Annotated in this window: 48 protein-coding genes (2 of these 48 cut by a window edge); 30 read left to right on the top strand and 18 right to left on the bottom strand. The window is 65.2% G+C overall.

The window, feature by feature from the left end; genetic code table 11:
* From rsmH to ligA, 19 genes are all read left to right on the top strand, one after another.
* Positions 1–670 carry the 3' portion of a 16S rRNA (cytosine(1402)-N(4))-methyltransferase RsmH gene (rsmH, locus tag SO140_RS18190; protein ID WP_449379316.1) on the top strand. 320 nt of this gene lie to the left of the window's left edge, so the window shows 670 of its 990 coding nt (coding positions 321–990); the start codon falls outside the window, past its left edge; the stop codon is at positions 668–670.
* Positions 671–673: 3 nt separating this feature from the next.
* Complete coding sequence (gene ftsL, locus SO140_RS18185; protein ID WP_449379315.1) at positions 674–1,066, top strand: cell division protein FtsL; 393 nt, start codon at positions 674–676, stop codon at positions 1,064–1,066.
* On the top strand, positions 1,063–2,826 hold the full coding sequence (locus SO140_RS18180; protein WP_449379314.1) for a peptidoglycan D,D-transpeptidase FtsI family protein: 1,764 nt from the start codon (positions 1,063–1,065) through the stop codon (positions 2,824–2,826). Before ftsL ends, SO140_RS18180 begins: the two co-directional genes overlap by 4 nt.
* A gap of 67 nt (positions 2,827–2,893) precedes the next feature.
* Entirely contained in the window at positions 2,894–4,366 is a 1,473-nt protein-coding gene (locus SO140_RS18175) for a UDP-N-acetylmuramoyl-L-alanyl-D-glutamate--2,6-diaminopimelate ligase (RefSeq protein WP_449379313.1), read from the top strand.
* A complete protein-coding gene (locus SO140_RS18170) occupies positions 4,363–5,742 on the top strand; it encodes a UDP-N-acetylmuramoyl-tripeptide--D-alanyl-D-alanine ligase (RefSeq protein WP_449379312.1) in 1,380 nt (459 codons plus the stop codon). Before SO140_RS18175 ends, SO140_RS18170 begins: the two co-directional genes overlap by 4 nt.
* A gap of 143 nt (positions 5,743–5,885) precedes the next feature.
* Complete coding sequence (mraY, locus tag SO140_RS18165) at positions 5,886–6,989, top strand: phospho-N-acetylmuramoyl-pentapeptide-transferase (protein WP_449379311.1); 1,104 nt, start codon at positions 5,886–5,888, stop codon at positions 6,987–6,989.
* Positions 6,990–6,996: 7 nt separating this feature from the next.
* Positions 6,997–8,397 carry a UDP-N-acetylmuramoyl-L-alanine--D-glutamate ligase gene (gene murD, locus SO140_RS18160; RefSeq protein ID WP_449379310.1) on the top strand — a complete coding sequence of 467 codons (1,401 nt, stop codon included), beginning with the start codon at positions 6,997–6,999 and terminating at the stop codon, positions 8,395–8,397.
* A 242-nt stretch (positions 8,398–8,639) separates the two neighbouring features.
* On the top strand, positions 8,640–9,791 hold the full coding sequence (gene ftsW / locus SO140_RS18155; RefSeq protein ID WP_449379309.1) for a putative lipid II flippase FtsW: 1,152 nt from the start codon (positions 8,640–8,642) through the stop codon (positions 9,789–9,791).
* Positions 9,792–9,962: 171 nt separating this feature from the next.
* Complete coding sequence (gene murG / locus SO140_RS18150) at positions 9,963–11,063, top strand: undecaprenyldiphospho-muramoylpentapeptide beta-N-acetylglucosaminyltransferase (RefSeq protein WP_449379308.1); 1,101 nt, start codon at positions 9,963–9,965, stop codon at positions 11,061–11,063.
* Positions 11,064–11,234: 171 nt separating this feature from the next.
* Positions 11,235–12,638 carry a UDP-N-acetylmuramate--L-alanine ligase gene (gene murC, locus SO140_RS18145; protein ID WP_449379307.1) on the top strand — a complete coding sequence of 468 codons (1,404 nt, stop codon included), beginning with the start codon at positions 11,235–11,237 and terminating at the stop codon, positions 12,636–12,638.
* Between the two features lie 8 nt (positions 12,639–12,646).
* Positions 12,647–13,567, top strand: coding sequence for a UDP-N-acetylmuramate dehydrogenase (gene murB / locus SO140_RS18140; protein WP_449379306.1), 921 nt, complete (start codon positions 12,647–12,649; stop codon positions 13,565–13,567).
* 64 nt (positions 13,568–13,631) lie between these two features.
* Entirely contained in the window at positions 13,632–14,618 is a 987-nt protein-coding gene (locus SO140_RS18135) for a D-alanine--D-alanine ligase family protein (RefSeq protein ID WP_449379305.1), read from the top strand.
* A gap of 340 nt (positions 14,619–14,958) precedes the next feature.
* Positions 14,959–15,984: a cell division protein FtsQ/DivIB gene (locus tag SO140_RS18130; RefSeq protein ID WP_449379304.1), complete on the top strand. Its 1,026-nt coding sequence runs from the start codon at positions 14,959–14,961 to the stop codon at positions 15,982–15,984.
* Entirely contained in the window at positions 15,981–17,300 is a 1,320-nt protein-coding gene (ftsA, locus tag SO140_RS18125; protein WP_449379303.1) for a cell division protein FtsA, read from the top strand. The genes SO140_RS18130 and ftsA overlap by 4 nt, the downstream gene beginning before the upstream one ends.
* Before the next feature lie 87 nt (positions 17,301–17,387).
* Positions 17,388–19,175: a cell division protein FtsZ gene (ftsZ, locus tag SO140_RS18120; protein ID WP_449379302.1), complete on the top strand. Its 1,788-nt coding sequence runs from the start codon at positions 17,388–17,390 to the stop codon at positions 19,173–19,175.
* Between the two features lie 360 nt (positions 19,176–19,535).
* The gene (lpxC, locus tag SO140_RS18115) at positions 19,536–20,498 is read left to right on the top strand and encodes a UDP-3-O-acyl-N-acetylglucosamine deacetylase (RefSeq protein ID WP_449379301.1); all 963 of its coding nucleotides are present in this window, start codon (positions 19,536–19,538) and stop codon (positions 20,496–20,498) included.
* Between the two features lie 245 nt (positions 20,499–20,743).
* Positions 20,744–21,643: an outer membrane protein assembly factor BamD gene (locus SO140_RS18110; RefSeq protein WP_449379300.1), complete on the top strand. Its 900-nt coding sequence runs from the start codon at positions 20,744–20,746 to the stop codon at positions 21,641–21,643.
* Between the two features lie 16 nt (positions 21,644–21,659).
* Positions 21,660–23,348 carry a DNA repair protein RecN gene (gene recN, locus SO140_RS18105; RefSeq protein ID WP_449379299.1) on the top strand — a complete coding sequence of 563 codons (1,689 nt, stop codon included), beginning with the start codon at positions 21,660–21,662 and terminating at the stop codon, positions 23,346–23,348.
* 177 nt (positions 23,349–23,525) lie between these two features.
* The gene (ligA, locus tag SO140_RS18100; protein ID WP_449379298.1) at positions 23,526–25,679 is read left to right on the top strand and encodes an NAD-dependent DNA ligase LigA; all 2,154 of its coding nucleotides are present in this window, start codon (positions 23,526–23,528) and stop codon (positions 25,677–25,679) included.
* Positions 25,680–25,858: 179 nt separating this feature from the next.
* Here the strand turns inward: ligA and SO140_RS18095 are convergent, their stop codons facing one another.
* Both SO140_RS18095 and SO140_RS18090 read right to left on the bottom strand, forming a co-directional pair.
* Positions 25,859–27,136 carry a multidrug effflux MFS transporter gene (locus SO140_RS18095; protein WP_449379297.1) on the bottom strand — a complete coding sequence of 426 codons (1,278 nt, stop codon included), beginning with the start codon at positions 27,134–27,136 and terminating at the stop codon, positions 25,859–25,861.
* Positions 27,137–27,402: 266 nt separating this feature from the next.
* On the bottom strand, positions 27,403–29,229 hold the full coding sequence (locus SO140_RS18090) for an aminopeptidase P family protein (protein WP_449379296.1): 1,827 nt from the start codon (positions 29,227–29,229) through the stop codon (positions 27,403–27,405).
* A 186-nt stretch (positions 29,230–29,415) separates the two neighbouring features.
* Here SO140_RS18090 and SO140_RS18085 point away from each other — a divergent pair, with 186 nt between their 5' ends.
* Positions 29,416–29,598: a hypothetical protein gene (locus tag SO140_RS18085; protein WP_449379295.1), complete on the top strand. Its 183-nt coding sequence runs from the start codon at positions 29,416–29,418 to the stop codon at positions 29,596–29,598.
* A 132-nt stretch (positions 29,599–29,730) separates the two neighbouring features.
* Here the strand turns inward: SO140_RS18085 and SO140_RS18080 are convergent, their stop codons facing one another.
* Complete coding sequence (locus SO140_RS18080) at positions 29,731–30,618, bottom strand: 50S ribosomal protein L11 methyltransferase (RefSeq protein WP_449379326.1); 888 nt, start codon at positions 30,616–30,618, stop codon at positions 29,731–29,733.
* 170 nt (positions 30,619–30,788) lie between these two features.
* Between SO140_RS18080 and SO140_RS18075 the strand changes: the two genes are divergently transcribed.
* Positions 30,789–30,944: a Flp family type IVb pilin gene (locus SO140_RS18075; RefSeq protein WP_449379325.1), complete on the top strand. Its 156-nt coding sequence runs from the start codon at positions 30,789–30,791 to the stop codon at positions 30,942–30,944.
* Positions 30,945–31,446: 502 nt separating this feature from the next.
* Here SO140_RS18075 and SO140_RS18070 read toward each other — a convergent pair.
* The gene (locus SO140_RS18070) at positions 31,447–33,057 is read right to left on the bottom strand and encodes a phytoene desaturase family protein (RefSeq protein WP_449379294.1); all 1,611 of its coding nucleotides are present in this window, start codon (positions 33,055–33,057) and stop codon (positions 31,447–31,449) included.
* A 164-nt stretch (positions 33,058–33,221) separates the two neighbouring features.
* On the opposite strand from SO140_RS18070, the gene SO140_RS18065 reads away from it, so the two are divergent.
* On the top strand, positions 33,222–35,513 hold the full coding sequence (locus SO140_RS18065) for a fused MFS/spermidine synthase (protein ID WP_449379293.1): 2,292 nt from the start codon (positions 33,222–33,224) through the stop codon (positions 35,511–35,513).
* A gap of 38 nt (positions 35,514–35,551) precedes the next feature.
* On the opposite strand, the gene SO140_RS18060 is transcribed toward SO140_RS18065, so the two are convergent.
* Positions 35,552–36,487, bottom strand: a complete 936-nt coding sequence (locus SO140_RS18060; RefSeq protein ID WP_449379292.1) for a glycerophosphodiester phosphodiesterase — start codon at positions 36,485–36,487, stop codon at positions 35,552–35,554.
* 283 nt (positions 36,488–36,770) lie between these two features.
* Here SO140_RS18060 and SO140_RS18055 point away from each other — a divergent pair, with 283 nt between their 5' ends.
* Positions 36,771–39,977, top strand: a complete 3,207-nt coding sequence (locus tag SO140_RS18055) for a CHAT domain-containing tetratricopeptide repeat protein (RefSeq protein WP_449379291.1) — start codon at positions 36,771–36,773, stop codon at positions 39,975–39,977.
* Positions 39,978–40,006: 29 nt separating this feature from the next.
* On the opposite strand, the gene SO140_RS18050 is transcribed toward SO140_RS18055, so the two are convergent.
* Entirely contained in the window at positions 40,007–40,789 is a 783-nt protein-coding gene (locus SO140_RS18050) for a L,D-transpeptidase (protein ID WP_449379290.1), read from the bottom strand.
* 294 nt (positions 40,790–41,083) lie between these two features.
* On the opposite strand from SO140_RS18050, the gene SO140_RS18045 reads away from it, so the two are divergent.
* Positions 41,084–41,401 carry a hypothetical protein gene (locus tag SO140_RS18045; RefSeq protein WP_449379289.1) on the top strand — a complete coding sequence of 106 codons (318 nt, stop codon included), beginning with the start codon at positions 41,084–41,086 and terminating at the stop codon, positions 41,399–41,401.
* A gap of 112 nt (positions 41,402–41,513) precedes the next feature.
* Here SO140_RS18045 and SO140_RS18040 read toward each other — a convergent pair whose 3' ends face one another.
* Complete coding sequence (locus SO140_RS18040) at positions 41,514–42,275, bottom strand: ABC transporter permease (protein ID WP_449379288.1); 762 nt, start codon at positions 42,273–42,275, stop codon at positions 41,514–41,516.
* Complete coding sequence (locus tag SO140_RS18035) at positions 42,272–43,195, bottom strand: ABC transporter ATP-binding protein (RefSeq protein WP_449379287.1); 924 nt, start codon at positions 43,193–43,195, stop codon at positions 42,272–42,274. Before SO140_RS18035 ends, SO140_RS18040 begins: the two co-directional genes overlap by 4 nt.
* Before the next feature lie 275 nt (positions 43,196–43,470).
* Here SO140_RS18035 and SO140_RS18030 point away from each other — a divergent pair, with 275 nt between their 5' ends.
* Complete coding sequence (locus SO140_RS18030; protein ID WP_449379286.1) at positions 43,471–44,196, top strand: hypothetical protein; 726 nt, start codon at positions 43,471–43,473, stop codon at positions 44,194–44,196.
* Positions 44,197–44,234: 38 nt separating this feature from the next.
* Here the strand turns inward: SO140_RS18030 and SO140_RS18025 are convergent, their stop codons facing one another.
* The gene (locus tag SO140_RS18025) at positions 44,235–45,362 is read right to left on the bottom strand and encodes a threonine synthase (RefSeq protein WP_449379285.1); all 1,128 of its coding nucleotides are present in this window, start codon (positions 45,360–45,362) and stop codon (positions 44,235–44,237) included.
* Between the two features lie 190 nt (positions 45,363–45,552).
* Between SO140_RS18025 and SO140_RS18020 the strand changes: the two genes are divergently transcribed.
* Positions 45,553–46,032, top strand: coding sequence for a DUF3016 domain-containing protein (locus SO140_RS18020; protein ID WP_449379284.1), 480 nt, complete (start codon positions 45,553–45,555; stop codon positions 46,030–46,032).
* 134 nt (positions 46,033–46,166) lie between these two features.
* On the top strand, positions 46,167–47,117 hold the full coding sequence (locus SO140_RS18015) for a LysM peptidoglycan-binding domain-containing protein (protein WP_474799393.1): 951 nt from the start codon (positions 46,167–46,169) through the stop codon (positions 47,115–47,117).
* Between the two features lie 65 nt (positions 47,118–47,182).
* On the opposite strand, the gene SO140_RS18010 is transcribed toward SO140_RS18015, so the two are convergent.
* The 7 genes from SO140_RS18010 to SO140_RS17980 all read right to left on the bottom strand — a co-directional run bounded on the left by SO140_RS18010 (position 47,183) and on the right by SO140_RS17980 (position 53,713).
* Complete coding sequence (locus SO140_RS18010) at positions 47,183–47,446, bottom strand: hypothetical protein (RefSeq protein WP_449379282.1); 264 nt, start codon at positions 47,444–47,446, stop codon at positions 47,183–47,185.
* 96 nt (positions 47,447–47,542) lie between these two features.
* Positions 47,543–48,169 carry a methyltransferase family protein gene (locus SO140_RS18005; protein WP_449379281.1) on the bottom strand — a complete coding sequence of 209 codons (627 nt, stop codon included), beginning with the start codon at positions 48,167–48,169 and terminating at the stop codon, positions 47,543–47,545.
* A gap of 30 nt (positions 48,170–48,199) precedes the next feature.
* A complete protein-coding gene (locus tag SO140_RS18000; protein WP_449379280.1) occupies positions 48,200–49,231 on the bottom strand; it encodes an NAD-dependent epimerase/dehydratase family protein in 1,032 nt (343 codons plus the stop codon).
* A gap of 33 nt (positions 49,232–49,264) precedes the next feature.
* Positions 49,265–49,783: an Mpo1 family 2-hydroxy fatty acid dioxygenase gene (locus SO140_RS17995; RefSeq protein ID WP_449379279.1), complete on the bottom strand. Its 519-nt coding sequence runs from the start codon at positions 49,781–49,783 to the stop codon at positions 49,265–49,267.
* 168 nt (positions 49,784–49,951) lie between these two features.
* Positions 49,952–50,620 (bottom strand): OmpA family protein, encoded by a 669-nt coding sequence (locus SO140_RS17990; protein WP_449379278.1) that lies wholly within the window; start codon positions 50,618–50,620, stop codon positions 49,952–49,954.
* Positions 50,620–51,036, bottom strand: a complete 417-nt coding sequence (locus SO140_RS17985; RefSeq protein WP_449379277.1) for a hypothetical protein — start codon at positions 51,034–51,036, stop codon at positions 50,620–50,622. Before SO140_RS17985 ends, SO140_RS17990 begins: the two co-directional genes overlap by 1 nt.
* 91 nt (positions 51,037–51,127) lie before the next feature.
* A complete protein-coding gene (locus SO140_RS17980) occupies positions 51,128–53,713 on the bottom strand; it encodes an ATP-dependent helicase (protein ID WP_449379276.1) in 2,586 nt (861 codons plus the stop codon).
* A gap of 254 nt (positions 53,714–53,967) precedes the next feature.
* Between SO140_RS17980 and SO140_RS17975 the strand changes: the two genes are divergently transcribed.
* A complete protein-coding gene (locus SO140_RS17975; RefSeq protein ID WP_449379275.1) occupies positions 53,968–54,141 on the top strand; it encodes a DUF1328 domain-containing protein in 174 nt (57 codons plus the stop codon).
* 130 nt (positions 54,142–54,271) lie between these two features.
* Here SO140_RS17975 and SO140_RS17970 read toward each other — a convergent pair whose 3' ends face one another.
* On the bottom strand, positions 54,272–54,778 hold the full coding sequence (locus SO140_RS17970) for a thioesterase family protein (protein WP_449379274.1): 507 nt from the start codon (positions 54,776–54,778) through the stop codon (positions 54,272–54,274).
* A gap of 198 nt (positions 54,779–54,976) precedes the next feature.
* On the opposite strand from SO140_RS17970, the gene SO140_RS17965 reads away from it, so the two are divergent.
* Positions 54,977–56,401 carry an FAD-binding oxidoreductase gene (locus SO140_RS17965; RefSeq protein ID WP_449379273.1) on the top strand — a complete coding sequence of 475 codons (1,425 nt, stop codon included), beginning with the start codon at positions 54,977–54,979 and terminating at the stop codon, positions 56,399–56,401.
* A gap of 70 nt (positions 56,402–56,471) precedes the next feature.
* On the opposite strand, the gene SO140_RS17960 is transcribed toward SO140_RS17965, so the two are convergent.
* The gene (locus SO140_RS17960; protein WP_449379272.1) at positions 56,472–56,753 is read right to left on the bottom strand and encodes a hypothetical protein; all 282 of its coding nucleotides are present in this window, start codon (positions 56,751–56,753) and stop codon (positions 56,472–56,474) included.
* A gap of 36 nt (positions 56,754–56,789) precedes the next feature.
* Here SO140_RS17960 and SO140_RS17955 point away from each other — a divergent pair, with 36 nt between their 5' ends.
* A protein-coding gene (locus SO140_RS17955; protein WP_449379271.1) for a Spy/CpxP family protein refolding chaperone crosses the window boundary here: on the top strand, positions 56,790–57,671 show its 5' portion. The gene runs 165 nt beyond the window's last position; the window shows 882 of its 1,047 coding nt (coding positions 1–882); it begins with the start codon at positions 56,790–56,792; the stop codon falls past the right edge of the window.

Genomic DNA, 57,671 nt, shown 5'->3' with positions numbered 1-57,671 from the left:
GCTCGACCAGGCCGGCCGCGGCTTCTCGTTCCGGCTCGACGGTCCCCTCGACATGCGGATGGGGCAGGCTGGACCGACCGCAGCGGACGTCGTCGCAAAGGCGTCCGAGAGCGATCTTGCCGACATCATCTACCTCTTCGGCGAGGAGCGGCATTCGCGCAAAGTCGCGCGCGCCATCGTCGCAGCACGGCAGGAAGCACCGATCACGACCACGCGCGCGCTCGCCGATCTCGTTGCACGAGTCGTGCGCTCGAAGCCCGGCGACATCCATCCGGCGACGCGGACGTTCCAGGGCTTGCGCATCTTCGTTAATGAAGAGCTCGAAGAGCTTCAGACGGCGCTTGCAGCCGCCGAGCGCGTGCTGAGGCCTGGCGGGCGGCTGGTCGTGGTTTCCTTCCATTCGCTGGAAGACCGCATCGTCAAGAATTTCCTCAGCGAACGCGCCAAGACCGGCGGGGGCTCGCGGCATTTGCCCGAGGTCGCGCAGGTGCCGCCGAGTTTCCAGCTCCTGACGCGGCGTCCGGTCGTCGCTGGCGAAGATGAGGTCGCGCACAATCCGCGCGCGCGTTCCGCCAAGTTGCGCGCCGCCGAGCGGACCGCCTCTGCCGCGCATGCCGAGGGCGAGTCATCGTCCTGGCCGAGCCTTTCCGATGTCATGAGGGGCGGCTAGCGCATGCGCATCATTCACCTCTTGGTCATCGGCGCGCTGATCTTCGCCGCGGCCTATGTCTACCGGATCAAGATGGAGTCCACCGCGCGCACCGAGCGAGTGCTGCGCCTGCATGCCGACATCCGCGAGCAGCGCGATGCCATCGCCGCATTGCGCTCCGAATGGGCCAAGCTCGATGCGCCATTGCGGCTGCAAGGACTTGCCGAGCGGCATCTGCCGCTCAAGCCGGTCAATGGCACGCAATACGATCAGCTGAAGAACCTGCCCGACCGCCCGCCGCGGCTGGTCAAGCCCGGCGAGCCCGATCCGATCGGCGCCATGATCAACACCATTGAAGCTGCGACCGATGCCGACACGGTCACGGGTTCGGTGCGAGAGCCGCAGGACAAGCAATGAGCGCCGCCACTCCGGGCAAACCCGCAAAGCCGGCGCAGCGGGCAACCGAGCCTTGGCGTCAGCGGCTGATCCGCAGCCTGCTCTACGGGCGCAACGTCGATCGCGCGGCGAAGGCGCGTGCGCGCGTGGGCCTTGCGATCCTGGCGTTTTCGGCCGTCTATGCGCTAATCGGCGGCCGTCTCGTGATGTTCGCCATCGGTGCCGACGTCCACAGCGCACGGCGCGGCGGCGCGCAGGACGTGGTTGCGACCGCGCGGCCCGACATCGTCGATCGCAACGGCGAGATCCTTGCCACCGACGTCAAGGCGCCGAGCCTGTTCGGCGAACCGCGCCGCATCATCGACAAGGACGAGGCGATCGAACTCCTGACCGCCACCGTGTCTGACCTCGACGAGGCCGAGGTACGCGAGCGGCTATCCGCGCGAAAGGGGTTCGTCTGGCTGAAGCGCGAGATCACGCCGAAGCAGCAGCAGGAGATCCACAAGCTCGGCATTCCCGGCATCGGGTTCCTGCGCGAGAACAAGCGCGTCTATCCAACCGGCAACGAGGTCGCCCACCTCATCGGTCTCGTCAACATCGACAACCAGGGCATCGCCGGCATGGAGAAGTGGCTCGACAATAACGGGCTCGCCGATCTCCACCGTGCGGGCTTTGCCACCGACCGCCTGCAAAAGCCGATCGAGCTGTCGGTGGACTTGCGCGTCGAGCACGCGCTGCGCGACGAACTGTTGAAGGCGAAGGAGAAGTTTCACGCCAAGGCGGCGTCGGGCCTCGTCTCCAACGTCAAGACCGGCGAGATCGTGGCGATGGTCTCGGTGCCGGACTTCGACCCGAACAACCCGAAGGAAGCCCACGACCCCGATCGCATCAACCGCCTGACCACCGGCGTCTACGAGATGGGCTCGACCTTCAAGGCCTTTACGCTCGCCATGGCGCTCGACTCCGGCAAGGTCGATCTCAATTCGATGTGGGACGCGCGCGGGCCGCTGCACTACGGCAAGTTCGCCATTCATGACGATCACGCGCTCGGCCGCTTCATCAGCATGAAGGAAGTGTTCTATTACTCCTCCAACGTCGGTGCGGCGCGCATCGCGCTCTCGCAAGGCGTCGAGGCGCACAAGGCCTTCCTGCGCAAGATGGGGCAGCTCGAGCGGCTCCGCACCGAATTGCCGGAGAGCGCCTCGCCGATCGTGCCGAAGCGCTGGGCGGAGCTCAACACGGTGACCATCTCCTTCGGTCACGGCATCGCGGTCGCGCCGCTGCAGGCGGTGATGGGCATCGATGCGCTGGTCAATGGCGGCTATCTCATTCCGCCGACCTTCTTGAAGCGCACGGAGGCCGAGGCGATGGCGATGGCAAAGCGCGTCATCAAGCCCGAGACCTCGGACAAGATGCGCTATCTGATGCGGCTCAACGCCGAGGTCGGTACCGCCAAGAAGGCCGACGTTCCCGGCTATTACATCGGCGGCAAGACCGGCACGGCCGAAAAGGTCATCAACGGCCACTACGCCAAGAAGCGTGTGCTCAACGCCTTCACCGCGATCCTGCCGGCGGACAATCCGAAATACCAGCTCCTGATCATGCTGGACGAGCCGCAGCCTCTGAAAGAGACCTATGGCTTGATTACCTCGGGCTGGAACGCGGTGCCCACGGGCGGCAAGGTGATCGAGCGGATCGCGCCGCTGCTCGGGATCGAGCCCCGTTTCAACCTGCCGCCGTCCGACCGCCTTATTCTTGCAGCATCCAGGACAACCCAGTAAGCCGTAACCGGGCTGCCCCGAGTCGGGTTTCCTCCTGGATCCGGCTTGGCATTTCGACTGGAAGGCCATGAAACTGCGCGACCTCCTAGGTCAGGATTTTCTGGGCAATGATGCCGCAATCGAGCCCGCCGTCGCGGCGCTCGATGCGACGGGGCTTGCGCTCGACAGCCGCGTCGTCAAACCGGGTGATCTCTTCTTCGCGCTCGCCGGCAGCAAGACCGACGGCGCACGCTTCACCGACGCGGCGATCGCCGCAGGCGCGGTCGCTGTCGTCGGCGACCATGCGCCGGATACCTGCAAGGTGCCGTTCATCGCGGTCTCCAATCCGCGGCGTGCGCTGGCTCTGGCCGCGGCAAGATTCTTCCCCGCCCAGCCTGCGACGATTGCGGCGGTGACCGGCACCAGTGGCAAGACCTCAGTCGCGGCCTTCACGCGGCAGATCTGGGAGCGGCTCGGCCACGCGTCCGCCAGCATCGGGACCATCGGCCTTGTCTCGCCCAAGCGTACCGTCTACGGCTCGCTGACGACGCCCGATCCGATTGCGCTGCACCGGCAGCTCGATGAGATTGCGCGCGATGGCGTCACGCATCTGGCGTTCGAAGCGTCCTCGCACGGGCTCGATCAATATCGCCTCGACGGCGTGCGCGTCGCGGCCGGCGGCTTCACCAACCTCACGCGCGACCACATGGACTATCACCCGACCATCGCGCACTATCTTGCAGCGAAGCTGCGGCTGTTCCGCGATCTGGTCGCACCTGGCGGCGCGGCTGTGATCTCCGCCGATCATGATTGCTCGACTGAGGCGATCGAGGCCGCGAGGTCGCGCGGCCTGCGCGTGATGGCGGTCGGCCGCAACGGCGACGGGGCAGGCGAGGGCATCCGCCTCGTCGATGCCAAGGTCGACGGCTTTTCGCAAGCGCTCGCAATCGGGCATCGCGGCAAGGCGTATTCGATCAGGCTGCCGCTGGTCGGCGCGTTCCAGGTCGAGAACGCGCTGGTCTCCGCTGGCCTTGCGATCGGCACCGGCAGCGATGCGGGAGGCGTGTTTGCGAGCCTCGAACATCTCGAAGGCGCCAAGGGGCGGCTCGAGCTCGTTGGCGAACGCAATGGCGCGCCGATCTTCGTCGACTACGCGCACAAGCCGGATGCATTGGTCAAGGCACTTCAGGCGCTCCGGCCCTATGCCAAACGCAAGCTGATCGTCGTGTTCGGCGCCGGCGGTGATCGTGATGCCGGCAAGCGACCGATCATGGGCGCTATCGCGGCGGAGAATGCCGACGGTGTCATCATCACCGACGACAATCCGCGCAGCGAAAAGCCGGAAGCCATTCGCGCCGCAATCCTTGGCGCTGCAAAGGGCGCGAAAGAGATCGGTGATCGCGCAGCGGCGATCCGCGCGGCAATCGAGGAGCTCGAGCCGGGCGATGCGCTGCTGATTGCCGGCAAGGGCCACGAGACCGGGCAGATCATCGGCGGCCAGGTGCTGCCGTTCAGCGATCACGAGGCGGTCGCCGCCGCATTAGCGACGAGGGTTTCATGAGCGCGCCATTGTGGACGATTGCCGAGGTCGCGCGCGCGCTGGGGATCGCGGGATCGTTCCCGGACACGGCCATCGACTTCGTCACCCAGGACAGCCGCCTGGTGAAGCCGGGCAGCCTGTTCGTCGCGCTGAGCGGCACGCCTAGCGGCGGCTTCATCTCGGCCTTCGCCAGCGCGCGCGACGGCTGGGAGTTTGCCGACAAGGCGGAAGCTTCCGGCGCGGTCGCGATGATCGTGCCGCATGAGATCGCGGGCATCCGCATCCCACAGCTCATCGTCAAGGACACGCTGATCGACGGCCTCTGGGGCCTCGCGCGTGCCGCCCGCGCCCGCTTTGCGGGGCCGGTCGTCGGGCTCACTGGCAGCGCCGGCAAGACCAGCACCAAGGAATATCTCGCCGCCTACCCGAACGCCTATGCGAACCCGTCCAGCTTCAACAATTTCTGGGGCGTGCCGCTGACGCTGTGCAATGCGAGGCCTGATGCGAGCCTCTGGGTCGTCGAGATGGGCATGAACCAGACCGGCGAGATCGCGCGACTGAGCGAGCTGACGCGGCCGACGGTGGCGCTGGTCGTCAACGTGCAGCCGGTGCATCTGGAAAAGCTCGGCTCGCTCGAAGCCATCCGGCGCGAGAAGGTTTCGATCGCACTCGGCCTGCCGAATGACGGCGTGCTGGTGTTGCCGGCCGATATCGCCGCGCCCGAATGGAACGGCAAGGTCATCCGTTTCGGCGACGGCACCGAGGTCCGCGAGCTCGGGCACACGCCACATGGTGAAAGCTGGCAGGTGAGGGCGCAAGTCGGCGACAAGGAGATCGACTTCAGCCTCACGCCCGGCGCGCCGCACCGCGTCCACAACGCGCTCGCCGCGCTGGCCTCGATTCACGCGGCCGGTCTCGATGCCGCTGCGCTCGCGGCGAGGCTCGATGGTGTCGGCATCATGACTGGCCGCGGCGTCGAGCAGACCGTCGGCGGCATCACCGTGATCGACGACAGCTTTAACGGCAATCCGGCCAGCATGGCCGCGGCTCTGGAAAGTCTCAAGGCGCGCCACATGACCAGTGGCCGCCGCATCGCCGTGATCGGCGACATGCTCGAGCTGGGAACTGACGCGCCGTCCTATCACGTGAATCTTGCAAGACATCTCGACGGCATCGACGGCGTCTACTGTGTCGGTCCGTTGATGCATCATCTCTACCAGAAGCTGCCGCTGGCCAAGAGCCTCGGCTGGCATGACGATCCTGCCACGCTGGCCCCGCGAGATGTCGCAGATCTGCTGAAGGCAGGCGATGTCGTGGTTGTCAAGGGCAGCAAAAAGATGTTCTGGGTCAACAAGTTTGTGCCGGGGCTAGTGGCTGCCTTGCAGGCAAAGGCGTAAACTGGTTAAGCGCCGTGTCTGATCCCACAACACCGGCCGTCCGATTTTTGAGGGTCGCCCGACCACACCATGGAAGCCGGCGAAATACGCCAAAAGCGCTTTCGGCAAGGCCGCATGTGATGAGGCGGTATAGGACTGTCTGAATGTTTTACTGGCTGATCGAACTCTCCAACACGTTTCCGAGCTTCGGTGCGTTTCGCACCGTGCTGAACGTCTTCCGCTACATCACTTTCCGCACCGGCGGTGCCGTTGTCACCGGCGCGTTGTTCGTGTTCCTGTTCGGGCCCTGGATCATCGATCATTTGCGCATCCGCCAGGGCAAGGGCCAGCCGATTCGGGAAGACGGCCCGCAATCGCATCTCAGCAAGAAGGGCACGCCCACCATGGGCGGGCTGATGATCCTGTCCGGCCTCACGGTCGGCACGGTGCTGTGGGCCAACCCGCTCAATCCCTATGTCTGGATCGTGCTCGCGGTGACGCTCGGCTTCGGCTTCGTCGGCTTCTACGACGATTACCTCAAGGTGACCAAGCAGACGACGAGCGGGTTCGGCGGCAAGCTTCGCCTGCTGATCGAGGCGGTCATCGCGCTGGTCGCCTGCTATGCGCTGGTGCGGCTGAATCGCGATCCCGCGTCGACCGCGTTGACGATTCCTTTCCTCAAGGACACCGTTCTGCATTTCGGCTGGTTCTTCGTGATCTTCGGCGCCTTCGTCATCGTCGGCGCCGGCAATGCGGTGAACCTCACCGACGGTCTCGACGGCCTCGCCATCGTGCCGGTGATGATCGCCACCGCGAGCTTTGCCATGATCGCCTATCTCGCCGGTAACGCCGTGTTCGCCGATTACCTCCAGATCAAATATGTCGCGGGCACCGGCGAGCTCGCCGTGCTCTGCGGAGCGCTGCTGGGAGCGGGCCTCGGCTTCCTCTGGTTCAACGCACCGCCGGCCTCGATCTTCATGGGCGACACCGGTTCGCTGGCGCTCGGCGGCATGCTCGGCTCGATCGCCGTTGCGGTGAAGCACGAGATCGTGCTCGCCGTGATCGGCGGCCTGTTCGTGCTGGAGGCGGTCTCGGTGATCGTGCAGGTCGTCTCGTTCAAGCTGACGGGAAAACGCATCTTCAGGATGGCGCCGATCCATCACCATTTCGAGCAACTCGGCTGGACCGAGCCGCAGATCGTGATCCGCTTCTGGATCATCTCGGTGATGCTGGCGCTCGCCGGCCTTTCCACGCTGAAGCTGCGGTGATCGATCGATGATCCCGGTCACATCGTTTGCCGGCAAGACGGTCGCGGTGTTCGGGCTCGGCGGCTCGGGCCTCGCAAGCTGCCACGCCCTGAAAGCCGGCGGCGCCGAGGTGATCGCCGGCGACGACAGTGCCGACAATCTCGCCAAGGCAGCGCAGGAAGGTTTCATCACCGCCGAACTGCGCACCGTGTCGTGGGCGAATTTCTCGGCGCTGGTGCTCGCGCCCGGCGTGCCGCTCACCCATCCGGCGCCGCACTGGAGCGTCTTGAGGGCGCGCGAGGCCGGCGTCGAGGTGATCGGCGACATCGAGCTGTTCTGCCGCGAGCGGCGACGCCACGCGCCGAACGCACCGTTCGTCGCCATCACCGGCACCAACGGTAAGTCCACCACCACGGCGCTGATCGCGCATCTCACCAAGGTTGCCGGCTACGACACCCAGATGGGCGGCAATATCGGCACCGCGATCCTGTCGCTGGAGCAGCCGCGCATGGGCCGCGTCCATGTCGTCGAGATGTCGTCCTACCAGATCGATCTCACGCCGTCGCTCGATCCCTCCGCCGGCATTCTGCTCAATGTCAGCGAGGACCACATCGACCGCCACGGCACCATCCAGCACTATGCCGCGGTGAAGGAGCGTCTCGTCGCCGGAGTGCAAGCGAGCGGCACCTCGATCGTCGGCGTCGACGACGGCTGGTGCCGCGACATCGCCGACCGGCTCGACCGCGCCGGCAAGAACGTGGTGCGCATCTCCGTCAAAAATCCGCTTGCGACCGGCATCTATGTCGAGCACGACACGATCGTCCGCGCCTCGGGCGGCGCCCGCAGCGAGGTCGCAAAGCTCGGCGGCATCGGTTCGCTGCGCGGCCTGCACAATGCGCAGAATGCCGCCTGCGCCTCCGCCGCCGCGCTCGCGATGGGCATCAGCCTCGACGTGCTCCAGAACGGCCTGCGCAGCTTTCCCGGCCTTGCGCATCGCATGGAGCAGGTCGGCCGCCGCGGCAACGTGCTGTTCGTCAACGACTCCAAGGGCACCAACGCAGACGCTGCCGCGCATGCGCTGTCGTCCTTTGCCGACATCTTCTGGATTGCCGGTGGCAAGCCGAAGATGGGCGGCATCACCAGCTTGACGAGCTTCTTCCCGCGCATCCGAAAGGCCTATCTGATCGGCGAGGCCGCGCAGGAGTTTTCCGGCACGCTGGGCACGCGAGTCGCCCACGAGATTAGCCAGACGCTGGACGTCGCCGTCGAGCACGCCGCGCGCGACGCGGAAGCATCAGGCATCAGCGAGGCCGTCGTGCTGCTCTCGCCCGCCTGCGCCTCCTTCGACCAGTACCGAAATTTCGAGATCCGCGGCGCCAGGTACCGCGAGCTGGTCCAGGCGCTGCCGGGTGTGAAGCCGGTGGTGTAGGGTGCACTTATTCCTTGCACTCCGCTGTCGTCGTCCGGCTTGACCGGACGACCCAGTATTCCCCAGAGACGGCGACGAATACGGCGAGGCCGCGGCGTACTGGATGGCCCGGTCAAGCCGGGCCATGACGAGCATTTGGGGACGCGCTGTGCGCTATTTCCAAAGTTATCGATCCCATTAACCCCCCGTAAACCAACCTCGGCGACCAATGGGCTGATCTCTGTCCGAAAGTCGGCCGCCCCATGCTCTCCCGTGAAGAACGCACCCCCTTTTCCGAATGGTGGTGGACCGTCGACAAGCCGCTGCTCGGCGTCATCCTGGCGCTGATGCTGACTGGCGTCATCCTGTCGCTGGCGGCGAGCCCGCCGGTTGCGACCCGCATCGGGCTCGATCCCTTCCACTTCTTCAGCCGGCACGTGATGTTTCTGGCGCCGTCCTTCATTGTCCTGATCGGCGTGTCGTTTCTGTCGCCGCGTGCGATCCGGCGCAGCGCGCTGATCATCTTCGCGATCAGCATCATACTCATCGTGGTGACGCTCGCCATTGGCCCCGAGGTGAAGGGCTCGCGGCGCTGGATCACGCTGCTCGGCGTCAACATCCAGGCCTCCGAGGCCGCAAAGCCGTCATTCGTCGTCATCGCCGCCTGGCTGTTCGCAGAATCGACCAAGCGGCCTGAGATGCCCGCGACCTCGATGGCGCTGGTGCTGCTGTTGATGCTGGTCTCGCTCCTCGTCATGGAGCCCGATTTCGGCCAGACCATGCTGATCCTGATGGTGTGGGGCGCGCTGTTCTTCATCGCGGGCATGCGCATGATCTGGGTGTTCGGGCTTGCGGGCGCCGCCTCCGCCGGCCTGTTCAGCGCCTATCTTTTTGTTCCGCATGTCGCCGGGCGCATCAAGCGATTCATGAATCCGGCTTCTGGCGACACCTTCCAGGTCGATACCGCGATGGAAGCCTTCTACAACGGCGGATGGTTTGGCCTGGGGCCGGGCGAGGGCATCGCCAAGCGCAGCCTGCCGGACAGCCACACCGACTTCGTGTTTGCCGTCGCGGCCGAAGAGTTCGGCATCATCCTGTGCCTTGCGATGCTGGCGCTGTTCGCCTTCATCGTCATCCGCACGCTGTCGCGCGCCTATGCCAATGAGGACATGTTCTCGCGCTTTGCCGCCTCCGGCCTTGCCATCCTGTTCGGCGTGCAGGCCGCGATCAACATGTCGGTCAATCTTCAGCTCATCCCGGCCAAGGGCATGACGCTGCCGTTCATCTCCTATGGCGGCTCCTCCATCGTGACGCTCGCTTACGGCGTCGGCATGATGCTGGCGCTGACACGGCTGCGTCCGCGCACCGAGGTCGAGTCGATCGGCCGCGCCGAGGCGATGCGCAGCTACGCGTGATGCCCGACCCTCACCCTGAGGACCCACGCTCGCGCGGCGTCTCGAAGGGCGAGGCCAGCGGCCGGGCCTTCATCCTTCGAGACGCGCGTTCCGCGCTCCTCAGGATGAGGATTGGCATCCTGGATTTGCCCCGCTCGCAATGACGGAAAAGTCCCGGTAAAACCCTCCGCCATGGACACTTCCCCCCTGATTCTTCTCGCCGCAGGCGGCACCGGCGGTCATCTGTTCCCGGCCGAGGCGCTCGGCGTCGAATTGATCCGGCGCGGGTTTCGCGTGCGTCTCGTCACCGACGCGCGTGCGCTCCGCTACAGCGGGCTATTCAGCAAGGACATGATCGACGTCGTGGCGAGCGAAACCGCGCGCGGCCGCAATCCGCTGCAGCTTGCCCATGCCGGCTTCACGCTCGCCACCGGCACGCTCTCCGCCTTCAATCTGATGCGCCGATTGCGGCCGGTCGCAGTCGTCGGCTTCGGCGGTTATCCGACGCTGCCGCCGTTGATCGCGGCCAGGCTCGCCGGTGTGCCCGGTATCATCCACGATGCCAACGCGGTGCTCGGTCGCGCCAATCGGTTCCTGTCGCGCCATGTACGCGCGATCGCGACGTCCTTGCCGGGCGTGCTCGACCGGGATCCCACGCTGGCGCCGAAGACCACGACGGTCGGCACCCCGATGCGTCCGGCGATCCTCGCAGCCGCCGCGGTGAAGTACACGCCGCCGGAGCCCAACGGCCCGCTGCGCCTGCTTGTCGTTGGTGGTAGCCAGGGCGCGCGCATCATGGCCGACATCGTGCCCGGCGCGATCGAGCGGCTCGCGCCCGCGATCTGGAGCCGGTTGATCCTCACCCAGCAGGTCCGCGATGAGGACATGACGCGGGTGCGCGCGGTCTACGACAAGCTCAAGATCAATGCCGAGCTCGCGCCGTTCTTCACCGATTTGCCGGCGCGGCTTGCCTCGAATCATCTGGTAGTGTCGCGCTCGGGCGCCGGCACGGTCGCCGAGCTCGCGGCAATCGGGCGGCCCTCGATCCTGGTACCGCTGCCCGGCTCGATCGACCAGGACCAGTTCGCCAATGCCGGGGTGCTCGCCCAGGTGAACGGCGGTCTGCGCATCCCGCAGACCGAGTTCACCTCGGACCGGCTGGCCGCGGAGATCTCTGCCTTCGCCGTCGAGCCCGCGCGGCTTGCCGCCATGGCCGAGGCCGCCCGCGGTGCCGGCCGGCTCGATGCCGCCGAGCGGCTGGCCGACCTGGTGGTCAAAGTCGCCGGAATCTGACGTCAGTTCCGCCCCGGAATGACCAAAAATGCCCCTTGTCATGCCCCGCGAAAGCGGGGCATCCAGTAACCGGCGCAGGCTGATTTGAATCTCAGGCTTCGCGGAGTACTGGATCGTCCCGCCCCAGTGCGCAAGAGCGCACAAGGCGGACGATGACGTCGAGGAGACAACATGAGACTGCCGCGCGAGATCGGACCCATCCACTTCGTCGGGATCGGCGGCATCGGCATGAGCGGCATTGCCGAGGTGCTGGTCAATCTCGGCTACGCCGTGCAGGGCTCGGACGCCTCCGACAATTACAATCTCGACCGGCTGCGCAAGAAGGGCGCAAAGGTCTCGGTCGGCCACAGGGCCGAAAATGTCGATGGCGCCGACGTCGTCGTCGTGTCCTCCGCGATCAAGCGCGACAATCCGGAATTGATGGCGGCGCGCGCGCAGCGCATTCCCGTGGTGCGCCGTGCCGAGATGCTGGCCGAATTGATGCGGCTGAAGAGCTGCGTGGCGATCGCCGGCACCCATGGCAAGACCACGACGACGACGATGGTCGCAACGCTGCTCGATGCCGGCGGCCTCGATCCAACCGTGATCAACGGCGGCATCATCAACGCCTATGGCTCGAATGCACGGCTCGGTGCTGGCGACTGGATGGTGGTGGAAGCGGACGAGAGCGACGGCACGTTCCTGAAGCTGCCGACGGATGTCGCGATCGTCACCAATGTCGACCCAGAGCATCTCGATCACTTCAAGACGTTCGAAGCCGTGCAGGATGCGTTCCGCCAATTCGTCGAGAACCTGCCGTTCTACGGCTTTGCCGTGATGTGCATCGATCATCCGACCGTGCAGAGCCTGGTCGGCAAGATCGAGGATCGCCGCATCATCACCTATGGCGAGAACCCGCAGGCTGATGCACGGCTTGTCGATCTCACGCCGATGGGTGGCGGCTCGAAATTCAAGGTCGCGATCCGCGATCGCAAGAGCGGTGCCGTGCATGAGATCGCGGATCTCATGCTGCCGATGCCGGGACGTCACAATGCCTCCAACGCGACAGCCGCGATTGCAGTGGCGCATGAGCTCGGCGTCTCCGACGAGGCGATCCGCAAGGCGATGGCGACCTTCGGCGGCGTGAAGCGCCGTTTCACCAAGACCGGCGAGTGGAATGGTATCACCGTGATCGACGACTACGGTCACCATCCCGTCGAGATTGCTGCGGTGCTGAAGGCGGCGCGCGAATCCACCAACGGCAAGATCGTCGCCGTGGTGCAGCCGCACCGCTTCACCCGCCTGCAATCGCTGTTCGAGGAATTCTGCACCTGCTTCAACGATGCGGATGCGGTTGTTGTCGCCGAGGTCTATCCCGCAGGGGAGGCCCCGATCGAAGGCATCGACCGCGATCATTTCGTCGCCGGCCTGCGCGCCCACGGCCATCGCCAGGTGATCCCGCTGCCGGCATCCTCGGACCTCGCCGGCATCGTCAAGGGCACGGCGAAGTCAGGCGATCTCGTCGTGTGCCTGGGCGCCGGCAACATCACGCAATGGGCCTACGCGCTGCCCGGCGAATTGAAGGCGCTGGGGTGAGCCGTCGCATGAGCTTTCCCGACATCACGCCCGAACTCAAAGCCGCGATGCCTGACCTGCGCGGGCGGCTGCTGGCGAACCAGTCGCTGGCCGAGCTCACCTGGTTTCGCGTCGGCGGTCCCGCGCAGGTGTTGTTCACGCCGGCCGATGAAGACGATCTCGCTTATTTCCTCGCGCATCTGTCGACCGACATTCCGGTCTACGTCGTCGGCGTCGGCTCCAATCTCATCGTGCGCGATGGCGGCATCTCGGGCGTCGTGATCCGTCTTGCGCCGCGCGCCTTTGGCGAGGCGAGCGCGAGCGGCGACATCGTCGCCGCGGGGGCTGCCGCGCTCGACAAGCGCGTTGCCGAAGTGGCGGCCAGCGCTGATATCGGCGGGCTCGAATTCTTCTTCGGCATTCCCGGCACGATCGGCGGCGCGCTGCGGATGAATGCGGGGGCCAATGGCGGCGAGACCAAGGACGTGCTGATCGAGGCGACCGGCATCGGTCGCGACGGCACAAGGCACATCTTCTCCAATGCCGACATGAAGTTCGTCTACCGCAACAGCGGTGTCGATCCCTCGGTCATCTTCACGTCCGCGCGCTTTCGTGGCGTCATCAAGGATGCGGAGGCAATCCGCGCCCGCATGGCGGAGGTGCAAAACCATCGCGAGACCGCCCAGCCGATCCGAGAAAAAACCGGCGGCTCGACCTTCAAGAATCCGCCCGGTCACTCCGCCTGGAAGCTGATCGACGCTGCCGGCTGCCGCGGCCTGCGCGTCGGCGGCGCGCAGGTGTCGGAGATGCACTGCAACTTCCTGATCAACACCGGCGATGCGACCGGTCACGACATCGAGACACTGGGCGAGACCGTGCGCGAACGCGTGAAGGTAAATTCCGGAATTGAGCTACACTGGGAAATCAAACGGATTGGGATTCCCGCATGATCGTCATTCCACATTGCGCAAATGCGCAATGTGGAATGACGCCTACGGATAGGTGACTGAACACATGCGCATCACCATTCTCTTCGGCGGCTCCAACAGGGAGCGTCTGGTCTCGGCCGCAAGCGCGCAGGCGCTGCAGCAGGCGTTGCCCGAAGCCGATCTCTGGTTCTGGGACATCGAGGACAACGTCCACGTCGTCCAGTCGAAGCAGCTCGCCGAACACGCCCGTCCCTTCGAGGACGAGTTCAATCCGGGCACGCGCGGCGTTCCGCTGGAACAGGCGCTCGACCAGGCCAAGGTCGAGGATCGTGTGCTGGTGCTCGCGCTACATGGCGGCCGCGCCGAGAACGGCGAATTGCAGGTGATGTGCGAATCGCGCGGCGTAGCCTTCACCGGATCGGGCTCGGCGTCCTCGCATCTGGCCTTCGACAAGATTGCCGCCAAGCAGTTTGCCACCCTCGGCGGTGTGACGCCGCCGATTGGCATTGCGCTCGAAAATATCGACGACGCCTTTGCCGAATACGGCAGGCTGATCGCAAAGCCGGCGCGCGATGGTTCGAGCTACGGCCTGATCTTCGTCAACGCCAAGCAGGATCTCGTCGCGGTCCGCAATGCGGCCAAGCATGAAGAATACGTCATCGAACCCTACATCGCCGGGATCGAAGCAACCTGCGGCGTGCTGGAGCGGCCGGACGGCTCGATGATGTCGCTGCCGCCGATCGAGATCATCCCGGGCGAGGGCAATTTCGATTACGCCGCAAAGTATCTGCTCTCATCGACCCAGGAGATCTGCCCCGGCCGATTCTCGCCGGAGGTCACGGCCGCGCTGATGGACCAGGCGATGCGAGCGCACCGGGCGATGTCCTGCACCGGTTATTCCCGGTCGGACTTCATCGTGTCGGACAAGGGGCTCGTCTACCTGGAGACCAACACGCTGCCCGGCCTCACCAAGTCCTCTCTCTATCCCAAGGCGCTGAAGGCGCAGGGGATCGAGTTCGTCGACTTCCTGCATGACCTGATCGAGCTCGCCGAAGGGCGGGTGCGGAAATAATTGAGGCTGGTTAACGGCCGGCCGGACGAAACGGCCGGTTTTGGAACCCAAAATCGGTAAAATGCCGGGGATAGCGGCATAAATGCCTCACAAGACGAGGCAAAAAGCTCCAGCCGTTAACGAAGTTTACCTTTTGTTTACCAGGAAGTCCGAAGGTTAACGCTGGCGGCGCATATGGCGATTTGGCTGCCGGCGCGTGGGCTGTCGCGGGGGTTCCCGACTCCGGCCAACGCTTTGAAGGGGAGAGGCTTCTTCTGCTGACCCGGCCGGCCGGTCCGAGACGTCATGGGCGTCAGAACCCGCGAATTTTCCGCGGGCTAACTGTTGATGAGCTCGTGCAATGGATGGTGCAGGCAGTCTCACCCGGTCAGTACTTCGATCGCTGAGGCCCCAAGCTGACCTGAAGGCGGCCGCTATTGGAGCGGTCGTGCTTCTGCGCGAGTGGGTCGAGCAGAAGCGCCAAGACAAGCGCGAAGAGAAGCTCGAGGAAAAGCGTGCCCGCGCCAAGGCCCTTCCGGAGCGCGAGCCGACGCCGCGCATCGTCGCGCTGGTCGAACGCTTCCTGCCGCGCCGGGTCGGCATCAGCCTGACCGTCATCCTGCTCGCAGGCGCTACCGGTCTCGGCATCGTCAAGGGCGGCCATCTCCAGGATTTCATCATCGCGGTCAGCGATGCCCGCAATGCGCTGGCCAATTCCGCCGGCTTCCGCATCACGTCCGTCGTCATCAACGGCCGCAAGCAGCTCAGCCAGGACGAGATCCTCGCCATCGGCGGCGTCAGCGGCCGCTCATCGCTGCTGTTCCTCGATGCCGACGGCCTGCGCGACAAGCTCAAGGCCAATCCCTGGATCGCGGACGCGACTGTGCTGAAGCTCTATCCTGGCCAGCTCCAGATCGACATCACCGAGCGCAAGGCGTTCGCGCTGTGGCAGGAAGCTGGCCGACTCTCTGTGATCGCCGACGATGGCGCTGTGCTCGAGCCCTACGTTTCGCGCCGCTTCCTGACGCTGCCGCTCGTGGTCGGCAAGGGCGCAGCCAGCCAGGCGCGCGATTTCCTCGCGCTGCTCGCGCGCTACCCGCAGGTGCAGTCGGTGACCAAGGCGGCGATCTTCATCGGCGAGCGCCGTTGGAATCTGCGGCTCAAGGACGGCCTCGACGTGCGGCTGCCCGAGCAGGACGTCGGCAATGCGCTTGCCGCCCTGTCCAAGCTCGACAAGGAGGAGAAGCTGTTCTCCAAGGATATCGTCGCCGTCGACATGCGCCTGCCCGATCGTCTCGTAGTGCAGCTCTCCGACGACGTCGCGAAGGCGCGCGAAGAAATGTTCAAGGACAAGAAGTCCAAGAAGAAGGCCGGTGATTCCGCATGACCGGTCTCGATCGCACCCAGACGCCGAAGACCCGCCCGATGCCGCATAAGCGCGCCGGGCTCGTCGCCTGTCTCGACATCGGCACCAGCAAGATCGCCTGCATGATCGCGCGGCTGAAGCCGTCCGCGCCAAGCGAGGCGCTGCGCGGCCGTACCCATGCGGTGGAATTGACCGGCTACAGCCAGATCCAGTCGCGCGGCATGAAAGCTGGCGCGGTGATCGATCTCGGCGAATGCGAGCAGGCGGTGCGCCAGGCCGTCGGGCTTGCGGAGAAGATGGCGAAGGTGCGGGTCGAATCCGTGCTGCTGTCGGTCTCCGGCGGCAGGCTCGCCGGGCACATGGTCGAAGCCGCCGCCGACATCCGCGGCGGTGCGGTCACGCCGGCCGACGTCAGTCGCGTCACCTCCACCGGCATGCGCCATGCCACCGGCGAGGGCCGTACCGTGCTGCACGCGCTGCCCGTCGGCTACACGCTCGATGGCGTCAAGGGCATCCGCGATGCCCGCGGCATGATCGCGCGCCAGTTCGGCGTCGACATGAACGTGGTCACCTGCGACGCCACCGTGGCGCGCAACCTGATGCTGGCGGTGGAGCGCTGCCACATCAACGTCGAAGCCATGGCGGCGAGCCCCTATGTCGCCGGCCTCTCCGTGCTGACCGACGACGAGGCCGATCTCGGCGCCGCCGTCGTCGAGATGGGGGCGGGCACCACGACCATCGCCGTCTATTCCGGCGGCCGCTTCGTGCATGCGGCAGGCTTTGCGCTCGGCGGTCATCACATCACGATGGACCTGGCGCGCGGACTGTCGGCGACCATCGCTGACGCCGAGCGGATCAAGACGCTTTACGGCACGGTCATCACCGGCGGATCGGACTCGCGCGAGCTGATGTCGGTGCCGACCGCAGGCGACGAGCAGGATCTGCCGCAGATCGTCTCCCGCGCCACCATCGCCAACATCGTCAAGCACCGGGCCGAGGAAATCTTCGAGATGGTCCGCGACAAGCTGAAGGAATCGCCCTTCGCGGCCGAGCCGAATGGCCGCATCGTTCTCAGCGGCGGCGCCTCGCAGCTCACCGGGCTCGTCGAGCTCGGCACGCAAATTCTCGGCCGTCCCGTGCGGATCGGTCGCCCGCTCGGCTTCGGCCGGCTGCCCAATGAGGCGAAGAACGCCGCCTTCGCGGTGCCCGCCGGGCTCCTGGTCTACCCGCAATATGTTCACCTTGAACATGTCGAACCGCGGCATACGCGGCAGATCAAGACAGGGACCGGCGGTTATTTCGGAAAGGTCGGACGATGGCTTCGCGAGGGCTTCTGATGACAGGCTTCCACGTTCCCGGATTTTCACCAACTCCCGCGGCCGCCGGCCGGGGCGAACCCACGCGCGCGTGATCGAGAGGCAACCATGACCATCAGCATCAACGTTCCTGATATTCACGAACTGAAGCCGCGGATCACCGTGTTTGGCGTCGGCGGCGCCGGCGGCAACGCCGTCAACAACATGATCACGGCGGGCCTTCAGGGCGTCGACTTCGTGGTCGCCAACACCGACGCGCAGGCGCTGACGATGTCGAAGGCGCAGCGCATCGTGCAGATGGGTACGCAGGTCACGCAAGGCCTCGGCGCCGGCTCGCAGCCGAACGTCGGTGCGGCCGCCGCGGAAGAGGTGATTGACGAGCTCCGCGACCATCTCTCGGGCGCCAACATGGTGTTCGTCACCGCCGGCATGGGCGGCGGCACCGGCACCGGTGCAGCTCCGGTGATCGCCAAGACCGCGCGCGACATGGGCATCCTCACCGTCGGCGTGGTGACCAAGCCTTTCCACTTCGAAGGCGGCCGCCGCATGCGCACCGCTGAAGCCGGCATCAACGAGCTGCACAAGGTCGTCGATACGCTGCTGATCATCCCGAACCAGAACCTGTTCCGGGTCGCCAACGAGAAAACCACCTTCGCCGACGCCTTCGCGATGGCCGACCAGGTGCTCTATTCGGGCGTTGCCTGCATCACCGACCTCATGGTGAAGGAAGGCCTGATCAACCTCGACTTCGCCGACGTCCGCGCCGTGATGCGTGAGATGGGCAAGGCGATGATGGGCACGGGCGAAGCCTCCGGCGACAAGCGCGCACTGACCGCGGCCGAAGCTGCGATCGCCAATCCGCTGATCGACGATTCCTCGATGAAGGGTGCCAAGGGCCTCCTGATCTCGATCACCGGCGGCAAGGACCTCACCTTGTTCGAGGTCGATGAAGCCGCGACCCGCATCCGCGAGGAGGTCGACCAGGACGCCAACATCATCGTCGGCGCCACCTTCGACGAAGCCCTCGACGGCCTGATCCGCGTCTCGGTCGTTGCCACCGGCATCGAGCAGGCGGCGATCGCCCGCAACAGCCAGGCCTCCAGCGCACCGGCGGTCGCCGTTGCCGCCCCGCAGGCTCCGGCCGCCGTGGCTGAAACCCGGCTCGCCGATCTCACCGCGCGGTTGCGCGCGGACAACCAGCGGCTCGCCGAGCGCGCCCAGAAGCTGGAAGCGCAGATCCCGCCGGCCGCAGCCGCGCCGGTCGCTGCCGCCCCCATGGCGCCGCGTCCCAATGTCGAGCGTGCCGCATTGGCTGCGATTGCCGCCGCTGTGGCTCCCGAAGTGCCGCATGCCCCGGCGCCCCAAACCTATGGCGACGTCACCGTGCGCCCGATCGCGCAAAAGCCCTCGCTGTTCCCCGAGCCGGAAGCAGCACCCGTCGCGATGCAGGAGCCGATGACGCCGGAAACCTTCATCCCGCCGCAGGCGGAGCGTCCGCCGCTGCGTGCGCCGCGGATGCCGCGCCTCGAGGACCTGCCGATGCCGGCTCAGGCCGAGATTCGCCAGGGCCGCGAGGCCGAGGACGAGCCGACCCAGAAGACCCGCCTGTCGCTGCTGCAGCGCCTTGCCAATGTCGGCCTTGGCCGTCGCGACGAGGAGAGTGAGCCGCCGGTTACGGCGCGCACCACCGGCCCGGCGATGCCGCCAATGCCCGAGCGCAAGCCGCAGCGCAGCGTGGCTCAGCAGATCGCAGCCAGCGATCCGGTATCGGAGTATGCCCGCCGGCCGGCGCCGCAGGGATTGGACGTCCATGGCCGCCCTGCGCCTGTTGCGCCGGGGCCACAGGGAGACGACCATCTTGACATCCCGGCCTTCCTCCGCCGGCAGGCGACGTGAGGATTGTTACAATCCTCCGAGCGGAAAAGGTCCTGGCGAATCGATCGCCGGGACCTTTGCTTTTGGCCGGGAGGATTCCGGGCTGCGAGACCAACTGACTGATTTTAAATGATTAATTATGTATTCCGTGGTGGAGTAAAGTTGCCGAAACCACCTCCAAACGTGGCGCAAATTGGTTCACGCCACGCCCGAATGCGGCAGAGTTGGGGTAACAATTGGTAAAAAAGCGTGAGTTGGCTTGTTTGGGGCAGTGACTATGGTCTGCGCGTGACTTGGGGATACGGAGATTCGAGCTGGTGCCTCGGACGGCCAGTTCGGTTCAGTATAAGTCGCAGTGGGTCGTAGGGTGGGCAGTTCCCGATGAAATTTAGCCGGCAAACAACGCTCCGCGCGCAGGCCACAGTGGTTGGCGTCGGCGTTCATTCCGGTCTCCCCGTCACGCTGACCTTGGGGCCTGCACCTGTCGATGCAGGCTTGGTTTTTGTCCGCACTGGTCTCGAAGGTTGCGACCGCGAAGTGCAGGCCACCGCCGAACAGGTCATCGCAACCGATTTCGCGACCGTGCTTGGCGACCGCGACGGCGCACTGGTGTCGACCGCTGAGCACGTGCTTGCGGCACTGCGTGGCATGGGCGTGGACAACGCCACCATCGAAATCGACGGTCCGGAAGTTCCGATCATGGACGGTAGCGCAGCGGCGTTCGTCGCGGCGATCGACCAGGCCGGCATCGTCAGCCAGCCGGCACAGCGCCGGTTCATCCAGATTTTGAAGCCGGTCTCGGTTGCGATTGGTGATTCCTTCGGCGAGCTGCGGCCTTACGCCAACGGCTTCCGTGCCGAGGTCGAGATCAATTTCGCCAATCCCGTGATCGGCCGGCAGGCCTACACGTTCGAGCTCAGCCCGGAGCGCTTCCGCCGCGAGATCGCGCGGGCCCGCACCTTCGGCCTGATGTGCGATCAGGCGCGTCTCTGGAGCGCGGGCTTTGCGCGCGGCGCCTCCTTCGAGAACACCGTCGTGTTTGACGAGGAGCGGCTGCTGAATACCGAAGGTCTGCGCTACGCCGACGAATGCGTGCGCCACAAGGTGCTGGACGTGGTGGGAGATCTGGCGCTGGCCGGCCTTCCGCTGCTCGGCGCCTACCGTTCGGTCCGCGGCGGCCACAAGCTCAACCACGCCGTCCTGACCGCGCTGCTTGCCGATCGGACTGCCTGGCGGGTGGTAGAAGGTGAGGCGGCTCGCCGCACCACGCGTCCGGTGGTCGAGGTCGGCAGCGGTATCGTGGGTGGCCGGATTGCCGCCGCCTACGGGCCGGACGTGTCCTGAACGGCCGATTCCGGCCGCTTTGGCTAGCCAGCGCATTTCCTGGTAACCATGATCGACTAGCTTCAGTGCACCGTCGCCTTAATCCGGGCGAAATGCCTGCCTATCCGGGACGTTACCGATCGTTTTTGGGCTATAACGGCTTGGGTCGCATGGCAGGGCGCCGAAGCACGGGCAAACAGATTTCGCGGCCGTGGCGGGGTCATGGCGTGGCGGGCAGCGCATCACAGGGCGTCAGGTCTTAATTTATGTCAGCACAGCGTATGACGCGCGAATCACTCACGGCTTCGCTCGCGCCCTCGGCGCGACGGTTGCTGCAGGCTGCCACGTTCCTCGTGCTCGCGCTGCCGCTCGGCGGCTGCGGCGCGGGCGAACTGTGGGACAAGTTCACCGCCAAGGACGACACCTTCGTCGAGGAGCCGGCCGACAAGCTCTACAATGAGGGCCTGTACCTCATGAACGAGAAGAAGGACATCAAGGCGGCGAACAAGAAGTTCGAGGAGGTCGACCGGCAGCACCCCTATTCCGACCTGGCCCGCAAGTCGCTTCTGATGTCGGCTTACGCGTCCTACCAGGCGGGCGACTATGACAGCTGCATCGGCTCTGCGAGCCGTTACGTCACCCTGCATCCCGGCAGCCCGGACGCGGCCTACGCGCAATATCTGATCGCGGCCTCCCATTACGACCAGATCCCCGACATCAGCCGCGACCAGACCCGCACCGAGAAGGCGATCGCCTCGCTCGAAGAGGTGGTGCGCAAATATCCGAACTCCGAATACGCGACCAGCGCCAAGGCCAAGATCGAGGGCGGGCGCGATCAGCTCGCCGGCAAGGAGATGGCCGTCGGTCGCTATTACGCGCAGAAGCGCGACTTCACGGCCGCGATCAACCGCTACAAGACCGTGGTCACGCAGTACCAGACCACGCGCCACGTCGAGGAGGCGCTCTACCGCCTGACCGAGGCCTATATGGCGATCGGCATCGTTGGCGAGGCGCAGACCGCCGCCGCCGTGCTCGGGCACAATTTTCCTGACAGCCGCTGGTACAAGGACGCCTATAATCTTGTAAAATCCGGCGGTCTCGAGCCGAGCGAGAATCAGGGGTCCTGGATCAGCAGGACCTTCAAGAAGATGGGCCTCGGCGGCTAGGAAATTTTGGGGTTCCATGCTGGCGCGTCTGTCGATCCGTGACATCGTCCTGATCGAACGGCTCGATATCGAATTCGCGACCGGCCTTGCGGTTTTGACCGGCGAGACCGGCGCGGGAAAATCCATCCTGCTCGATGCCTTTGCGCTGGCGCTCGGCGGCCGCGGCGACGCCGGCCTCGTGCGCCACGGCGCGGAGCAGGGGCAGGTCACGGCCGTGTTCGACGTGCCCAAGGCCCATCCCGCGACGAAGATCCTCGCCGAGAACGGGCTGGAAGAGGCGAGTTTTGCAGATTCTTGCGAGATGATCCTGCGCCGCGTGCAGCTCGCCGACGGCCGCACCCGCGCCTTCATCAACGACCAGTCGATCAGCGTGCAGACCCTCAAAGCGGTCGGTGCCGCGCTGGTCGAGATCCACGGCCAGCATGACGAGCGCGCGCTGGTCGATGCTTCCACGCATCGCCGCCTGCTCGATGCCTTTGCCGGGCTGGAGAAGGATGTCACGGCCGTTGAAGCGCTGTGGGATGCGCGGCGCACCGCCAACACCGCGCTGGAGGAGCATCGCGCCGGCATGGAGCGCGCCGCGCGCGAGGCGGATTATCTGCGTCATGCCTCGGACGAATTGAAGCAGCTTGCGCCGAAGGACGGCGAGGAGACCGCCCTGGCCTCCCGCCGTACCACCATGATGCAGGGCGAGAAGATCGCCTCCGACCTGCGCGAGGCGCAGGAAATCGTCGGCGGTCACAATTCGCCGGTCGCGGCTCTTTCGGCGGCAGTGCGAAGGCTGGAACGCCGCGGCGTCAATTCACCGGCGCTGGTCGAGCCCGCGGTGAAGGCGATCGACGCCGCGATCAATTCGTTGGAGGAGGCCGACCAGCATCTCCAGGCCGCGCTCGCCGCCACCGATTTCGACCCCTTGGAGCTCGAGCGTATCGAGGAGCGGCTGTTCGCGCTGCGTGCAGCCTCGCGCAAATATTCGACGCCCGTCGATGGCCTGGCAGCGCTTGCCGCGAAGTACGCGGCCGATGTCAGGCTGATCGACGCCGGCGCCGAACAGTTGAAGAAGCTCGAGCAGTCCGCGATCGAGACTGATGCGCGCTACGCGGCAGCTGCCGAGAAGCTCTCGGCTGCACGCCAGAAATCGGCCGAAAAGCTCAACAAGGCCGTCAATGCCGAGCTCGCGCCGCTCAAGCTCGAACGCGCGAAATTCATGACCCAGGTCGAGACGGATGAGCGCGCACCGGGACCGCAGGGGTTCGATCGCGTCGAGTTCTGGGTGCAGACCAATCCGGGCACCAAGCCGGGGCCGCTGATGAAGGTTGCCTCCGGCGGCGAGCTGTCGCGCTTCCTCCTCGCGCTGAAGGTCGTGCTGTCCGACCGCGGCTCGGCGCCGACCCTGGTGTTCGACGAAATCGACACCGGCGTTGGCGGCGCGGTGGCAGATGCCATCGGCGCACGGCTCGCGCGGCTTGCCGGCCAGGTGCAGGTGATGGCCGTGACCCACGCCCCGCAGGTCGCCGCACGCGCCGACCAGCATCTGCTGATTTCCAAGGACGCCCTCGACAAGGGCAAGCGCGTCGCCACCCGCGTCAATGCGCTCGCCGCCGACCACCGCCGCGAGGAGATCGCGCGGATGCTGGCGGGGGCGGAGATCACGGCGGAGGCGAGGGCGGCGGCGGAGCGGTTGTTGAGGGCGGCGACGGCGTAGATCTCGTGTCCCGGACGCGGTGCAGCGCGCAGCGCTGCTCCGCAGAGCCGGGACCCACAATGGTGCCTCAAGATGGGCCCCGGATCAGCAGCGCACCGCTTTGCGCTGCGCAGCGTCCGGGGCACGAGATTTCCACACGCCCTTAACCTCGCGCAGCGTCTGTCGTATTCAACGGTCATGGCAAGAGCAGCAAAATCCAAAACGAAGACGCTTCCCGACGTCGCCGATCTCACCAAGGCGCAGGCCAAGGTCGAGCACGTGCGGCTTGCCCTCGAACTCGAGGGGCACGACAAGCGCTACTATCAGGACGACGCGCCGACGATAACGGATGCCGAATATGACGCGCTGCGCCAGCGCTTCAATGCGATCGAGAAGCGCTTTCCGGAATTCGTCAGCGCCGAGTCGCCGTCGCAGAAGATCGGCGCGGCGCCGTCCGGACGCTTCAAGAAGGTCCGGCACGCAGTGCCGATGCTGTCGCTCGACAACGCCTTTGCGGAAGAGGACGTGCGTGATTTCGTTGGTCGCATTGCGCGCTTCCTGAAGCTTGCCGACGACAGGATCGATTTCTCCGCCGAGCCCAAGATCGACGGGCTCTCGATGTCGCTGCGCTATGAGGGCGGCGAGCTCGTCACCGCGGCGACACGCGGCGACGGCGCGGAGGGCGAGGACGTCACTGCCAACATCCGTACGCTCGAGGACGTGCCGAAGAAGCTCAAAGGCCGCAACGTCCCCGACATCTGCGAGGTGCGCGGCGAGGTCTACATGACCAAGAAGGCTTTTCTTGCGCTCAACGAGCGGCAGAAGGCGGCCGGCGACACCATCTTCGCCAATCCGCGCAACTCGGCCGCAGGCTCGCTGCGGCAGAAGGACCCCGGGATCACCGCCTCGCGCCCGCTTGGCTTCTTTGCTTATGCGTGGGGGCAGATGAGTGCCATGCCGGAGGGCACGCAGAGTGGCATGATCCACTGGTTCGAGCGCTGCGGCTTCAAGACCAATCCGCTGACCAAGCTCTGTCACTCCGTTGAGGAGCTGCTCGCGTTTCATCATTCAATCGAAGAGCAGCGTGCCGAGCTCGACTACGACATCGACGGCGTGGTCTACAAGGTCGACCGCATCGACTGGCAGGAACGGCTCGGCTTCGTGTCGCGCACGCCGCGCTGGGGTATTGCGCACAAGTTTCCGGCCGAGCGCGCCATGACGGTGCTGCGCGACATCGAGATCCAGGTCGGTCGCACCGGCTCGTTCACGCCGGTCGGCAAGCTCGAACCGATCGGCGTCGGCGGCGTGATCGTGCAGAACGTCACGCTGCACAACGAGGACTACATCAAGGGCATTGGCAACAAGGGTGAGGTGCTGCGCGAGGGCCGTGACATCCGGATCGGCGACACCGTCGTGATCCAACGCGCTGGCGACGTCATCCCGCAGGTCGTCGACGTCGTGATCGACAAGCGGCCGAAGAATGCGAAGGAATTCCAGTTCCCGAAGAAGTGCCCGTGCCCGCTACACACCGATGTGGTGCGCGAGGAGACGGCGACGGGCGAGGAGGGGTCGCGCGCCCGCTGCACCGGCGAGTTCGCCTGTCCCTATCAGAAGATCGAGCATTTGAAGCTGTTCGTGTCGCGGCGGGCGTTCGACATCGATGGCCTCGGCGAGAAGCAGCTTCAGTACTTCTTCGACGAAGGATTTGTGAAGGAGCCCGCCGACATCTTCACGCTGCAGAAGCGCAATGCGAAGCTGAAGCTGGAGGAGATCGAGGGTTACGGCGAGACCTCGATACGCAACCTCTTCGGCGCCATCGAAAGCCGGCGCAACATCGCGCTGGAGCGCTTCATCTATGCGCTCGGCATGCGTCATGTCGGCGAGACCACGGCGCTCGCGCTGGCGCGCGGCTATGGCTCATGGGATGCCTTCCACGACGCCTGCCTGAAGGTCGCTCACGGCGACGAGGAGGCAATTGCCGACATGGATGCGCTGGACCAGATCGGCGACACCGTGATCAAGAGCATCGCCGACTATTTCGGCGAGAGCCACAACCGCGGCATCGTCGAGCGGCTGACCGGCGAAGTCGACATCATCGACGCCGAGAAGCCGAAGAGCAACTCGGCCGTCGCCGGCAAGACCGTGGTGTTCACGGGCTCGCTGGAGAAGATGACGCGGGATGAGGCCAAGGCGACCGCGGAACGGCTGGGCGCGAAAGTGTCGGGCTCGGTGTCGAAGAAGACCGATCTCGTCGTCGCCGGCCCCGGCGCAGGGTCCAAGTTGGCTGACGCCAACAAGCACGGCGTCAAGGTGCTGACCGAGGATGAGTGGCTGAAGCTGATCGGGGAGTGAGGTTTTGGCGCTCGCTGCTGCCTCTTGCTTCGCCGTCATCGCCCGCGCAGGCGCAGGCGGGCGATCCAGTATTCCAGGGGCCGTGCGAGGATACGGAGAGGCCGCGGCGTACTGGATCCCCCGCTTTCGCGGGGGATGACACCGAGAGTGTTGGAACAGCTGTCGCTCGCGGCGACCCCTCACATCATCCCGCTCTCTTCCTCTTCCGCCTGCTCGATCAGTTCTTCGCTGACCACGACCTCGCGTCGCGGCACGATGAAGATCATGGTGGAGGCGCACAGCAGTGAGATCGCCGTTATCGCTGAAGTCAGCGGCAGCGTCGTCGTGGAGTGGCCGCCGAGATAGGCGCCGAATTGCGATACCAGCGACCCGATGCCCTGTTGCAGGAAGCCCATCGCGCCTGACGCAGTGCCGGCGGCTTCGGGGCGGACGCTGATGGCGCCCGCGGCCGAGTTCGCCATCACGAAGGCATTGCCGACCATCACGATCATCTGCGTGCCGAACAGCCAGCCTGGTGCCTCGTTCCAGCCGGTCAGGCTCCAGACAAGGTTCAGGACGCTGCCGCTGAGCTGCAGTGCGAGCCCGAACCAGATCAGCCTCTCCAGCGAGTGCCGCGGCGAAAAGCGCACGCAAAGGAGATTGCCGACCAGATACGCAAACGCCGTGGTCGCGAACCACGCGCCATATTCGGCGCTGCTGCGGCCCATCTGCGTGACCACGATGTAGGGGCCGCCACCGGCGAAGGTGAAAATGATCTGCGAGGCCAGCACCTGGCACAGCACATAGCCGACGAAGGCGCGATTGCGGATGAGGCTGCCGACGTCGCCGCGAAAGCCGCTGCCGGCGGCGCGAGCGCGGCGCGTCTCGGGCAGCGTCAGCGCGATGCCGACGGAGACTAAGAGCGAACCTCCCGTGATGGCGTAGAAGATCGCGCGCCAGCCGAACGCAGTCTCGATCAGGCCGCCGGTCAGGGGTGAGAGCATTTGCGCGATCATCATGACGGCGACGACGAGGCTGATCATCGCGCCGACGCGCTCGCGCTCGTAGAGGTCGCGGATGATGGCGCGGCTCACCACCATGCCCGTGGCACCGCCCAGCGCCTGGAAGAAGCGTGCTGCGATCAGTTGCGGCAGGTTATCCGCGAAGATGCAGGCGATGCTTGCCGCGACCATGAGCGCGAGCCCTGCGAGCAGCACCGGTCGCCGGCCGAACCGGTCGGACAGCGGTCCCATGATGATCTGCGAGCAGGCGATGCCGACCATGTAGAGCGACACCGTCATCTGCGCGACCGAGATGTCGCGACCGAACGTCGTCGCCAGCACCGGCAGCGCCGGAACCAGCATGTAAAGCGAGATCGGCGCGACGCCGGTCATGGCGACGAGCAACATCAGCATCACGCGAGAGGTCGCGAGGTTCTGTTGCGCCGAGAGCGTCGGCTTGCCCATCATGCCATGCATGGATCGACACTAGCCGCATGACGGGATCAGCGAATACCGATGTTTCGGAATACGGCCATGCGCGATGCCGGCACCGCAAATCTACCGTCATCCCACGAGGCGTCGCCACAAAACAGGTGTCATCGCCCGGCTCGACCGGGCGATCCAGTACGCCGCGGCTTCTCAGGATACGACCAGTGCCTCTGGAATACCGGATTCCCCGCCTGCGCGGGGAATGACAGCGGAGGTTGGGGCGAGAGTTGCGGCGAACGCGACGGTGCTATGCACTATGTCAGCTCCGCCGTCGCCTCATCGAGCCAAGCCTTCGTCGCATCATCGAGCGCCGGCCGCACTTCGGCCCTGACGCGGGCGTGGTAGGCGTTGAGCCAGTCGAGCTCATCCGTGCTCAGCATCGCGACAGCGATCAGGCGCCGGTCGATCGGCGCGAGCGTCAGCGTCTCGAAGGCGTTCATCGGCTTCTCGGCGCCGGCGATGTCGGCGGCAACCACCAGCTCGAGATTCTCGATACGAATGCCAAAACCGTCGGTCTTGTAGTAGCCGGGTTCGTTGGAGAGGATCATGCCGCGCTTGAGCGGCGTGGTGCCGAGCTTCGAAATGCGCGCCGGCCCTTCATGAACGGAGAGATAGCTGCCGACGCCGTGGCCGGTGCCGTGCTCGAAATCGACGCCGGCGGCCCAGAGATATTGCCGGGCCAGCGTGTCGAGCTGCGCGCCGGTTGTACCGTCGGGAAACACTGCGCGTGCGATCGCGATATGGCCGCGCAGCACGCGCGTGAAGCGGTCGCGCATCTCCGCGGTCGGCTCGCCAACGGCCATGGTGCGCGTGACGTCGGTGGTGCCATCCTCATACTGCGCGCCGGAATCGATCAAGAGCAGATCGCCGCGTGCGATCCGCCGGTTGCTCTTGCGGGTGACACGGTAATGCACGATGGCGCCGTTCGGGCCCGTTCCGGAAATGGTCGGGAACGACACGTCCTTTAGTGCGCCGGTGTCACGGCGGAACGTCTCCAGCGCCTCCACTGCGTCGATCTCGGTCAGCTTGCCCGAGGGTGCCTCGCGATCGACCCATGCGAGGAAGCGGGCCAACGCCACCGCGTCACGCCGGTGCGCAGTCTTCGTCCCAGCGATCTCGGTGGCGTTCTTGACCGCCTTCAGCAGCGCCACCGGATCGGCGCCGCGCAGCGGCTTGCCGCCGCCGCTCGTGATCAGCCGGCTGAGCGCGTCGGCGGCCGTCGCATTGTCCAGCGCGATCGCTGCGCCGCTCTTGGCGAGCGCCATCAGCGTCGGCGTCAATGCATCTGGCTCGTGCACATCGGCGGATTGCTCGAGATGGTCGCGCGTCAGGTTGGAGAGCTTTCGGTGGTCGATGAACACGGTCGGCCGGCCGTCCTTCGGCACCAAGGCGTAGGACAGCGGCAACGGCGTGTGCGCGACGTCGCTGCCACGAATGTTGAAGCTCCAGGCCACCGCATGGCTGTCCGACAGCACCAGTGCATCGGCGCCCAGCTTGCCGATCTCGCTGCGGATCTGCGCGACCTTCTCCGCCTCCGCGATCCCCGCATGTTGCAGGGCGTGAATCACGACCGGCGCGATTGGAGCGGGCGGCCGGTCGTGCCAGATGGCATCGACCGGGTTCGAATCGACGGCCACCAGCTCGGCGCCGGCCTTGGCGCAGGCGGCGGATAGGCGTTCGGCTGCCGCAAAAGTGTGCAGCCACGGATCAAATCCTAGGCGGTCGCCCGTCTTCAGATGCGCGGACAGCCAGCTTTCCGGCGGTGGATCGATCAGCGACTCCACAGCCCAGGCCTTTGCGTCGACCTGCTTGGCCGCCTGCAGCGTATAGCGGCCGTCGACGAACACCGCCGCCTCTTGCGGCAGCACGACCGCCAGTCCCGCCGAGCCGGTGAAGCCGGTGAGCCAGGCCAGCCGCTCCTCCGACGGGGCCACATATTCATTCTGCTGCTGGTCGGCGCGCGGAATGACGAAGCCGGTCAGCTTGCGGCGGGCGAGTTCCTCGCGAAGTGCTGCAAGCCGCGCGCTCAATGCGACGCCGGCCTCCGGCTCCTCGAATGTCTGGAAGTGAGCTTCGAACATGCTGTGACTATCTTAGGGTGATGGTGATTGCTCCGCAATGTGGACGCAATCGTTGTGCATTGGCATAGACTGTGCTTGCGAAGTTCCATTCGCGTTGAGTGGAGTAATGGATGCGGCTTCCGCGCTTCGTCCGGATGACAGGGCAAAAAGAGCAAGTGGTTCATCTCAATGGCGAGGGGACACACGATGCCTGCGTTTATGTTTGAAAAGATCTCGCCTCCGGTCCGTCGCGGACCCTCTCCTCCCGAGCCCGAGAAGCCGCGCGGCGTCATCTACCAGATGATCGACCGTTTCGCCGAGCGCCGCGCCAAGCGGATGTTGCGCGAGAAGCGCGTTCCGATTGGCCGCGACGACAAATCGACGGAGTAGCAAGCGCTGCATCGTCGACAGCGTAGTCCGTAGGGTGGGCAAAGCGAAGCGTGCCCACCACTTCTATCGCCCGGTGCGGATCGATGATGGCACGGCGCGCGAAGAGCGCGCCTTTGCCCGCCCTACAGCACCTCACCCCATCTTCCGCAGCAACAGGCTGCTCCAGCCCTCGATCCGCAAGTGCCGCACCGGCACCAGCCCGCGCGCGCGATAGGCCGCGATGACCGCGGGCGCCTGGGGCGTCAGGAGCCCGGAGAGGATGACCTGCGCGCCCGGCGCGAGGCGGCGCGTCATGGGGCCCGCCAATTGCCGCAGGGGGTTGGCTAGAATGTTGGCCAGCACCAGGTCGAACGGTCCCCACGCGGCAAAATCGGGCGCGGCAAAGCCGGTGGCACGGATCGCATGCACGTGGTGACCGGCCTCGTTCAGGCTCGCGTTCTCGCGAGCCACGCGCACCGAGGGCGGGTCGATGTCGCTCGCCAGCACCACGCGATGCAGCGCCTTGGCCGCTGCGATCGCCAGCACGCCGGTCCCGGTGCCGAGGTCGAGCACGCGCTTCGGCCGAGAACCTTTCAAGACATGGTCAAGCAACAGTAAACAGCCGCGCGTCGTGCCGTGATGGCCGGTGCCGAAGGCCAGCGCCGCCTCGATCTCGATGGCCAGCTTGTTCGGTGGCACGCGATCGCGATCGTGGCTGCCATGGACGACGAAGCGCCCGGCCGGAACGGGCACCAGATCCGCAAGGCTCGCCTTGACCCAATCCTTGGCCTCGACGCTGTCGAACACCAGCGTGTCCGCGGTCTGGCTACCTGCCGCTTCAGCGATGATTCCCCTCAGGAAATCCTGATCCGGCGCATCCGCGAAGTGCAGGGTGACATCCCAGCGCCCGTCGGGTTGCTCGAATGCGGCGACCGCCGCGTCACCATCGAAAAAGACCTCGGTCAGGATGTCGACGACACGCTTGGCGGCGGCCTCGTCGCCTATCGCAAAGCTCGCGCGGTGGGTGGGGAATGGGGGCATTTGATTCAAATTTACTCGCTCAATTCGATCCAATTTAATGAGTTATCGCCTCGCATCATTCTCAAAACTTGTGGTTCCCGTGTTTATTCAACTTTAGGTTCCGCTCCGTAGATTACCGGATGTTGGGTGCAGCCAACGAAACTGGAAATTGGAGGCAAATCTTGAAGCGCATGGTTCAAAAGTTCTGGTCTGATGAGTCTGGCGCCACCGCGATCGAATACGGTCTGATCGCAGCCGGCATCGCCCTGGCGATCATTACCGTGGTCAACAACCTGGGTACCAGCCTGAATGACAAGTTCGGTTCAGTTAGCAGCTCCTTGAAGTAATTTCCGCCTCCCTTTTCCGAGCGGGGGCTATTTCATTGAAGACAGCGATCGACGCCCGCGGGGGAACGCCCCCTGCGGGCGCAGTCGTTTCTGACGGTGTCCGGTGGTGTCTCTAAGCTTCGAAAGGGAGTGACGTGTGATAGATGAGAAGCGAAACGCCGCAGACCTTCGTTGGAGCGAAGAAGTCGGCGCGTCAATCGTCGACGAATTGCTGGTCGCAAAATTGATAATGGAAGACCAGGCCGAATGGGCGCGTCAAATAGTGGCCCAAGACCTTCATATCCAACTGGTCTCTGGCCACAGGCCTCCAGATTCAAAGTGAGACGCTACCCGCTGCACAGGGTTTCCCTTCGTTAGCCCAAGGTTTGTCCACCGGCTTGTCCACAGGGATATCCCGGCCGTCGTGCGAGGATGTCCCCAGTCGGTCCCCAGGGTTTCTCCCGATTATCACGCTAGCTTTCCCTACGCGTTGGACACGCCTGTGCACGGGCTATCCACACGCTTATCCACGGCCTGCGAACAGAGAGCGGTGATCCCTCAAGATCGTCCGCGCCGCATTGTGGCCGGGCGCGCCCGTGACGCCGCCGCCGGGGTGCGCGCCGGAGCCGCAATGGTAGAGGCCCCTCAGCGGCCCGCGGTAGTCGGCGTGTCCCAGCATCGGGCGGGCCGAGAAGAGCTGGTTGAGTGTCAGTGCGCCGTGGAAGATGTCGCCGCCGAGCAGGCCGAATTGCCGCTCGAGATCGAGCGGGGAGAGGATCTGGCGGCCAAGCACGCTCGCGGCAAAGCCCGGTGCGTATTTGTCCACCGTCGCGATCATGAGGTCGGCGACCTCCTCGCGATGGTCGTCCCACGATTGGCCCTCAGGCAGCTCCGGCGCGACGTGCTGGCAGAATAGGCTGGCGACGTGCTTGCCTGCCGGTGCGAGCGTGTCATCGAGCGTCGAGGGGATCAGCATCTCGACGACAGGTGAGCTGCTCCAGCCCTGCTCGCGCGCATCCAGATAGGCGCGGTCCATATAGGCGAGACTCGGCGCGATGATGATCCCGGAGGTCAGATGATCGCCGTCGCCAGGGAGCGCCGTAAAGGACGGCAGGCGATCCAGCGCGACGTTCATGCGGAAGGTGCCAGAGCTGTTCTTCCAGTGCCGGATGCGGGCGAGGAAGTCGGCAGGGACGGCGTCCGCTGCGACGAGGCGCGTATAGAGTAGCTTTGGGTTGACGTTGGAGGCAACGTATTTCGCGCGGATGCTCTGGCCGCTCTCCAGCACGACGCCCACAGCACGATCACGCTCGACGATCACCTCGCGCACGCCGGCGTCGGTTTGAATCGCAACGCCCTGGTCGCGCGCGGCGCGCGCCATCGCCTGCGTGATTGCGCCCATGCCACCGATGGCGTGGCCCCAGACGCCCTTCTTGCCGTTCACCTCGCCGAAGGCGTGATGCAGCATCACGTAGGCCGAGCCAGCCGCATATGGGCTGGCGTAGTTGCCGACGATGGCGTCGAATCCGAACAGCGCCTTGACGAGATCGTGCTCGAAACGATCGTCCAGCATCTCGCCGGCCGACCGCGTGAACAGGTCGAGCAGGCTGCGGCTCTGCTCCAGGCTCAAGCGGCGCAGGATGTTGGCGCTTTGCAGAGCGTTGATGCTCTCGCGGATGCTACCCGTGCCAAAGCCCTCCACGAGGTTCGGAGGCGCGCGCAGCACGAACTGGCGCAGCACGTCGGCGATGGCCTCGAGCTCGCGCGAAAAGCCGTCGAGCGCCTCGGCATCATGCGCGCTGAGCCGGGCCACGGAGTCTTTCGTTCGCCCTTCACCGGTGACGAGATAGCTGCCATCGGCTGCGGGTAGAAAATTCTGCGCACGCCGCTCAACGATACGCAAGCCGTGCTCGGCGAGCTTGAGATCGCTGATGACCTGCGGATTGAGCAGGCTCACCGTATAGGCGGCGACCGAATTCCTGAAATCGGGGTGGAACTCCTCGGTCACCGCGGCGCCCCCGACAACCTTGCGCCGCTCGACCACCGTCACCCGCAGCCCCGCCATCGCGAGATAGGCCGCGCAGGTGAGGCCGTTATGGCCCGCGCCGATGATGACGACGTCGGTTTCGGTCATGAAAGCTTCAACATTCTCGACTGCCGCCGCAGAGGCGGTCCCGGAAATGACGCCTGTATATCAGGCATTCGCTGTCGCGACAGTCCCACCCTTTATTGCCCGTTCATGCGCCTTGTGCTCCATTGCGCGCGCCCGGCGCCCGCCGGGGTTTTGCCGGAGCTTTCATGGATTCGATCGTGCCTCCCACCGTCACCGAGCAGCCGTCCGCCTCGCGCAACCGGCTGGTGCTGACGGTCTACACCGCCGCGATCTTCGTCAGCGCGCTGCTGCTGTTCTCGGTGCAGCCGCTGTTCACGAAAATGGTGCTGCCGCGGCTCGGCGGCTCGCCGGCGGTGTGGTCGGTGGCGATGGTGTTCTTCCAGTCGCTACTGCTCGCCGGCTATGCCTATGCGCATTTCCTGATGCAGATCAGGAACCGCGTGATTCCCGTCGTCATCCATCTCGTGCTGCTGGTAGTGGCCTTGCTGACGCTGCCGCTCGGGATTGCGCATTCGTTCGGCGAGCCTCCGACCTCGGGCTATGCGTTCTGGCTGCTCGGCCTGTTTGCAGTGTCGATCGGCCTGCCGTTCTTCGCGCTCGCCGCCAACAATCCGCTGTTGCAGGCGTGGTTCGTCCGCACTGGCCACCCCGATGGTCCCGATCCCTATTTCCTTTACTCCGCCTCCAATATCGGCAGCTTCCTCGCGCTGTTGTCCTATCCGGTGCTGCTGGAGCCGGTGTTCACGCTGCGCACACAGAATTGGCTCTGGACCGTCGGCTATGGGTTATTGATCCTGTTGATCGCGGCCTGTGGCGTGCTGCTGTTGCGCTCGCCGGCGCCGGCGGTGGCTGAGGCGCGAACCGAGGACACGAGCTCGCCGGCCCCGAGCTGGCTCGTTCGCACACGGTGGATCTTCCTTGCTGCGGTGCCTTCCGGCCTCCTGATCGCGGTAACCGCGCATATCTCGACTGACGTCGCCGCCGCACCGCTTCTCTGGGTGGTGCCTTTGTCGCTCTACCTCTTGACCTGGGTGCTGGTGTTCCAGTCGCGGCCGCTGTTGCCGCACAGATGGATGCTGAGGCTCCAGCCGCTCGCGATTGCCGGCACCGTGATCCTGCTGGCTTTCGGCGGCGAGCAGAATCTGCTGCTGACGCTGGGCGGCCACCAGCTCTGCTTCTTCGTCATCGCTATGGCCTGCCATGGCGAATTGGCGCGCACGCGACCGGCCGCAAAATATCTCACCGGCTTCTATGTCGCGCTGTCATTCGGCGGCATGGTCGGCGGCCTGTTCGCCGGCCTCGTCGCGCCTTTCACTTTCTCCTGGATCGCGGAATATCCGATCCTGATCGCGCTCGCCGCGCTATGCCGGCCATCGGCAGGCGAGCGGCTTGCTTCCATCATGAAGTGGTACTGGCTCGTGCTCGCCGCGCTCGCCATCGCACTGGTGGCGCCGTCCTATTCAACCGGCCAAATCCCAGAGCAGGTCACGACCTGGTTCGAGGATCACCGCGTCTGGATCGCCGGCGCCGTCGGCCTGCTCGCAGCGCTTCTGGCGCTCGCGCTCAATGCCAACCGCTGGAAGATCTTTGCAACGATCGTGCTCGCACTGGCGCTGACCCGCGTCTACCCGGCGGATGAAGGCCGCGTCGAGACGGTGCGCAGCTTCTTCGGCGTGCACAAGATCGTGGTGACGCCCGGCGGTTATTTCCACGTGCTGATGCACGGCACCACGATCCACGGCGCCGAGCGTTTCCGCAACAATGACGGCACGCCGGTCGAGGGGCGGCCCGAGCCGATCACCTACTATCACAGGGATGGCGGCATCGGTCAGGCCATCGCTGCCATGCGCGAGCGCAAGGGCGCACCGCTAAAGGTGGCCGCGATCGGCGTCGGCTCCGGCACGCTCGCCTGCGCCGCCGAACCCGGCGAAAGCTGGAAGTTCTTCGAGATCGACCAGACCATGGTCGATACCGCGAGCGATCCCAAATATTTCCGCTACATCTCGAGCTGTGCGCCGGGCCTGAAGCCGGTGATCGGCGATGCGCGTCTGACCTTCGCCAAGGAGCCTGACGGCATCTATGACCTCATCATCGTCGATGCCTACTCCTCGGACGCGATCCCGATCCATCTTGCGACCGAAGAAGCGATGAAGATCTACAAGGACAAGCTCGCCCCGCACGGCGCAGTCGTGATGCACATCTCCAACCGCCATCTCGACCTCGAGCCGGTCGTGGTCGGCATTGCCGATGCCAACGATCTCAAGAGCTGGGTCTACAACGAGGATTCCGGGCGTGATGCGGACTACATCTTCGCGACCGACGTCGTCGTCTCCGCGCGCGAGGAAGCCGATGTCGGAAAGCTCGCCTCCTCCAAGCAATGGGAGGAGACCGAGGCCGACGACAAGGTGCGGGTCTGGACCGACGACTACTCCAACATCATCGGCGCGCTGTACCGGCGTCTGCGGGACGGGGAGTAGCTGAAAGTTCGTAGCCCGGCGCCCGCGCGAGGGGAGACCTACGGACTGACCGGCGTGCCTGCGGGCTGCGCGATGCCTTTTTCGCCGGCGACCTGCCGCAACAGGTCGGGGCGATCGGAGATGATGCCGTCGACGCCGATCTCGATCATCCGCGCCATGTCGTCCGCCTTGTTGACGGTCCAGACGACGACGCGCAGGCCGAGCTCGTGAGCTTCCGTGACCAGAGCCGCGGTCACGTCGCCGAAATAGGGTGACCAGACCGCGCCGCCGGCCGCCTTGATCGTGCGTGGCAGAGAGCCGCCATGATCGGCCGGATTGAAGCCCGCCGTCCACTCGGTGGCTCTGTCGAGGGCGTTGGTCGGCGCCGAGCCGCGCTGCAGCGTCAGATAGACGGTCGGAATTTTCGGTGCCTGCTGCTGGACCAGAAGCAGCGTCCGCCAGTCGAAGGACTGAATCATGACGCGGCCCGAAAACCCCGCGGCGTCGATGAGGCCGAGAAGATGCGTGACAAAGGCTCGCGGATCCGGCGACTCGTCCGGATGGTTCGGATCGATCTTGGTCTCGATGTTGAAGCGCACGCGCGTATTGCCGGATTTTTCGACTAGCGCGAACACCTCCTTCAGCGTCGGAATCCGCGTCCCCTGCACCGCGCGCTGCTCGGGAAACTGCTTGGCGTAGGCACTGTCAGGGCGGATCTGACCGACGTCATACGTCCTGACCTCGTCGAGCCGCAGTTTTACGAACGGCGTCCCCGGAGCACCGACATAGGCGCCTGCGGCGTCGCGCGCGAGATCCGGATTGAGGCCGCGCTCATGCGACACGACGACCTCGCCGTCCGCGGTGACGCCGACGTCGAGCTCCAGCGTGTCGACGCCCATCGACAGCGCGTTGGCGAAGGCGGGCAGGGTGTTTTCCGGCAGCAGCGCGCGCCCGCCGCGATGCGCTTCGAGATCGAAGGTTGAATCGAAGGCCATGGCCCGTCCAGCGATGAGAACACAAAAGGCCGTTAGGATCGTCAGGGCAGGGGATGGCATCGGAGCACGCAGGGCAAGAGGGAAGCAGGAGGTTTGAACCGGTTTTCGACGGCTTTGGCCAGTCTACAGGCATTTGCGCCCGTTGGCTTCGCCCGAGTGCTGAAGATCGGAGACCGTGGCTTTCAGGCCGCGGCCCGGCGTCCTCGCATGCTGTCGACAGCGGCGGCTGCGGCCTTTACTCTTGAGGCCATTGTCATTTGAAGCGTGTGACGGGGGCCTCCATATGCGCCGCGCTCGCGTCTTCGCCGCCCTCATGCTGGCGGTCTCGTTATTCGGCGAGCCCGCTTTCGCCCAGCGCGGCAATGATTTTGATTCGCTCCAGGCGCAGATGGCGGCAAGCATCCAGGCGGGCCGCATGGCCGAGGCCCTGGCGGCCGCCGAGAAGCTCGAGGTGCTGGTTCGCCGGCGGCAGGGCACCGACAACATGAACTATGCCGGGGTGCTGCACAATGAAGGCCTGTGCCTGCACAATCTCGGACGCTACGGCGAGGCCGTCGACAAGCTCAACGCGGCGCTCGCGATCAAGCTGCGCAACACCGACGTTGCCTCGACGCTGCGTACCTCGAACATCCTGGTCACCTCCCTCGGCATGCTCGACCGACGCACCGAGGCGACGGCGATCGCCGAGCGTGCGCTGGCGCTCGGCACATCTTCCTTCGGCGCCAATGACGTCAGGCTTGCAAGCACCCTTGCCGCTCTCGGCGGGCTTGCGCGCGACAAGGAGAATTTTGGTGAGGCCGCGCGCTATTTCGAAACCGCGCTGGCGAGCTGGCAAAACACCCCGAATGCACCGCCGCACGAAATTGCCACAGCGATGGACGATCTCGGCGACGTGTACGGCCTGCTCGGACGCTTCGACGACGGCGAGCGTCTCCTGAAGCAGGCGCTCGACACACTCGACAAGGCCTATGGCCGCGATGCTGAAGCTGCTCCCAACCACGAGAAGACGCTGAACGATCTCGGCAACCTCTATCAGGCCGTCGGCCGCTTTGCCGATGCCGAGGCGATCTTCCGGCGCGCACTCGCGGTCGGCCGCGCGCGGCGTAGCGAGGATCATCCGCTCGTTACGGGGGCGACTGGCAATCTGGCAATCGTTCTGGAGCGGCAGTCGCGCTTTGCCGAAGCGGAAAAACTCTATCAGCAGATGCTTCAGGCCTATGAAAAGCAATACGGCCCCAACCACCCGATCACGGCGATTGCGCTCGTCAACCTCGCCAACAACTATGTCGACCAGCGAAAGGTCGAGGCGGCCGTGGGCCTGCAGGAGCGCGCGCTTGCGATCGACGAGAAGGCGTTCGGCGCCGACAGCGCCGATGTCGGGCGCATCCTCACCAACCTCGCCAACAGCTATCGCAGCCTCGGCCGAGCCGAACAGGCGATCCCGCTCTACCAGCGCTCGCTGCTGCTGATGGAGCGGAAGTTCGGCCAGGGCGCCGCCCAGACCGCCGTCGCGGCGAACTCGCTCGGTCAGGCCTTGGTGGAGGCTGGACGAGCCGACGAGGCCAGGCAATATCTCGGCCGCGCGCTCGAGATCGACGAGCGCCTGCTGGGCAATGCCCATCCGCAGCTCATCGGCGATCTTCGCAGCATCGCGGTGCTCGATCTCAGGACCGGTCAGCTCGCCGATGCACGGGAAAAACTTCGCCGTGCGCTCGCCATCGCACAGGAGAGGCTCGGCGCGAACCATCAGGACACCATTGCCACGATGGTCAATCTCGCCGACGTCGACGCGCGCGAAGGCAAATGGACCGATGCGCTCGCGATGCTGCGGCGGGCATCGGCGGCGTTGAACGCGCTGCGCAATACGCAGTTCACCCGTTTCACCGAGATTGACCCGGCGTTGATCGAAGCGATCTGGCGCGTTTCGGACGGCAGGCCTGACGATACGGCAAGGGACGAGGCGTTTGGCGCCGCGCAGCGGGCCCATGATACCAAGGCGGGCGCGGCGCTGTCGCAGATGGCGGTGCGGTTCGGCGCCGGCAGTGACGCAATCGCGGTGCTGGTGCGGCGGCAGCAGGACCTGAAAGTCATGCTCGACACGCTCGACAAGCGCGTCACGACCGAGCTCGGCCAGCCCGACGGTAAGCGCAACGACGTGCTGATCAGCAGCCTTCGCGCTGAGATCGCGCGAACGCAAAAATCCTACGACGAGGCCTCGACCCTGCTCGACAAGGGCTTTCCCGCCTACGCCGAACTGTCGGATCCCGAGCCGCTGCCGATCGCGCAGGCGCAGGCTCTACTGAAGCCCGATGAGGCGCAGGTCGCCTTTCTCGTCCTGGACGACAAGACCTACGTGTTCGCCGTGACACGTGAGACGAGCGCGCTGCGCCAGATCGCGCTCGGCAGCAAGGCGATCAGCGACCGCGTCGCGCATCTGCGGCTCGGACTTGCCAATTCCGAGGCGACGCAGACATCGTTCGATCTCGATGCCGCCTTTGAGCTCTACGCCGCGCTGCTTGGTCCGGTCATGGCGGACATCTCCGGCAAGCCGAAACTGCTGGTGGTTCCCGCGGGCGCGCTGACCAGCCTGCCGTTCCACGTGCTGGTGACGAAGAAACCCGATCCAGCGCTCGGCAAGGATGATCGCTACCGGCAGGCGGCCTGGCTGCTCAATGAGCGCGTGATCACCGTGCTGCCCTCGGTGGCGAGCCTGCGCGCGCTACGCAGCTTTGCGAAGGATTCGCGTGCGTCGAGACCGTTCGTCGGGTTCGGCGATCCTGTGTTCCAGCGCGCGAGCGGCGACAAGCGCGCGAGCGCCGGGCGCAATGTGCAGCCTTACCAGAGCTACTATGATGGCACGAGCGTCGATCTGGAGCGGCTGCGCACGGGCTTGCCGGCGCTCCCGGAAACCGCGGGCGAATTGCAGGCGGTGGCGCGCGCGCTCGGCGCCTCGCCGCAGGACGACGTCAAGCTCGGTCCGGCCGCGACCGTCACCAATGTCAGCACGCTGCCGCTCGATCAGTATCGCGTCGTCGATTTCGCGACGCATGGTCTCGTGGCCGGCGAGGTCAACGGTCTCGCCGAGCCCGCCCTGGTGCTGACCTTGCCGGACAAGCCGACGCGCGAGGACGACGGCCTGCTCACCGCCAGCCGGATCGCAAGGCTCAAGCTCGATGCCGACTGGGCGGTGCTGTCGGCGTGCAACACGGCGGCCGGCGACAGGCCCGGTGCCGAGGGCCTGTCGGGCCTTGCGCGCGCATTCTTCTACGCCGGTGCCCGCGCGCTGCTGGTGTCGCACTGGCCGGTCGATTCCGAGGCGGCCGTGCGGCTGACCACCGGCGCGTTCTCCGAACTCGCCTCACATCCCGGCATCGGCCGCGCCGAGGCACTGCGCCGCTCCATGCGGGCGCTGATCGCCGACCGCGCCTCGCCGCGCAATGCCGATCCCGCCGTCTGGGCGCCGTTCGTGCTGGTCGGCGAAGGTGGTTAGCGCGTCCAGATAGCCGGTCGCTTCAGCCGTCAGTTCTGATAGTTGTAGTAGGTGCGCGGCTGATAGTACTGGCGGGGCTGCTGCTGATAATAGCCCTGCTGGCCGTAGCTCGGATCGTAAGTCTGGTACTGCCGCTGCGGCTGATAGACCTGCGCATCATAGACCTGGCGCGAGCTGCGCGGTGCTGGATAGCGGGCGCCGGTGTCGCTGCCGTCGGCCGGGTAGATATAGCCGTCGTCCTGTGGCACCACGCGGCGTCCCGGCTGCGCCTGCGGCGTCAGGTCGACGGGTTCGCCGGCTGCAGTGTATTGGTCACCGTACGGCTGCGCGGCGCGCGCCACCGCGCTGGTGCCGCGGCTGCGCGGATTGCGCATCAAGGCGACCTGGGCCGAGCCGGTCAGAGTCACTGTGGTGTTGAGCACGCCCTGCTCCTGCACCAGCGCATAGAGCGTCGAGGCATTCTCGCGCGACAACCGCACACAGCCATGGGACGCTGGCGTGCCGAGCCGGCCGACCGAGTCGGTGCCGTGGATCGCATGCCCGATCTTGGTGAAGAAGATCGAGTGCGGCATCGGCGCGTCGTCGAATTCCTTGGAGTAGTGATCCTCTTCCATGCGGAAGGCGCGGAAGCTGCCGCTCGGCGTCTCGCGGGAAGGGATGCCGGTCGAGACCGGCCAGTGATAACGCGCGACGCCGTCGACCGCGACGGTCATCCGCTGATTGTCCTTGTCGATGGTGATGTCGACCTTGGCCTGCGCGGTGCCCGCGCTGAAAAGCATCAATGAGACGATTGCAACAAATAAGGTACGCATTTTACTCCTGGCCTCCGGCCCGTTCGCGCAAGCGCCGCGGCTCTCCGTCCCCCGGCGTGTACTATGCCCGCAATCAGGTTTCGGTTCCAGTGGCCCGACTTGCCCATCGTTAACTTGGCGCCGGGCGTAAGCAAGGCTGCTTCATCACGAATCCGCGCGTGCGGCGTGACATTTTCGCGAGCGCGGCGCATCGCCAATTCGCCGTCACGGATGCGCAACCATTTGGCCGCAGCGGCGTTTCAAACCGCCTGCCGTCACCGGTCAAGTCGCCGGTCCATCCACTGGGATATTGAGATGAACAAAGCTCGCTCAACCGCGGCCGCGTTGCCGGCTGGTTTGCCTTTACGCCCCCTGTTTGCCGCATGCCTGCTGCTTGCGCTCCTGCCGGAGCCGGGACATACCCAGGGCATCGTGCGCGGCGCCCAGGAAGGTGCCTATGAAGGCAACCGCGTCGCCGGGCCTGTCGGCGGCGTGGTCGGAGGCGCTGTCGGGGCTGGTGTCGGCGGCGCCGTGGGCGCGGTCGAGGGCGTGTTCGGCATTCCCCATCACGGCTGGCGCCATCGCTGCCGCGGTTATTATGACGGCTACCACCACTTCCATTGCTACAGGTGACGGCTCAGATCGTCATTCCGGGGCGCGCGCAGAGCGCGCGAGCCCGGAATCTAGAGGTTGTGGCCCGAGATTCCGGGTTCATGCTTCGCACGCCCCGGAATGACGGCAGACGTCAATTCTTCAGCCGATAGCCGGTGCGGAAGATCCAGCCGATCATGACCAGGCAGGCCACCAAGAAGGCCGTGGTCATGCCAATGCTCAAGGCCACGCTGACATCGGCGATCTCGAAGAAACTCCAGCGGAAGCCGGAGATCAGATAGACCACCGGGTTGAGCAGCGCGACCGTGCGCCAGCCCGACGGCAGCATGTTCACGGAGTAGAAGCTGCCGCCGAGGAAGGTCAGCGGCGTCACCACCAGCATCGGGATCATCTGGAGCTTCTCGAAGCCGTCGGCCCAGATGCCGATGATGAAGCCGAACAGGCTGAAGGTCACCGCGGTCAGCACAAGGAAGGTCAGCATCCAGATCGGATGGTGGATATGCAGCGGCACGAAAAGCCCGGCGGTGGCGAGAATGATCAGGCCGAGAATGATCGACTTGGTCGCGGCCGCTCCGACATAGCCGAGCACGATCTCGAAATAGGAGATCGGCGCGGAGAGGATTTCGTAGATCGTGCCGACGAATTTCGGGAAGTAGATGCCGAAGGAGGCGTTGGCGATGCTCTGGGTCAAGACCGACAGCATCACGAGGCCCGGCACGATGAACGTGCCGTAGCTCACGCCCTCGACATGGTCGATGCGCGATCCGATCGCGGCACCGAACACCACGAAATACAGCGAGGTCGAGACCACCGGCGAGACGATGCTTTGCACCAGCGTGCGCCAGGTGCGCGCCATTTCGAACAGGTAGATGGCACGAACGGCGTGCAGATTCATGACGTCCTCACGAGGTCGACGAAGATATCCTCGAGCGACGATTGCGTCGTGTCGAGGTCAGCGAACCGGATGCCGGCGCTGCGGAGGTCGCCGAGCAGGCTGGTGATGCCGGTGCGCTCGCCCTTGGTGTCGTAGTCGTAGACCAGCGTCGCGCCGCCTTCGCGAAGCTCAAGGGCGTAGGGCGCCAGACTCACCGGCAGCGCATCGATTTTCTGCGCAAGATGCAGCGTCAGCCGCTTCTTGCCGAGCTTCTGCATCAAGGTCGCCTTGTCCTCGACCAGCACGATCTCGCCCTTGTTGATGACGCCGATGCGGTCGGCCATCTCCTCGGCTTCCTCGATGTAGTGGGTGGTGAGAATGATGGTGACGCCGGATTGCTGAAGGGTGCGCACCACCTCCCACATGCCCTTGCGCAGCTCGACGTCGACGCCGGCGGTGGGCTCGTCCAGGAACAGGATCTGCGGCTCGTGCGACAGCGCCTTGGCGATCATCACGCGACGCTTCATGCCGCCGGAGAGCGTGATGATCTTGTTGTCCTTCTTGTCCCAGAGCGAGAGGTCCTTCAGCACCTTCTCGATGTGGGCGGGGTTCTTCGGCTTGCCGAACAGGCCCCGGGAAAAGCTCACCGTTGCCCACACGCTCTCGAATGCGTCGGTGTGCAGCTCCTGCGGCACCAGGCCGATCAGCGAGCGCGCCTTGCGCCAGGAGCTGACGATGTCCTCGCCGCCGACCATGACCTTGCCTTCGGTCGGATTGGCGATGCCGCAGATGATCGAAATCAGCGTGGTCTTGCCGGCGCCGTTGGGGCCAAGCAGCGCAAAGATCTCGCCCCGCTTGATGTCGAGGTTGACGTTTTTCAGCGCCTTGAAGCCGGACCCATAGGTCTTCGACAGGTTGGCGACGGAGATGATGGAGGACATGATGGCCGAAAGGACTGGGGAGGGGACGCTGGAACCCGCCCCTGGAGGGCAGGTCAGCGGAGCCCTGAAATAGGAACGCCTTTCCCCGGCTGCAATTCCCTGGAGAAAAATGGTCTCAAAACAGCCTCTTCAGTGACGGGTTCCGGGCAACTGTTGCGCAACAGTCACGGGCCGCGGATAAGATTGTTGCTCACGCGGCTCTTTGTTGCGTCTGCGAGCAGGCCATGGCTACGATTCCGGCCAATTGCGAAAGCGTGTTCCCAGGGAAAAGATCGATGAGACCGAACGGCCGTTACGCAGCCGGCGCAAGCCACTTGTCAGCACTCAAGACATGGGCGCTCTGCCTGTGCCTGGTGACGGCACTCGCCATCAGCCCGCGGCCCGCCACGGCTGCTCCGACGGCGCCGAACCCGGCGGCGACGACGCATGTCTATCTGTTGCGCGGCGTGCTCAACATCTTCTCGCTCGGGCTCGACACCATCGGCTCGCGGCTCGAGGCACAGGGCATCCCGGTGACGGTTGCGAACTTCGTCTCGTGGTCCTCGCTCGCGGATGAGGCCGCCGCCGCCTACAAGGCTGGGCGGCTGAAGACCATCATTCTGGTCGGGCATTCCTCGGGTGCGACCGCGCTGCCCGACATGATCGCCAAGCTCAATCGTCTCGGCGTGCCCGTGAAGCTCGCGATCGGCCTCGACTCCGTGTTCAAGACCAAGCTCTCGACCGGCGCCGAGCGCTACATCAATCTCTATATCGGCGACGGCCCCGGCGAGCCGGTGCGCGCGGCGGATGGCTTCCGCGGCAAGCTCGACAATGTCGACGTGCGTGGCTCCGGCGCCGGTCACATCACGATCGACAAGAACGAGTTGATCCAGCGCCGCGTGATCGCCGAGATCGATGCCGCGGTGATGCGCTCGCGTGCACCCGCGGCCCCGCAGGCCGAGCCGCGTGCGCCGAAGCCGGTCGCGCGTTCGGCCGCGGCTGCCGCGCCGGCTCGGAACTAGGCGAGTCCCGCGGGGCGTCTCGCCCCGCCGCGTCGGCGCTAGCCGAGGATCTCGGTGATCAGCGACGCCGCCTTGATTCCCGTTCCCGTGATGACGACGACGGTGCGCTCAATGGGGCGAATGGCGCCACGCCGGGCAAGCTCGTCGAGCGCGGCGGCGGCGCTTGCCGATGTCGGCTCGGGAAACAGGCCTGTGACCGCGAGCTTCTTCAGCCCCGCGACGATGCCTTCTTCGGGGACGGCCACCGTGCCCCCGCCGGTTTCCCTCAATGCCGCCACCATCTGCCGCAGGCGTAGCGGGCTCTTGATCGCGGTGCCCTCGGCGATGGTCTTGTGGACCTCGCGCGAGACCTGCGTATCGACGCCTGCCGTGAAGCTCGCATCGAGCGGCGAGCAGTTCAGGGGCTGCGAGGCGAACAGCTTTGGCATCCGCGCGATCTGCCCCGCCGCGAGCAGTTCCTTGAAGCCGAGATAGCAGCCGAGCAGGCTGCTGCCGGCACCGACGGGAACGACGACGTTGTCGGGGGCCGAATAGCCGAAATCCTCCCACATCTCGTAAGCGAGCGATTTCGTGCCTTCGAGGAAGAAGGGCTGCCAGTTGTGGCTCGAATAGAAGATGTGGCTGGATTGGCGGATCGCTTCCGCCTCCGACTCCTCGCGCGGCCCTTCCACGAGCTGGATGTCCGCTCCATAAGCGCGCACCTGCGCGATCTTCATCGGCGAGGTGGACGCGGGTGCCAGGATCTTGATCTTCATTCCGCTGGCGGCGCCATAGGCGGCGACCGATGCGCCGCCATTGCCCGAGCTGTCCTCGAGCACTGCGTTGATGCCGAGCTGGCGGATGAAAGACAGCATCACCGTGGTGCCGCGATCCTTGAAGCTGGCCGTCGGATTGAACCATTCGAGCTTGAAGTAGGGCCTCAACGCGCCCCACTCCTTCTGCACGAGGGGCGTGCAGCCTTCGCCCATGGAGATCGGGCTCGCGATATCGACCGGCAGCGCCGCGCGATACCGCCACAGCGAGCGCACGCTGCGATCGACCTCGTCGCGCGAGATGCCGCGCAGCGGCGTCACCATCAGCGGCTTGCGGTCGTCGGAGCACCAGCGCGGCTGGTCCAGCGGATAGAGCGTGCCGCTGAGCGGTTCGATGTAGGCTGGCGTCGTCATGAGCGATCTCGGATATGAGCGATCTCGGATATGAACGTCAGGGCCGATCACGCCGCCAGATGATCAGGCGAGAGCACGTGCCGGCCCGATTGAACGATTCTAAGTGCCGAAACGGACTATCGATGTCAATTCTGGCGTTCCCGAGTTCGTGGGAAGCTCGACTGAACGCATTCGGAAAAGCAAGGCTCACATGATCAGGGGGTTGGTTGCCGCCGCCGTGCTGATGGCTGCGTTGGTCTGTCCGTCGTCCGGCATTGCCGCCGTCAAGGTCCGCCTCATCAATCCTGAGCGGTACACCGACGCGGATGCTTACGGTGGCGGATCGCGCGAGGCCACGCTGGCCGAGTTTCGCGCCTATCTCGAAAGCCAGGGCAGGCGGCTTCTCGCTCCGGGGCAGAATCTGAGCATCGATGTTCTGGATGTCGATCTTGCCGGCCAGGACGAGCCAAGGGGGCGTGGCTCGGACGTGCGAGTGATGCGCGACGTCACGCCGCCGCGCATCAAGCTGCGCTACACGCTGAGTGGCGGAGGCCGGCGCACGACGAGCGGCGAGGACGATCTGAGCGACATGAACTATCTCATGAACCCCTCCGGCCGCCTGGGTGGCCGCTACGGCTACGAGAAGGCGCTTCTGGACGACTGGTTCAGACGCATCGCCGGTTCTCGATAAGCGAGCGGTAGGCGGGCGCATTGGCGTTGGCGTGCAATTGAGCAGGCTATGTGCCCCAAATTCTGCCAAATCGGTGGTCAGTAAGGCCGGAACAGGGAAGGCGCCCGCCTTCCCGCGGTGGGGTTGCAGGACGCATGGTTGTTTTGAGGCGATTGGTCCTGCTGGCGGCCGGCGTGCTCCTCGGCTTGTCGACCGCCGTGGCGGTCGCTTCGCCGGCAAAGCCGAAGAAGGCTGTCGCGATCGTGGCGCCGTCACTGCCGCAACCGCCGCCGCTGCCCGCTGAGGCCGAGCCTGGGCCGTCGCCGCGCGTCTATCTCTTCCGCGGTGCGCTGGGGCCGATCTTCTCGACCGGCATGGACCGCCTCGCCGAGCGGTTGACGGAAGCCGGCTTCAAGGCCGACGTCTACGAATTCACGATCTGCCGGCTGGTCGCCCAGCGCGCGATCTCCGCCTACCGCGAACAGCCTGCGCCGATCGTGCTGATGGGGCATTCCATGGGCGGGCTGTGCTCGATCATCTTCGCCGAGATGCTTGCCGAGGAGAAGATTCCGGTCAGCCTCGTGATCACCATCGATCCCGCGCACGCGACTGGAAACGTGCCGCTCAACGTCGAGCGCTTCATCAACATCTATCTGTCCGACAGCGTGCTCGGCGGCGGCGACGTGGTCGCCGAGCCCGGCTATCGCGGCCATTATGCGAGCTTCGATTTGAAGCAGAACAAGCGCGTCACCCACATCAACATCGAGAAGTCTGAAGACATCCATCGCCAGATCGTCGACATGGTCGCGCAATTGCCGCGCGTGCCGGCGCAGGCGCAGGGCGACCCCGTGCCGCTGCGCTATCTCGTTCCTGGCGACACGCTGGTGGAATTGTGGGACTCGGGCGTGAAGCTACCGATGCGTGCCGGCGACACGCTCGATCGCATCGCCACGCAATATCACGTGCCGGTCTGGTCGCTCGCGCAGGCCAATGGGTTGTCCGAAAGCGCGCCCCTTGCTGCCGCTCAGGATGTCATCATCCCGCGTCATCTGTTGCCGGCCATGCCGTCGCAGGCCGCCGCCACGCCGCCCAAGTCGGTGCGTTGAAGTCGCTACGCTGACGCTCGCGAAAAGGCTGCAAGAAGAAGGGCCCGGTTCGCGGGCCCTTTTTGTCAGTCGTTGTCGTGATGGATGACGGTCTTCTCGCGACTGCCGTCCTCATTCTGCTTCTTGATGACGGTCGTCCTGTCCTCACGCGGCTCGCGCTGCTTGATGATGGTGGTGCGATCGCGATCGCGATCTCGATATTCGTGGGATTCACCAACCGTCACGCCACCGCCGACCGGGCCGGCGCGAACGCCGACGCCCACCTCGTCCGCGAGCGCGGGAACCGCCATTGCGCCGATCATGGCTGCTGCAAAGAGATATTTCCTCATTCCCATTCTCCATTTGCCGAATGAAGGGGGAATGTCCGGATGCGACAATTCGTTCCGTCGGAACCGGATGTCGGGCGGCAGGCCCGCGCGCAGATGTTACCGCGGCGACAGGAACGGAATGATCATCGGGACGCGGCGGCAATAGGCGCCGTAGGCATCTTCGCCGAGCTCCTTCGACAGGAAGACTTCTTCCATCCGGCCCTTCTGCCACATGCCGAGCGAGATCAGGATGGCGCCGAGGATCGCCGTCACGGTGCCGACCGCGATGCCGGTCGCGAGCATGCCGGCGATCAGGCCGGTGTAGATCGGATGACGCACGATGCCATACGGGCCTGTGTCGATGACGCGGTGGTCTTCCTTGTGGGTAATGGTGTTCGACCAGAACTTGCCGAGATGAAGACGTCCCCACCAGGTGAAGGAGATGCCGGCGAGCACAACGAGCGCCGCGATGTAGACGCCGGTCTCGCCGAACACCCACAGCGGCTTCTCGTTCAGCACTCCCGCAGTCCACGGTGTGAACAGGATGCCGCCGATCAGGATCGGCAGGCGATAGCGTTGCGAGTCCAGCGTCATCACCTGCTTCTTGGTGCGGCCCTGCCAGAACGAGGCTCCAACCCAGCTCGCAAGCCAGGCGAGCCAGATCAGCGCCAGGAGTTTGGTCGGCCAGGTCGTGGTCCAGCCACCCCAGGCGAAAGAGAGAAGTTTGCTGAAATCAAAGGACATACGGAAAGGTTCTTGCTTTTGGGCTTGGGCTCAGCTCGCGCGCGAGCTGAGCGCGTGACGCTCGATGCCGGACGGCGTTTGCAGGCCGCCGCGTGCGAGCAGATGGGTGATGGTTTCGCGCAGCAACGGCTCGATCGGGCGCGGCGCGTAGCCGAGCTCGGTACGCGCCTTGTCGATCGAAAGGTCGCTGGCGGCAAGCGCGATGCGCACGCCCTCGCCCGTGCCGTTGGGCGGCCGGTGCGTGACGTGGTCGGAGATGTATTCGAGCATCATCGCCGAAAGCTCGGCGAGCCTGCCGGGCACTGCGATGGGATAATGCTTGCGGCCGCTGATCACTGACATCATGCGCAGGATCTGTCCGAGCCGGACGCAGTCGCCGCCGAGAATATAACGGTGCCCGATGCGGCCGCGCTCCATCGCGAGCACGAGGCCCGTGGCGACATCGCGCACATCGACCAGGTTGACGAGGAAGTTGATGTGCGGCTGCACCTTCTTTTGCAGGAAGTACCACAGCATCGCGGTGGGCGGCGTGAGATTGTGATCGACCGGCCCGATCGGCATGGTCGGCGTGCCGATGACGAGCGGGAAGCCCGCCGCCGCGGCCTTTGCCGCGCAATGTTCGGCAAGCGACTTCGACCGCGTATAGGCGCCCGGCATCGCGTCGGCCGGCTGCAGCGCCTCCTCGGCCGGGACGCCGCGGAGCTGCGAATAGGGGAACAGGATCGATTCCGTCGAGCAGTGCAGGAAGCGCGACACGCCGCGCAGTTGCGCCGCCGTCAACACGACCTCGGTGCCGCGGCAATTGACCTCGTGGAAATCCTGCTTGTTGGCGACCCACATGCCGGGCAGGCCGGCGAGGTGATAGACCTGATCGACGCCCGCGAGCGCGCGATCCACCGCGTCGCCGTCGAGCACCGAGCCCGCGACGTAGTCGACGTCAGCACACGGCGCGGCCGGCGGCCGCACATCGAGAACGCGCACCCGCTGCCCTCTGGCGCGGAGCGCTTCTACAAGATGATGTCCGATGAAACCGCTGCCACCGGTAACCAGTACGAGAGCCATGAAGAAGGTTTGCTGCTGTTCCGCTCTGGAATCTTATCGGGTTGAAAGGGAATTGGTCGGAACAGGCGCGAGAATCGCGGCAAGGTCACGACGAAAACCCAACGCAATGAAAAATTTCGCCATTACAAACATCGGTCCAAGCAAAAGATGAGACGGAAAGGTGAACAACGAGGCCTCGCGCCCCTCAAAAACCTTATGGCCGATCGCCTGCGCGGCGAAGCCGAGCGCGACCAGCGTGGCGAAAATCGCCCACATCGCGACGGTGCTGACTTGCGCCGCAATGGTCGTCGCGATTGAAAACAGCACGATCGACACGGCCAGAATGCCGGTCCCGAGCGCCACATCCAGCAGCAGCCAATAGATGAGGACCGGCAACGCCAGAATCAGCGCAAGACTGAACTCGAATCCGAACAGCGGGACGTTCACCAGCGTCAGTGGCATTACAGCGCCCGTGAACAGCAAAAGGATACCGATGACATGCATCGCCGTGTTCCGCGGATCGCGATGGTACTCGACATAAACGGCAAGTTGGCGTTGAAAAAAGCCACCCATCTTGGTCTCACTGAGGATGCTGGTCGGAGGAAGCGACAAGCCTATAGCATCTGCTCGTCCCCCGCACAAACCGGCGCATTTGTCGCGCAGAGCAGGTATTCGAGGCGGCGTACGCGCAAAAAACAGTCAGGGGCTCAAAGGGTTCCGAGCGCTGCCAGATGCGATCAATTAGCGTTTTTTTGCCGGCTTCTTGGCCGGTGCCGCAGGTTTGGGCGCGGCTGGCTGGCTGGCCTGCTCCTCGGGGAGCTTGGCAAGCGTCAGGATCTGCAACTGCCCGTTCGCTGCCGAGGTCGGACGCGCACGGTCGAGGAATTGCTCCTCGCCAAGGCCGATCGACTGGATGCGCTTGGCAGAAATCTTGAACGTGTTGACGAGCACATCGCGGATCGCATCCGCGCGGCGCTGGCTCAGGATCGCATTGGCTTCCCGTGTCTTCGAATTGGATTCGACGTGGCCGACGATCAGGAAGGTGTAGGGCAGCAGCGAGGCGTGAACCAGCGCATCCGCGGTGCGGCCGACCGTCTGGTAGGACGAGGGCTGGATGATCGGCGTGTCGTCGTCGAACTGGATCGGCGTATTGAAGGCCGGCAGGCTCGCAAGGTCAGGCGCGATCAGCGGGCGATTCACCGGACCCGGATCATTCTTGATCCGCGTCTTGGCCCGCTCCATCACCTGCTGCTTCAGCGCCGCGAGGTCGAGATCGGGTGCCTGCTCAAAATGGTTGAGCTTGGCGACGATGTCGTCCCGTGTCGGCGGCGCCGTCTGTGCGCCCACAGGTCCTGCCGCGAGCGCCAGAGCGAGGCCGATCGATTGCAGGCTGAGTCGAGCCGGGCGCATCAGCGATACCCCGCGTCGTCCACCGCCTTCAGGCAGTTGTTGCTGATGCCCTTGGGCGTCGAGATCAGGCAGGGGATCGACTTGCTGGTCTCCTTGGTCGAGCCGCCGCACACCTTGACGATCTCGCGCTGGCAGGCGTTCGCCGCGGTCACGCGCGCGGCGACACGCTTCTGGATCGCGTCGAAGGCCGCGAGGTAAGCGGTCTGGCACTGCGGTGACAGCACGTCGCGGTTACGCGACAAGCATTCCTTCAGTCGCGTCGAATCAGGGTTCACGCCGCGGCAATTGGCCACGATCTCCGCACCGCAGCTCTTGGCCAGCATGCCGATCGCATCGCCAAAGCTCATCGTCTCGGCTGCCGCAAGCGACGGCATGCCAAATGCAAGGACGGCGAGTGTGATGAAGCCCCGGGCCATGGCCGCATCTGATACGGGGAAGTTCGCCAGGGTCAAGGGGCGCGGAGCAAGGAAAGCTGGCGGCGTAACGCCGCCGCAACAGGGCGCGGTCTCATGCCCGCTGCACAAAACTGTCCACGACCTTCTTCTCGCCGGCCTTGTCGAAGGCGATGGTGAGCTTGTTGCCGTCGATCTTGGCGACGCGGCCGTAGCCGAATTTCTGGTGGAAGACGCGGTCGCCAATCGAGAATTCCGACGTCGTGCCGGTCGATTTTGCCACCAGCTCGCCCTCGATCGTCATCGGGCCGCGCCGGCGCGATGAAAAACTGCCGCCGAAATCGGGCGCGGAGGAAAACGGCGAGGGCTCTTCCTCGAGGCCGCCGCGTCCGCCGCCGTTGCGGCCGCCCTGGCCACGATTGCGATTCGCCTGGGCGCGCTGCCAGCCCGGCGTCGAATAGCTGGAGCCGAAGGCTTCCATGTCATCGAAGCGCGAGGCGCCGTAGCCGCCGGTGCCGCCCCAGGCCGAGCCGCCCTTGGATTCCGTGATCTCGACATTGGCCGCCGGCAATTCGTCGAGGAAGCGCGAGGGAATCGTGGTCGACCAGGTGCCATGGATCCGGCGGTTGGTCGCGAAATAAAGCTTTGCGCGACGCCGGGCGCGGGTCAGGCCGACATGGCCGAGCCGGCGCTCTTCCTCGAGACCGGCGCGGCCCTGTTCGTCCAGGGTACGCTGGCTCGGGAACAGGCCTTCCTCCCAGCCCGGCAGGAACACGTTGTCGAACTCGAGCCCCTTGGCCGAATGCAGCGTCATGAGCGATACCGCATCTTCCTCAGCGCCGCCGTCGCGATCCATCACCAGCGAGATGTGCTCGAGGAACCCTTGCAGGTTCTCAAACTCTTCCATCGAGCGCACCAGCTCCTTGAGGTTTTCGAGCCGGCCCGCGGCATCCGCGGAGCGGTCCTTCTGCCACATCTCGGTATAGCCGCTCTCGTCGAGCACGATCTGCGCGAGATCAGTATGCGTGGTCACCTCGCGCTGGGCGCGCCAGCGGTCGAATTGCGTGACGAGATCGCGCAAGGAGCCACGCGCCTTCGGCTTCAATTCGTCGGTCTCGACCACGGCGCGCGCCGCCTCGAACAACGGAATGCGGCGCTTGCGGGCATGATCGTGCAGCATCTGCACCGTGGCATCGCCAAGCCCGCGCTTGGGCGTGTTGACGATGCGCTCGAAGGCGAGATCGTCCGCCGGCGAGTTGATGACGCGCAGGTAGGCCAGCGCGTCGCGGATTTCGGCGCGCTCATAGAAGCGCGGGCCGCCGATCACGCGGTAGGGCAGGCCGAGCGTGACGAAACGATCTTCGAACTCGCGCATCTGGTAGGACGCGCGGACCAGGATCGCGATCTCGTTGAGCTTCTCGCCCTGGCGCTGGAGCTGCTCGATCTCCTCGCCGATGCCGCGGGCTTCCTCTTCCGAATCCCAGGCGCCGGTGACCGTGACCTTCTCGCCGTCCTCGTCCTCGGTGCGCAGCGTCTTGCCGAGCCGGCCTTCGTTGTGCGCGATCAGATGCGAGGCGGCGGCGAGGATGTGGCCGGTCGAGCGGTAATTGCGTTCGAGCCGGATGACCTTGGCGCCGGGAAAATCGTGCTCGAAGCGCAGGATGTTGTCGACCTCCGCGCCGCGCCAGCCATAGATCGACTGGTCGTCGTCGCCGACGCAGCAGATGTTTTTGACGTGAGTCGCAGGAGTAACCGTCGTTCCGGGGCGATGCGCAGCATCGAACCCGGAATCTCGATCCGTGGACTCATCAGGAGATTCCCCGACGTGCATTTGCATGTCGTGGTTCGCGTCTTCGACGCGCCCCGGAATGACGGCCCTGGTTGCTGAAGGCGCCGGCGACAACAATCGCAGCCACAGATACTGCGCGACGTTGGTGTCCTGATATTCGTCGACCAGGATGTACTTGAAGCGCTGCTGGTACTGCCGCAGGATATCCGGGTGCTCGCGGAAGATGCGGATGTTCTCCAGCAGCAGATCGCCGAAATCGGCGGCGTTCAAGATCTTCAGCCGCTCCTGGTAGCTCGCATAGAGCTTGCCGCCCTTGCCGTTGGCGAACATCGCGGCTTCGCCCGATGGCACCTGCGCCGGGCTAAGCCCGCGGTTCTTCCAGCCGTCGATCAGGCCGGCCAGCATGCGCGCGGGCCAGCGCTTGTCGTCGATGTTCTCGGCTTGCAGGAGCTGCTTCAACAGCCGGACCTGATCGTCGACATCGAGCACGGTGAAATTCGACTTGAGCTGTGCGAGCTCGGCGTGCGTCCGCAGGATCCGGCCGCCGATCGAGTGGAAGGTGCCGAGCCACGGCATGCCCTCGACCGCCTGTCCCAGCATCTGGCCGAGCCGGTGCTTCATCTCGCGCGCGGCCTTGTTGGTGAAGGTCACCGACAGGATCTCGCCGGGGCGCGCGCGGCCCTGGCTCAGGATATGGGCGATGCGCGTGGTGAGCACGCGCGTCTTGCCGGTGCCGGCGCCGGCGAGCACCAGCACGGGGCCGTCCAGCGTCTCCACCGCGTCGCGCTGCTCGGGATTGAGGCCGGCCAGATATTTCGGGCCCACCGAGGCACGGGCGCGCGCGGCAATGCCGCCGGCCGCGGGCTGGTGGTCGGGAACGCTGTGAGAGGTGATTTTGCTCGGCTCGGTCATGCGAATCAGTGGCCCCACGATGGCACCGCGGGGTGGCGGAAGGGAGCCTTCATAACAGGGATTAGCCCCTATATGGGGCGGCGGCGAGGGGTTTTCCACGTACGCAGAGGGCCGATTTGTTCCAGTCCGCTCAGCGAATTTCCGCCCCTGTCAGCCCGGAACCTTCGTTTCGAGGTCGAGATTGTCTTTGCAAACGAGGCGTGGCGCGAGGCCGTGCCGATCGGAAGACAAACATCGAGACGGAGGTTTTGACCATGCTTGGCTGGGTTGTGACGTTTCTGGTTATCGCACTGATCGCCGGTATCCTGGGCTTCGGCGGCATCGCCGGCGCTTCGATCGAAATCGCCAAGGTCATCTTCTTCATTGCGGTCGTGCTGTTCCTGGTCTCGGCCGTGGTCGGATTGGCCCGCGGCCGCACCAGGGTCTAGCGTGACAAGCCCCTCATGGTGAGGAGCGCGAAGCGCGTCTCGAACCATGAGGCCCGACTGTTGACCTGCATCCTTCGAGACGCCCGCTTCGCGGGCTCCTCAGGATGAGGAGTTACAGCATTCTAAGGCACTACCGCTTCGAGGGCATCGCGACGTTTCTCCCGATGCCCTCAGGCCGCGTTACTGCGCTGTGGTCCTTGACCACGGAGGCGATGTTTTCGCGAATGTCGGCCGGGAAGGGCGCCACTTTTCGCGAGGTCATGTCCATGTGCAGTGACATGTTTTCGGAAGTCGCCGACAGCCAGCCCTCGGTCGCGTGACGAAGCTCCTCGAAGGTGTGCAGCCGCTTGTCGTCGGCTTCGAGCAGCCACACCGAGATCTGCACGGGATCGCCGAGATGGATCTCGCGCAGATAGCGCACATGGCACTCGGCGGTGAAGGTCGAGCCGTGACGTTCCTTCATATAGGTCGGCCCGATCCCGAGCTTCAGCCAGAGCTGGTCGATCGCCCTGTCGAACATCACGTTGTAATAGGCCATGTTGAGATGGCCGTTATAGTCGATCCATTTCGGCTCGATCTGCATGATCGAGGAACGGAACGGCTCGGCGTTCGGCTCGTGGGCGGCTGCCTCGGTCATCTTTCCTTCCTGCCAATTTCTTCCCGACATGCGTCCGGTCGCTTGACTTGACCGGTCATATGTCCTTTGCCACGGTCCTTAGATCATGATCCGCAAAAGTGTGCAGCGGTTTTCCGAAAGGATCATGCTCAAACAACAAGCTAAAGCGCGATGACGATTCATCCTGATTTCATCGCGCTTGAGTCGGGAGGAATGTCCGTGGGTATGACCATCACCAATAATCCGCCGCGGCCCGAGCCGAAAGCCCTGGCGAGTGCGCTCGAAGCGCTCGCCGCGCGCTTCGGCAACCGCTTCATCACCTCGCAGGCCGTGCGCGAGCAGCACGGTCACACCACGACCTGGCTCGCCAACCAGCCGCCGGATGGCGTGGTGATGGCGCAGGAGACCAAAGACATCCAGGACGTGGTGCGGATCTGCGCTGGAAACGGCGTGCCCGTGATCGCGTTCGGCACCGGCACCTCGCTCGAGGGCCAGGTGAATGCGCCGGCCGGCGGCATCTGCATCGACCTGCGCGACATGAACAAGGTGCTCGCGGTGCATGCCGAGGACCTCGATTGCGTGATTGAGCCCGGCGTGACGCGCAAGGCGCTCAACGAGCATCTGCGCGACCAGGGCCTGTTCTTTCCGATTGATCCCGGCGCGGATGCGTCGCTCGGCGGCATGGCCTCGACGCGCGCCTCAGGCACCAATGCGGTACGCTACGGCACCATACGCGAGAGCGTGCTGGCGCTGAAGGTCGTGCGCGGCGATGGCGAAATCATCACGACCGGCACGCGCGCGAAGAAGTCGTCGGCCGGTTACGATCTGACGCATCTCTTCGTCGGCGCCGAAGGTACGCTCGGCATCATCTCGGAGCTCACCATCCGCCTGCGCGGCATCCCCGAGATGATCGCGGCCGGCGCGGTCTCGTTTGAAACGGTGCATGGCGCCTGCCAGGCGGTGATCCTCGCGATCCAGACCGGCATTCCCGTGGCGCGCATCGAGCTGCTCAACGCCGCGCAGGTGAAGGCTTGCAACGCCTATTCGAAATTGACGCTGCCGGAGACGCCGCTACTACTGGTCGAATTCCACGGCAGCGAGATCGAGGTCGCCGAGCAGTCCAAGGCGTTCGGCGAGATCGCCAGGGATTGCGGCGGCGGTGATTTCTCCTGGACCACCAAACCCGAGGATCGCACAAAACTGTGGCAGGCGCGGCACGACGCCTACTGGTCCGTCAAGGCGCTGCGGCCCGGCGACAGCATCGGGGTGGTCGCAACCGACGTCTGCGTGCCGATCTCGCGGCTTGCGGATTGCGTCAGCGAGACCGAGGAAGATCTCAAGCGTCTCAACCTGTTGTCGCCGATCGTCGGCCATGTCGGCGACGGCAATTTCCATTGCTCGCTGGTATGCGACACCAACGACGCAGACGAGATGGCGCGCGGCGAGGAGTTCATGCATCGCCTTGTCGAGCGCGCGCAGGCGATGGACGGCACCTGCACTGGCGAGCACGGCATCGGCCAGGGCAAGCAGAAATACCTCAAGGCCGAGCTCGGTCCCGAGGCGCTGGATGCGATGCGGGCGCTGAAGAAGGCGCTCGACCCGCAGAACATCTTCAATCCGGGCAAGATCGTGCCGGCGGCGTAGCGCCGCGGGCTCCACCTGCGGGAACTTTTGGCAAGTCGGCCGGTTCCAATTCCCGACACGTTCCGATGCCTCAATGGCGCGGCACCTTCGGGAGGATGCGATGTTGCGACCGGTCATTGGAATTGCCGCAATGGTGCTTGCCTGCATGCTGGCGGGCGCGGCGCTGGCGAAGGGCGGACATGGCGGCGGTGGCCATGGTGGCGGACATGGCGGCGGGCACGGTGGTGGACATCGCGGCGGCGGGCATGGCGGTGGTCATCATGGTGGCGGCCATTTCGGCGGTCATGGTTTCGGTCACGCGCATTTCGGCGGGCATCACGGCGGGATGCGGTTTGCAACCGGTGCCCGACATGGCCGCTCGAGCTTTGGTCAGATCCGCAATGCGGCAGTGCGCCCTGCAAACTTCCGCAACGCGCTGAACGTCCACTCCAGTGCCTTCCGCAACGGTCGGCTGATCAGCAATCCGGCGGCGCGGGCCCAGATCGCAGCCGCGGCTGCGCTCGCCGGCTGGCACGGCGCAAGCAGCGGATGGTGGCAGCATCCCGGCGGCTTCTATGGCTGGGTGGGACCGTTGTTCTGGCCGTTCGCCTATAACGATCTCTACGACTACACCATTTGGGGCGATGGTCTCGGCTTCTGGGGCTACGGCTATCCCGACATCTATGCCGGCATCTTCGGCCCATACGGCTATGATGGCCTCGCAACCTATCTGCCGCAACGCTCGTATGGACGACGGCAGCCGCGCGGCGTTGGCCTCGATCAACTCTGCGGCAGCGATCGCCGCGAGATCGTCGGTCTGCCGATCGACCAGATCGCGGATGCGGTGCAGCCGACTGACGCACAAGGCGCCGATCTCGATGCTCTCGGCAATGCCTCGATCCAGGCCGCCGAGTTGATCCGCGCATCCTGTCCAACGCAGGTCGCGGCGACGGCGCCCGGCCGGCTCGCGGCCATGCAGCAGCGCGTCGAGGCGATGACGAAGGCCGTCGATCTCGTCCAGCCCACGCTCGACAAATTCTACGGTGCGCTCACCGACGAGCAGAAGGCGCGCTTCAATGCGCTGGCCGAAGACCAGCGCCGCGCAGCGGCTTCAAGCAACGCCAATGCATCGCTCGTGCAGAATTGCGGTACGCCTGTTGGGCTCGATTGGCCAGGCGCAGAAATCGAAGCGAGGCTTCACCCCGACGACACCCAGCGCGGCGCGTTGCAAGTGCTCCAGGATACCAGCGCCAAGGTCAGCGCATCGCTCAAGGCGGCCTGCCAGCCCAGC

It is taken from the genome of Bradyrhizobium sp. UFLA05-108, assembly GCF_059803455.1.
The sequence above is the reverse complement of the archived record's forward strand: the minus strand, read 5'-3'. Positions and strand labels throughout refer to the sequence as shown.

Excerpts from the sequence above, each read along its gene's own strand:
- lpxC (WP_449379301.1), top strand. The coding sequence starts at position 19,536 with ATGAAATTTAGCCGGCAAACAACGCTCCGCGCGCAGGCCACAGTGGTT.
- SO140_RS18080 (WP_449379326.1), bottom strand. The coding sequence starts at position 30,618 with ATGCCCCCATTCCCCACCCACCGCGCGAGCTTTGCGATAGGCGACGAG.
- SO140_RS18045 (WP_449379289.1), top strand. The coding sequence starts at position 41,084 with ATGAACAAAGCTCGCTCAACCGCGGCCGCGTTGCCGGCTGGTTTGCCT.
- murC (WP_449379307.1), top strand. The coding sequence starts at position 11,235 with ATGAGACTGCCGCGCGAGATCGGACCCATCCACTTCGTCGGGATCGGC.
- SO140_RS18020 (WP_449379284.1), top strand. The coding sequence starts at position 45,553 with ATGATCAGGGGGTTGGTTGCCGCCGCCGTGCTGATGGCTGCGTTGGTC.
- SO140_RS18090 (WP_449379296.1), bottom strand. The coding sequence starts at position 29,229 with ATGTTCGAAGCTCACTTCCAGACATTCGAGGAGCCGGAGGCCGGCGTC.
- SO140_RS18005 (WP_449379281.1), bottom strand. The coding sequence starts at position 48,169 with ATGTCCTTTGATTTCAGCAAACTTCTCTCTTTCGCCTGGGGTGGCTGG.
- SO140_RS17960 (WP_449379272.1), bottom strand. The coding sequence starts at position 56,753 with ATGTCGGGCACCGGTTGCAAACCGCATCCCGCCGTGATGCCCGCCGAA.
- SO140_RS18070 (WP_449379294.1), bottom strand. The coding sequence starts at position 33,057 with ATGACCGAAACCGACGTCGTCATCATCGGCGCGGGCCATAACGGCCTC.
- SO140_RS17995 (WP_449379279.1), bottom strand. The coding sequence starts at position 49,783 with ATGGGTGGCTTTTTTCAACGCCAACTTGCCGTTTATGTCGAGTACCAT.
- SO140_RS17970 (WP_449379274.1), bottom strand. The coding sequence starts at position 54,778 with ATGACCGAGGCAGCCGCCCACGAGCCGAACGCCGAGCCGTTCCGTTCC.
- mraY (WP_449379311.1), top strand. The coding sequence starts at position 5,886 with ATGTTTTACTGGCTGATCGAACTCTCCAACACGTTTCCGAGCTTCGGT.
- SO140_RS18010 (WP_449379282.1), bottom strand. The coding sequence starts at position 47,446 with ATGAGGAAATATCTCTTTGCAGCAGCCATGATCGGCGCAATGGCGGTT.
- ftsL (WP_449379315.1), top strand. The coding sequence starts at position 674 with ATGCGCATCATTCACCTCTTGGTCATCGGCGCGCTGATCTTCGCCGCG.
- SO140_RS18030 (WP_449379286.1), top strand. The coding sequence starts at position 43,471 with ATGAGACCGAACGGCCGTTACGCAGCCGGCGCAAGCCACTTGTCAGCA.
- SO140_RS18110 (WP_449379300.1), top strand. The coding sequence starts at position 20,744 with ATGTCAGCACAGCGTATGACGCGCGAATCACTCACGGCTTCGCTCGCG.
- SO140_RS18055 (WP_449379291.1), top strand. The coding sequence starts at position 36,771 with ATGCGCCGCGCTCGCGTCTTCGCCGCCCTCATGCTGGCGGTCTCGTTA.
- SO140_RS18170 (WP_449379312.1), top strand. The coding sequence starts at position 4,363 with ATGAGCGCGCCATTGTGGACGATTGCCGAGGTCGCGCGCGCGCTGGGG.
- murD (WP_449379310.1), top strand. The coding sequence starts at position 6,997 with ATGATCCCGGTCACATCGTTTGCCGGCAAGACGGTCGCGGTGTTCGGG.
- SO140_RS17980 (WP_449379276.1), bottom strand. The coding sequence starts at position 53,713 with ATGACCGAGCCGAGCAAAATCACCTCTCACAGCGTTCCCGACCACCAG.
- SO140_RS18025 (WP_449379285.1), bottom strand. The coding sequence starts at position 45,362 with ATGACGACGCCAGCCTACATCGAACCGCTCAGCGGCACGCTCTATCCG.
- SO140_RS18095 (WP_449379297.1), bottom strand. The coding sequence starts at position 27,136 with ATGCATGGCATGATGGGCAAGCCGACGCTCTCGGCGCAACAGAACCTC.
- SO140_RS18075 (WP_449379325.1), top strand. The coding sequence starts at position 30,789 with ATGGTTCAAAAGTTCTGGTCTGATGAGTCTGGCGCCACCGCGATCGAA.
- ligA (WP_449379298.1), top strand. The coding sequence starts at position 23,526 with ATGGCAAGAGCAGCAAAATCCAAAACGAAGACGCTTCCCGACGTCGCC.
- ftsA (WP_449379303.1), top strand. The coding sequence starts at position 15,981 with ATGACCGGTCTCGATCGCACCCAGACGCCGAAGACCCGCCCGATGCCG.
- murG (WP_449379308.1), top strand. The coding sequence starts at position 9,963 with ATGGACACTTCCCCCCTGATTCTTCTCGCCGCAGGCGGCACCGGCGGT.
- SO140_RS18040 (WP_449379288.1), bottom strand. The coding sequence starts at position 42,275 with ATGAATCTGCACGCCGTTCGTGCCATCTACCTGTTCGAAATGGCGCGC.
- SO140_RS18035 (WP_449379287.1), bottom strand. The coding sequence starts at position 43,195 with ATGTCCTCCATCATCTCCGTCGCCAACCTGTCGAAGACCTATGGGTCC.
- SO140_RS18060 (WP_449379292.1), bottom strand. The coding sequence starts at position 36,487 with ATGGCCTTCGATTCAACCTTCGATCTCGAAGCGCATCGCGGCGGGCGC.
- SO140_RS18050 (WP_449379290.1), bottom strand. The coding sequence starts at position 40,789 with ATGCGTACCTTATTTGTTGCAATCGTCTCATTGATGCTTTTCAGCGCG.
- SO140_RS18130 (WP_449379304.1), top strand. The coding sequence starts at position 14,959 with ATGGATGGTGCAGGCAGTCTCACCCGGTCAGTACTTCGATCGCTGAGG.
- ftsZ (WP_449379302.1), top strand. The coding sequence starts at position 17,388 with ATGACCATCAGCATCAACGTTCCTGATATTCACGAACTGAAGCCGCGG.
- SO140_RS17985 (WP_449379277.1), bottom strand. The coding sequence starts at position 51,036 with ATGGCCCGGGGCTTCATCACACTCGCCGTCCTTGCATTTGGCATGCCG.
- SO140_RS18015 (WP_474799393.1), top strand. The coding sequence starts at position 46,167 with ATGGTTGTTTTGAGGCGATTGGTCCTGCTGGCGGCCGGCGTGCTCCTC.
- recN (WP_449379299.1), top strand. The coding sequence starts at position 21,660 with ATGCTGGCGCGTCTGTCGATCCGTGACATCGTCCTGATCGAACGGCTC.
- SO140_RS17975 (WP_449379275.1), top strand. The coding sequence starts at position 53,968 with ATGCTTGGCTGGGTTGTGACGTTTCTGGTTATCGCACTGATCGCCGGT.
- SO140_RS18175 (WP_449379313.1), top strand. The coding sequence starts at position 2,894 with ATGAAACTGCGCGACCTCCTAGGTCAGGATTTTCTGGGCAATGATGCC.
- murB (WP_449379306.1), top strand. The coding sequence starts at position 12,647 with ATGAGCTTTCCCGACATCACGCCCGAACTCAAAGCCGCGATGCCTGAC.
- SO140_RS18065 (WP_449379293.1), top strand. The coding sequence starts at position 33,222 with ATGGATTCGATCGTGCCTCCCACCGTCACCGAGCAGCCGTCCGCCTCG.
- SO140_RS18180 (WP_449379314.1), top strand. The coding sequence starts at position 1,063 with ATGAGCGCCGCCACTCCGGGCAAACCCGCAAAGCCGGCGCAGCGGGCA.
- SO140_RS17990 (WP_449379278.1), bottom strand. The coding sequence starts at position 50,620 with ATGCGCCCGGCTCGACTCAGCCTGCAATCGATCGGCCTCGCTCTGGCG.
- SO140_RS18000 (WP_449379280.1), bottom strand. The coding sequence starts at position 49,231 with ATGGCTCTCGTACTGGTTACCGGTGGCAGCGGTTTCATCGGACATCAT.
- ftsW (WP_449379309.1), top strand. The coding sequence starts at position 8,640 with ATGCTCTCCCGTGAAGAACGCACCCCCTTTTCCGAATGGTGGTGGACC.
- SO140_RS18085 (WP_449379295.1), top strand. The coding sequence starts at position 29,416 with ATGCCTGCGTTTATGTTTGAAAAGATCTCGCCTCCGGTCCGTCGCGGA.
- SO140_RS18135 (WP_449379305.1), top strand. The coding sequence starts at position 13,632 with ATGCGCATCACCATTCTCTTCGGCGGCTCCAACAGGGAGCGTCTGGTC.